61 protein-coding genes (1 of these 61 only partly in view) are annotated in these 54,591 nt (G+C 71.5%); 22 read left to right on the top strand and 39 right to left on the bottom strand.

The genetic code is table 11. The features are described 5' to 3' along the window. Both H5368_RS06940 and H5368_RS06935 read right to left on the bottom strand, forming a co-directional pair. Positions 1–138, bottom strand: partial view of a cytochrome b gene (locus tag H5368_RS06940; RefSeq protein WP_182822692.1) — the 5' portion only. It extends 420 nt beyond the left edge of the window; only the first 138 of its 558 coding nucleotides appear in the window; the start codon lies at positions 136–138; its stop codon lies beyond the left edge, outside the window. Further along, entirely contained in the window at positions 135–743 is a 609-nt protein-coding gene (locus H5368_RS06935) for a YceI family protein (protein WP_182823854.1), read from the bottom strand. Before H5368_RS06935 ends, H5368_RS06940 begins: the two co-directional genes overlap by 4 nt. A 287-nt stretch (positions 744–1,030) precedes the next feature. Between H5368_RS06935 and H5368_RS06930 the strand changes: the two genes are divergently transcribed. After that, positions 1,031–4,594, top strand: a complete 3,564-nt coding sequence (locus H5368_RS06930; RefSeq protein WP_182822690.1) for a two-component regulator propeller domain-containing protein — start codon at positions 1,031–1,033, stop codon at positions 4,592–4,594. On the opposite strand, the gene hemE is transcribed toward H5368_RS06930, so the two are convergent. From hemE to H5368_RS06910, 4 genes are read right to left on the bottom strand one after another with little or no spacing between them, the layout of a single operon-like run. Beyond that, positions 4,591–5,664, bottom strand: coding sequence for a uroporphyrinogen decarboxylase (gene hemE / locus H5368_RS06925; RefSeq protein WP_182822688.1), 1,074 nt, complete (start codon positions 5,662–5,664; stop codon positions 4,591–4,593). The two genes, H5368_RS06930 and hemE, sit on opposite strands and share 4 nt — an antisense overlap. 34 nt (positions 5,665–5,698) lie before the next feature. After that, a complete protein-coding gene (locus tag H5368_RS06920; protein ID WP_182822685.1) occupies positions 5,699–5,956 on the bottom strand; it encodes a WGR domain-containing protein in 258 nt (85 codons plus the stop codon). Positions 5,957–5,999: 43 nt separating this feature from the next. Next, on the bottom strand, positions 6,000–7,091 hold the full coding sequence (aroB, locus tag H5368_RS06915; protein WP_182823852.1) for a 3-dehydroquinate synthase: 1,092 nt from the start codon (positions 7,089–7,091) through the stop codon (positions 6,000–6,002). Beyond that, positions 7,085–7,630: a shikimate kinase gene (locus H5368_RS06910; RefSeq protein ID WP_182822683.1), complete on the bottom strand. Its 546-nt coding sequence runs from the start codon at positions 7,628–7,630 to the stop codon at positions 7,085–7,087. Before H5368_RS06910 ends, aroB begins: the two co-directional genes overlap by 7 nt. A gap of 102 nt (positions 7,631–7,732) precedes the next feature. Here H5368_RS06910 and H5368_RS06905 point away from each other — a divergent pair, with 102 nt between their 5' ends. Further along, positions 7,733–7,936 carry a dodecin family protein gene (locus H5368_RS06905; RefSeq protein WP_182822681.1) on the top strand — a complete coding sequence of 68 codons (204 nt, stop codon included), beginning with the start codon at positions 7,733–7,735 and terminating at the stop codon, positions 7,934–7,936. Here H5368_RS06905 and H5368_RS06900 read toward each other — a convergent pair. Then, a complete protein-coding gene (locus H5368_RS06900; protein ID WP_182823850.1) occupies positions 7,905–8,711 on the bottom strand; it encodes a kinase in 807 nt (268 codons plus the stop codon). The two genes, H5368_RS06905 and H5368_RS06900, sit on opposite strands and share 32 nt — an antisense overlap. Before the next feature lie 107 nt (positions 8,712–8,818). On the opposite strand from H5368_RS06900, the gene pdxH reads away from it, so the two are divergent. From pdxH to H5368_RS06885, 3 genes are read left to right on the top strand one after another with little or no spacing between them, the layout of a single operon-like run. Further along, positions 8,819–9,415: a pyridoxamine 5'-phosphate oxidase gene (gene pdxH / locus H5368_RS06895; protein WP_182822680.1), complete on the top strand. Its 597-nt coding sequence runs from the start codon at positions 8,819–8,821 to the stop codon at positions 9,413–9,415. Then, the gene (locus H5368_RS06890; RefSeq protein WP_343203888.1) at positions 9,412–10,242 is read left to right on the top strand and encodes an ABC transporter substrate-binding protein; all 831 of its coding nucleotides are present in this window, start codon (positions 9,412–9,414) and stop codon (positions 10,240–10,242) included. The genes pdxH and H5368_RS06890 overlap by 4 nt, the downstream gene beginning before the upstream one ends. A gap of 49 nt (positions 10,243–10,291) precedes the next feature. Beyond that, the gene (locus H5368_RS06885; protein WP_220486507.1) at positions 10,292–10,687 is read left to right on the top strand and encodes a DoxX family protein; all 396 of its coding nucleotides are present in this window, start codon (positions 10,292–10,294) and stop codon (positions 10,685–10,687) included. 9 nt (positions 10,688–10,696) lie between these two features. Here H5368_RS06885 and H5368_RS06880 read toward each other — a convergent pair whose 3' ends face one another. The 3 genes from H5368_RS06880 to H5368_RS06870 are packed head-to-tail and all read right to left on the bottom strand — an operon-like array spanning position 10,697 to position 12,763. Next, entirely contained in the window at positions 10,697–11,182 is a 486-nt protein-coding gene (locus tag H5368_RS06880) for a DUF4426 domain-containing protein (protein ID WP_182822676.1), read from the bottom strand. Then, the gene (gene proC / locus H5368_RS06875) at positions 11,175–12,020 is read right to left on the bottom strand and encodes a pyrroline-5-carboxylate reductase (RefSeq protein ID WP_255486382.1); all 846 of its coding nucleotides are present in this window, start codon (positions 12,018–12,020) and stop codon (positions 11,175–11,177) included. The genes H5368_RS06880 and proC overlap by 8 nt, the downstream gene beginning before the upstream one ends. 50 nt (positions 12,021–12,070) lie before the next feature. Beyond that, positions 12,071–12,763 carry a YggS family pyridoxal phosphate-dependent enzyme gene (locus tag H5368_RS06870; protein WP_182822672.1) on the bottom strand — a complete coding sequence of 231 codons (693 nt, stop codon included), beginning with the start codon at positions 12,761–12,763 and terminating at the stop codon, positions 12,071–12,073. Between the two features lie 138 nt (positions 12,764–12,901). Here H5368_RS06870 and H5368_RS06865 point away from each other — a divergent pair, with 138 nt between their 5' ends. The 4 genes from H5368_RS06865 (at position 12,902) to H5368_RS06850 (ending at position 16,810) form a co-directional block, all read left to right on the top strand. Next, positions 12,902–13,939 (top strand): type IV pilus twitching motility protein PilT, encoded by a 1,038-nt coding sequence (locus tag H5368_RS06865; RefSeq protein ID WP_182822670.1) that lies wholly within the window; start codon positions 12,902–12,904, stop codon positions 13,937–13,939. 12 nt (positions 13,940–13,951) lie between these two features. Further along, positions 13,952–15,082, top strand: coding sequence for a PilT/PilU family type 4a pilus ATPase (locus tag H5368_RS06860; protein ID WP_182822668.1), 1,131 nt, complete (start codon positions 13,952–13,954; stop codon positions 15,080–15,082). A 114-nt stretch (positions 15,083–15,196) separates the two neighbouring features. After that, positions 15,197–15,823, top strand: coding sequence for a superoxide dismutase (locus tag H5368_RS06855; RefSeq protein WP_182822666.1), 627 nt, complete (start codon positions 15,197–15,199; stop codon positions 15,821–15,823). Positions 15,824–16,348: 525 nt separating this feature from the next. Next, a complete protein-coding gene (locus tag H5368_RS06850) occupies positions 16,349–16,810 on the top strand; it encodes a peptidylprolyl isomerase (protein ID WP_182822664.1) in 462 nt (153 codons plus the stop codon). A gap of 39 nt (positions 16,811–16,849) precedes the next feature. Here the strand turns inward: H5368_RS06850 and H5368_RS06845 are convergent, their stop codons facing one another. Then, a complete protein-coding gene (locus H5368_RS06845; protein ID WP_220486506.1) occupies positions 16,850–18,697 on the bottom strand; it encodes a DUF4153 domain-containing protein in 1,848 nt (615 codons plus the stop codon). Positions 18,698–18,782: 85 nt separating this feature from the next. Here H5368_RS06845 and H5368_RS06840 point away from each other — a divergent pair, with 85 nt between their 5' ends. Genes H5368_RS06840 through H5368_RS06830 form a run of 3 tightly spaced genes read left to right on the top strand, consistent with a single transcriptional unit; the run spans position 18,783 to position 20,775 of the window. After that, the gene (locus H5368_RS06840) at positions 18,783–19,343 is read left to right on the top strand and encodes a YqgE/AlgH family protein (protein ID WP_182822662.1); all 561 of its coding nucleotides are present in this window, start codon (positions 18,783–18,785) and stop codon (positions 19,341–19,343) included. Further along, the gene (gene ruvX / locus H5368_RS06835) at positions 19,343–19,804 is read left to right on the top strand and encodes a Holliday junction resolvase RuvX (RefSeq protein WP_182822660.1); all 462 of its coding nucleotides are present in this window, start codon (positions 19,343–19,345) and stop codon (positions 19,802–19,804) included. Before H5368_RS06840 ends, ruvX begins: the two co-directional genes overlap by 1 nt. A 38-nt stretch (positions 19,805–19,842) precedes the next feature. Next, the gene (locus H5368_RS06830; protein WP_182823843.1) at positions 19,843–20,775 is read left to right on the top strand and encodes an aspartate carbamoyltransferase catalytic subunit; all 933 of its coding nucleotides are present in this window, start codon (positions 19,843–19,845) and stop codon (positions 20,773–20,775) included. A gap of 13 nt (positions 20,776–20,788) precedes the next feature. Here the strand turns inward: H5368_RS06830 and mgtE are convergent, their stop codons facing one another. The 15 genes from mgtE to H5368_RS06755 form a co-directional block, all read right to left on the bottom strand. Next, positions 20,789–22,150 carry a magnesium transporter gene (gene mgtE / locus H5368_RS06825; protein WP_182822658.1) on the bottom strand — a complete coding sequence of 454 codons (1,362 nt, stop codon included), beginning with the start codon at positions 22,148–22,150 and terminating at the stop codon, positions 20,789–20,791. Between the two features lie 106 nt (positions 22,151–22,256). Next, complete coding sequence (locus H5368_RS06820; RefSeq protein ID WP_182822656.1) at positions 22,257–23,195, bottom strand: 2OG-Fe(II) oxygenase; 939 nt, start codon at positions 23,193–23,195, stop codon at positions 22,257–22,259. Next, positions 23,192–24,916, bottom strand: a complete 1,725-nt coding sequence (gene ptsP / locus H5368_RS06815) for a phosphoenolpyruvate--protein phosphotransferase (protein WP_182822654.1) — start codon at positions 24,914–24,916, stop codon at positions 23,192–23,194. The genes H5368_RS06820 and ptsP overlap by 4 nt, the downstream gene beginning before the upstream one ends. After that, entirely contained in the window at positions 24,916–25,185 is a 270-nt protein-coding gene (locus H5368_RS06810; protein WP_182822652.1) for an HPr family phosphocarrier protein, read from the bottom strand. Before H5368_RS06810 ends, ptsP begins: the two co-directional genes overlap by 1 nt. Positions 25,186–25,197: 12 nt before the next feature. Continuing rightward, a complete protein-coding gene (locus tag H5368_RS06805; protein ID WP_182822650.1) occupies positions 25,198–25,590 on the bottom strand; it encodes a PTS sugar transporter subunit IIA in 393 nt (130 codons plus the stop codon). A 67-nt stretch (positions 25,591–25,657) separates the two neighbouring features. Continuing rightward, positions 25,658–26,527, bottom strand: coding sequence for an RNase adapter RapZ (gene rapZ, locus H5368_RS06800; RefSeq protein WP_182822648.1), 870 nt, complete (start codon positions 26,525–26,527; stop codon positions 25,658–25,660). Beyond that, positions 26,524–27,480 carry an HPr(Ser) kinase/phosphatase gene (gene hprK / locus H5368_RS06795; RefSeq protein ID WP_182822646.1) on the bottom strand — a complete coding sequence of 319 codons (957 nt, stop codon included), beginning with the start codon at positions 27,478–27,480 and terminating at the stop codon, positions 26,524–26,526. The genes rapZ and hprK overlap by 4 nt, the downstream gene beginning before the upstream one ends. Then, entirely contained in the window at positions 27,477–27,944 is a 468-nt protein-coding gene (locus tag H5368_RS06790; RefSeq protein ID WP_182822644.1) for a PTS sugar transporter subunit IIA, read from the bottom strand. The genes hprK and H5368_RS06790 overlap by 4 nt, the downstream gene beginning before the upstream one ends. A gap of 26 nt (positions 27,945–27,970) precedes the next feature. After that, positions 27,971–28,300, bottom strand: a complete 330-nt coding sequence (gene raiA / locus H5368_RS06785; protein ID WP_182822642.1) for a ribosome-associated translation inhibitor RaiA — start codon at positions 28,298–28,300, stop codon at positions 27,971–27,973. Positions 28,301–28,407: 107 nt separating this feature from the next. After that, positions 28,408–29,856, bottom strand: coding sequence for an RNA polymerase factor sigma-54 (locus H5368_RS06780; protein ID WP_182822640.1), 1,449 nt, complete (start codon positions 29,854–29,856; stop codon positions 28,408–28,410). Positions 29,857–29,891: 35 nt separating this feature from the next. Continuing rightward, complete coding sequence (gene lptB, locus H5368_RS06775; protein ID WP_182822637.1) at positions 29,892–30,611, bottom strand: LPS export ABC transporter ATP-binding protein; 720 nt, start codon at positions 30,609–30,611, stop codon at positions 29,892–29,894. Continuing rightward, entirely contained in the window at positions 30,611–31,132 is a 522-nt protein-coding gene (gene lptA / locus H5368_RS06770; protein ID WP_223878013.1) for a lipopolysaccharide transport periplasmic protein LptA, read from the bottom strand. Before lptA ends, lptB begins: the two co-directional genes overlap by 1 nt. Further along, on the bottom strand, positions 31,113–31,673 hold the full coding sequence (gene lptC / locus H5368_RS06765; protein ID WP_182822633.1) for an LPS export ABC transporter periplasmic protein LptC: 561 nt from the start codon (positions 31,671–31,673) through the stop codon (positions 31,113–31,115). The genes lptA and lptC overlap by 20 nt, the downstream gene beginning before the upstream one ends. Beyond that, positions 31,670–32,218, bottom strand: a complete 549-nt coding sequence (locus H5368_RS06760) for an HAD-IIIA family hydrolase (protein ID WP_182822630.1) — start codon at positions 32,216–32,218, stop codon at positions 31,670–31,672. The genes lptC and H5368_RS06760 overlap by 4 nt, the downstream gene beginning before the upstream one ends. Positions 32,219–32,228: 10 nt before the next feature. After that, a complete protein-coding gene (locus tag H5368_RS06755) occupies positions 32,229–33,236 on the bottom strand; it encodes a KpsF/GutQ family sugar-phosphate isomerase (protein ID WP_182822628.1) in 1,008 nt (335 codons plus the stop codon). Positions 33,237–33,362: 126 nt separating this feature from the next. Here H5368_RS06755 and H5368_RS06750 point away from each other — a divergent pair, with 126 nt between their 5' ends. Both H5368_RS06750 and murA read left to right on the top strand, forming a co-directional pair. Beyond that, the gene (locus H5368_RS06750) at positions 33,363–33,599 is read left to right on the top strand and encodes a BolA/IbaG family iron-sulfur metabolism protein (RefSeq protein WP_182822626.1); all 237 of its coding nucleotides are present in this window, start codon (positions 33,363–33,365) and stop codon (positions 33,597–33,599) included. Continuing rightward, positions 33,599–34,858, top strand: a complete 1,260-nt coding sequence (gene murA / locus H5368_RS06745) for a UDP-N-acetylglucosamine 1-carboxyvinyltransferase (RefSeq protein ID WP_182822623.1) — start codon at positions 33,599–33,601, stop codon at positions 34,856–34,858. The genes H5368_RS06750 and murA overlap by 1 nt, the downstream gene beginning before the upstream one ends. A gap of 118 nt (positions 34,859–34,976) precedes the next feature. On the opposite strand, the gene H5368_RS06740 is transcribed toward murA, so the two are convergent. From H5368_RS06740 to purM, 4 genes are read right to left on the bottom strand one after another with little or no spacing between them, the layout of a single operon-like run. Next, entirely contained in the window at positions 34,977–35,687 is a 711-nt protein-coding gene (locus H5368_RS06740; protein WP_182822621.1) for a DUF3108 domain-containing protein, read from the bottom strand. Beyond that, positions 35,688–36,464: a DUF3108 domain-containing protein gene (locus tag H5368_RS06735; protein WP_182822619.1), complete on the bottom strand. Its 777-nt coding sequence runs from the start codon at positions 36,462–36,464 to the stop codon at positions 35,688–35,690. It abuts the gene before it with no gap. Positions 36,465–36,474: 10 nt separating this feature from the next. Beyond that, positions 36,475–37,155, bottom strand: a complete 681-nt coding sequence (gene purN, locus H5368_RS06730; RefSeq protein WP_343203887.1) for a phosphoribosylglycinamide formyltransferase — start codon at positions 37,153–37,155, stop codon at positions 36,475–36,477. An 11-nt stretch (positions 37,156–37,166) separates the two neighbouring features. Continuing rightward, the gene (purM, locus tag H5368_RS06725; protein ID WP_343203886.1) at positions 37,167–38,210 is read right to left on the bottom strand and encodes a phosphoribosylformylglycinamidine cyclo-ligase; all 1,044 of its coding nucleotides are present in this window, start codon (positions 38,208–38,210) and stop codon (positions 37,167–37,169) included. A 102-nt stretch (positions 38,211–38,312) separates the two neighbouring features. On the opposite strand from purM, the gene H5368_RS06720 reads away from it, so the two are divergent. The 3 genes from H5368_RS06720 to hda are packed head-to-tail and all read left to right on the top strand — an operon-like array spanning position 38,313 to position 41,262. Then, positions 38,313–39,392, top strand: coding sequence for a DUF2066 domain-containing protein (locus H5368_RS06720; protein WP_182823839.1), 1,080 nt, complete (start codon positions 38,313–38,315; stop codon positions 39,390–39,392). A gap of 11 nt (positions 39,393–39,403) precedes the next feature. Beyond that, complete coding sequence (locus H5368_RS06715) at positions 39,404–40,570, top strand: AI-2E family transporter (RefSeq protein WP_182823837.1); 1,167 nt, start codon at positions 39,404–39,406, stop codon at positions 40,568–40,570. Further along, positions 40,567–41,262, top strand: coding sequence for a DnaA regulatory inactivator Hda (gene hda, locus H5368_RS06710; protein ID WP_182822615.1), 696 nt, complete (start codon positions 40,567–40,569; stop codon positions 41,260–41,262). Before H5368_RS06715 ends, hda begins: the two co-directional genes overlap by 4 nt. A 13-nt stretch (positions 41,263–41,275) precedes the next feature. Here the strand turns inward: hda and rnk are convergent, their stop codons facing one another. From rnk to H5368_RS06695, 3 genes are all read right to left on the bottom strand, one after another. Then, on the bottom strand, positions 41,276–41,686 hold the full coding sequence (gene rnk, locus H5368_RS06705) for a nucleoside diphosphate kinase regulator (RefSeq protein ID WP_182822613.1): 411 nt from the start codon (positions 41,684–41,686) through the stop codon (positions 41,276–41,278). A gap of 145 nt (positions 41,687–41,831) precedes the next feature. Beyond that, positions 41,832–42,635, bottom strand: coding sequence for a M15 family metallopeptidase (locus tag H5368_RS06700; protein WP_182822611.1), 804 nt, complete (start codon positions 42,633–42,635; stop codon positions 41,832–41,834). A 9-nt stretch (positions 42,636–42,644) separates the two neighbouring features. Further along, a complete protein-coding gene (locus tag H5368_RS06695; RefSeq protein ID WP_182822609.1) occupies positions 42,645–43,205 on the bottom strand; it encodes a hypothetical protein in 561 nt (186 codons plus the stop codon). An 81-nt stretch (positions 43,206–43,286) separates the two neighbouring features. Here H5368_RS06695 and purT point away from each other — a divergent pair, with 81 nt between their 5' ends. Together purT and H5368_RS06685 are read left to right on the top strand one after the other, a co-directional pair. Beyond that, positions 43,287–44,501, top strand: coding sequence for a formate-dependent phosphoribosylglycinamide formyltransferase (gene purT, locus H5368_RS06690; RefSeq protein WP_182822607.1), 1,215 nt, complete (start codon positions 43,287–43,289; stop codon positions 44,499–44,501). A gap of 34 nt (positions 44,502–44,535) precedes the next feature. After that, the gene (locus tag H5368_RS06685; RefSeq protein WP_182822605.1) at positions 44,536–44,961 is read left to right on the top strand and encodes a hypothetical protein; all 426 of its coding nucleotides are present in this window, start codon (positions 44,536–44,538) and stop codon (positions 44,959–44,961) included. A gap of 38 nt (positions 44,962–44,999) precedes the next feature. On the opposite strand, the gene H5368_RS06680 is transcribed toward H5368_RS06685, so the two are convergent. Further along, the gene (locus H5368_RS06680) at positions 45,000–46,247 is read right to left on the bottom strand and encodes an endonuclease/exonuclease/phosphatase family protein (RefSeq protein ID WP_255486374.1); all 1,248 of its coding nucleotides are present in this window, start codon (positions 46,245–46,247) and stop codon (positions 45,000–45,002) included. After that, positions 46,244–46,969, bottom strand: a complete 726-nt coding sequence (locus H5368_RS06675; protein WP_182822603.1) for an arginyltransferase — start codon at positions 46,967–46,969, stop codon at positions 46,244–46,246. Before H5368_RS06675 ends, H5368_RS06680 begins: the two co-directional genes overlap by 4 nt. A 182-nt stretch (positions 46,970–47,151) precedes the next feature. On the opposite strand from H5368_RS06675, the gene H5368_RS06670 reads away from it, so the two are divergent. After that, positions 47,152–47,853: a hypothetical protein gene (locus H5368_RS06670; protein WP_182822602.1), complete on the top strand. Its 702-nt coding sequence runs from the start codon at positions 47,152–47,154 to the stop codon at positions 47,851–47,853. A 298-nt stretch (positions 47,854–48,151) separates the two neighbouring features. Here H5368_RS06670 and H5368_RS06665 read toward each other — a convergent pair whose 3' ends face one another. From H5368_RS06665 to H5368_RS06650, 4 genes are all read right to left on the bottom strand, one after another. Continuing rightward, positions 48,152–49,285, bottom strand: coding sequence for a sigma-70 family RNA polymerase sigma factor (locus H5368_RS06665; protein WP_182822600.1), 1,134 nt, complete (start codon positions 49,283–49,285; stop codon positions 48,152–48,154). 81 nt (positions 49,286–49,366) lie between these two features. Continuing rightward, complete coding sequence (locus H5368_RS06660; protein WP_182822598.1) at positions 49,367–50,224, bottom strand: DUF2007 domain-containing protein; 858 nt, start codon at positions 50,222–50,224, stop codon at positions 49,367–49,369. Positions 50,225–50,228: 4 nt separating this feature from the next. After that, positions 50,229–51,134, bottom strand: a complete 906-nt coding sequence (gene tesB, locus H5368_RS06655) for an acyl-CoA thioesterase II (RefSeq protein WP_182822597.1) — start codon at positions 51,132–51,134, stop codon at positions 50,229–50,231. Positions 51,135–51,164: 30 nt separating this feature from the next. After that, complete coding sequence (locus tag H5368_RS06650) at positions 51,165–51,716, bottom strand: N-acetylmuramoyl-L-alanine amidase (RefSeq protein WP_182822595.1); 552 nt, start codon at positions 51,714–51,716, stop codon at positions 51,165–51,167. 69 nt (positions 51,717–51,785) lie between these two features. Between H5368_RS06650 and H5368_RS06645 the strand changes: the two genes are divergently transcribed. Both H5368_RS06645 and rlmKL read left to right on the top strand, forming a co-directional pair. Next, entirely contained in the window at positions 51,786–52,322 is a 537-nt protein-coding gene (locus H5368_RS06645; protein ID WP_182822593.1) for a hypothetical protein, read from the top strand. Continuing rightward, positions 52,319–54,475 carry a bifunctional 23S rRNA (guanine(2069)-N(7))-methyltransferase RlmK/23S rRNA (guanine(2445)-N(2))-methyltransferase RlmL gene (rlmKL, locus tag H5368_RS06640; RefSeq protein WP_182822591.1) on the top strand — a complete coding sequence of 719 codons (2,157 nt, stop codon included), beginning with the start codon at positions 52,319–52,321 and terminating at the stop codon, positions 54,473–54,475. The genes H5368_RS06645 and rlmKL overlap by 4 nt, the downstream gene beginning before the upstream one ends. Positions 54,476–54,591 lie beyond the last annotated feature (116 nt).

The following is a 54,591-nucleotide window of genomic DNA, read 5'->3' as shown; positions in this document are numbered from 1 at the left end:
GACCCAGAAGTACTTGGGCGTGCGCGGCAGCTCGCCCATGGTCAGGCCGACCACGGCGACCACCAGCAGCAGCACCACGATGGTCCAGTGGAAGGCCTGGCTGACGGCGCCCCAGCGGGTGATGTTCTTGAGGGTCATGGCGGGGTGGTGGCCTCTGCTTGCGGCGTGGCGGTGGCGGGCGGGGCCGTGTCGTCGCGCGAGCGCACCGCTTCGACCTCGATGCGGAGCTCGATCGCGTCGCCAATCACCGAGCCCCATGCGGTGCTGCCGAAGTCCGCGCGGCTGAGCGTGGTGGTGGCGGAGAAGCCGATCGTGCGGCGGAATGGCGGCAGCGGGTGGCGACGATGGCCGTTGAGGGTGGCATCGAGCACCACGTCGCGGGTCACCCCGCGCAGCGACAGCGTGCCGTGGATGCGCGCGCGGCGGTCGTCGATGGCCTCGACCCGTGTGGATGCGAAGCGCGCCAGCGGGTGGCGTTCGCTGTCGAGCAGTCCGCGTGCGGCGACCGCGCGGTTCCAGTCCGCATCACCGAAGTCCAGCCGTGACAGCGGCACGTCCGCGACTACCGACGCGCCGGTCCAGTCGCCAGGCACGAAGCGCAGCTGGCCGGTGGTCCCGGACACGGTGCCGATGGCGCGCGAAAAGCCGGCATGGTCGACAGCCAGCGCAAGGCGGGTATGCACCGGGTCGATGGCGTAGGTGTCGGCATCGGCGGCGGTGCCGGCCGCCACCGCCGGCGGCATCGCGACTGCGCCATCGGCCACGCCTGCCGCGTCGCGCGTCACCGCCGGCATGCAGGCGGCCAAAGACACCGCCATCGCCATCGCCATGACGGGGAGCACGGCCAGCGGCAGGCGGCCTGTTCGCGGCATGGCATGCATGGGCGTTCCCTGCGAACGACGCGTCGCGCCGACGGGTGATTCTAGGCGCAGGCCGCCGGCGCGGCGCAACTTGCGCCGGATACGGTGCGTTGCGAGGATGCGCTGGGGTGGCGTGGGCGCGTGCCCGCCGCGGATGGCCGGGGAGGCACATGCGAGGTTTGGCGACATGGATCGGCCTCTGCCTGTGCGGGCTGCTGGCGGGCATGGCCGTGGCCGCGGTGCCGCAGTTGCCGCAGCCGCGCCAGATCAGCGTGTTCGACGGGCTGCCGTCGAATCGTGTCAACGCGCTCGCCGAAGACCGCCAGGGGTACCTGTGGATCGCCACGCGCGACGGCCTGGCGCGCTATGACGGCGTGGGTTTCCGCATCTGGCGGGTCGGCGACGGCCTGCGCGACAACTTCATATGGTCGGTGCATGTCGATGCGCAGGACCGGGTGTGGATCGGCACCCAGAACGCCGGCCTGGCGATGCTGGACGTGGAGCGTGAGGCGTTCACCTGGTACGACAGGAACTCGCACGCGGCGATCGCCGGCAACGATGTGTGGTCGGTGGCGAGCACGCCCGATGGCGACGTCTGGTTCGGGACCGCGGAGAGCGGACTGCACCGTGTATCGCCCGACGGCCGCGTGCGGCAGTACGCGCACGAGCCGGGCAATGCCGACAGCCTGCCCTCCAACGGCGTGTCGCATCTCGCCGTGGACCGGCGCGATGGCACGCTGTGGATCGGCACCAAGGGTGGCGTGGCGCGCTGGACCGGTTCGGGCTTCGCCAGGTTGCCGGTGGATGCGCTGCCGTCGTTGCTGATCGACGGGCTGACCGTGGACGACGGCGGCGAGGTCTGGATGGGCATGCACGGCGCGGGCATGGTGCGGCGCGTGGATGGACGCATCGAACGCCTGCCATGGGTGGACCCGGTGCTCGGCCAGCCCGCGCTGCACATGCTGCTCGAGGATGCGCAGGGCGCGCGCTGGCTGGATACCCGCAGTGGCCTGGCCTGGGAGCGCGACGGTCGCGTCGACAACGTGCCGCTGTACAGCACCACCAGCCGCGGCCTGGTGCGTCCCGCCTGGTCCAGCGCATACGAAGACCGCGAAGGTGGCCTGTGGTTCGCCAGCTCCGATGCCGGCCTCTGGCACCTGCCGGCCAACTGGCGGAATTTCACCGTGCTGCAGCGGCGCCTTGGCGATCCGGCTTCGCCGGCCAACGCTTTCGTCTACGGCGTGGCACCGGCCACCGCCGCCGGTGGGCGTGGACTGTGGCTGGTCGGCAGCGGTGGCGTGCTCGACTGGATGGATCCGGAAACCGGCAGCATCGAACACCGGTTCACCGAAGTGTGCGGGGCGCTGCTGGTCACCGGCGTGCTCGAAGCGCGCGATGGCGGCGTGTGGCTCGGTTGCCAGGACCAGTTGGTGCGCTTCGATCCGCTGAGCCGGGCGGTGCGCCGCTGGCATGCCGATGGCAGCGCCGATGCCGCGCCACCCGGGCGTATCGCGCACTTCGTCGAATTGCAGGACCGCACGCTGTGGCTGGCCAGCCTGCACAGCGTCCAGCACCGCGACCGTGCCGGCCGGGTGCTCGACACCGTCCACCGCGGCGATGGCCGTGGCCTGGGCTTCAATGATTCGGTCGAGCAGCTCGCGCGCGCGCCGGATGGCGGACTGTGGCTGGTCGGCAGCGGCGGGCTGCGTACGTGGAATGACGGCCTGCGCCGCTTCGAAGCGATCCCCGGCGCGCCCGGGATCGCACTGCAGGGCGTCGCCATCGAAGCGTCGGGAGACGGCCACCGCATCTGGCTCGCAGGCAACGGCGTGCTGTCGGTGTATCGCTGGGATGGCGCGTCGCTGCACCACCTGGACACGGTGGACGCCGCCCAGGGACTGCCGACCGTCGCCCCGGGCGGGGTGCTGGTGGACGACGCCGGCGTGGTGTGGATGACCACGGCGCGCGGACTGGTCCGGTTCGACCCGGTGACACGCCGGGTGCGCGTCTACGGCGTGCGCGACGGCCTCCCGAGCCACGAGTTCAGCGAGTACCCGATGCAGATGTCGCCGTTGGGCTACGTCGCCGCCGGGACCGCCGATGGCCTGCTGCTGTTCCATCCGCGGCAGGTGCAATGGACGCAGGGCACGCCGACGCTGGCGGTGGAGTCGATCGACCTGCGCCGCGGCGACGATCGCGTGTCGCTGTCGCCGCTGGCCACCCGGCTTGAACTGCGCCACGACGATCGCGACCTGCGCGTGGTCGCGCGCCTGCTGTCGTTCACCGACGCGCACGCGCACCGCTACCGCTTCCTGCTCGAGGGCGACGATGCCGGCTGGGTTGAGACCGGCGCGGCCGGCGAGCGGATCTTCCCGAAGCTGGCCCCTGGCCGCTATCGGCTGCAGGTGCAGGCACGCACCGCCGACGACGCGTGGTCACCCTCGCAGCAGCTGGTGCTGCACGTGCAGCCCCCGTGGTGGCAGGCCGCCTGGGCGCAACTGCTGTTCGTCGCGCTCGCGGTCCTGCTCGTGCTGTGGATCGGGCGCGCCTACCGGGGCCGTTTGAAGCGTCGCCACGCCTGGCAGCTCAACGAGCAGAAACGCGACCTGGCCGAACAGGCGTCGCTGGCCAAGACCAGGTTCCTGGCCACGCTGGGCCACGAAGTACGCACGCCGATGACCGGCGTGCTGGGCATGAGCGAGCTGCTGCTGGGCACCGAGCTCGAGCCGCGTCAGCGCGGCTATGCCGATGCCATCCGCCGCGCCGGTGAGCACCTCATGCGCCTGGTCAACGACGCGCTCGACCTCGCGCGCATCGAGGCCGGCAAGCTGGAGCTCGATGCCCAGCCCTTCGACCTGGTGGAGCTGCTCGACGAAGTGGCCGGCATGGTCGAGCCGATGGCCCGCCAGCGCGGCCTCGCCTTCCGCCGGCACATCGATGCCGACACCCCGCGCTGGCTGCTCGGCGACGCCGGCCGCGTCCGGCAGATCCTGCTCAACCTGCTCGGCAACGCGATCAAGTTCACGGAGGTCGGCAGCGTGTCGCTGCAGGCGGCACCGATGGCCGGCGCCGGCGTGCGCCTGGTGGTGTCCGATACGGGGCCCGGGCTCAACGATGAGCAGAAGGCGTATCTGTTCCGGCGCTTCGAGCAGGCCGAAGGCATCCGCACCGCGTCACGTTACGGCGGCAGCGGCCTGGGCCTGGCGATCTGCCAGGAGCTTGCCGTGGCGATGCGCGGCCGCATCGAGCTCGACAGCACGCCGGGGCACGGCACTGACTTCACCGTCGACCTGCCGCTGCCCGGCGCGCAGGCACCCGAGGCGCGGCCCGTGGACATCCGCCCGCCGCGCCCGGCACAGCGGCCACGCAGCATCCTGCTGGTCGAGGATGACGCCACGGTCGCCGAGGTGATCGTGGGCCTGCTGCATGCGCAGGGGCACCACGTGGTGCACGTGCCGCACGGACTGGCCGCGCTGAGCGAGACCACCGCCAGCCGCTTCGATCTCGCCCTGCTCGACCTCGACCTGCCCGGCATCGACGGCCTCGCGCTGGCGCGGCAGCTGCATGCCTGTGGATTCACCGCGCCGCTGCTGGCGGTCACCGCTCGTGCGGATGCCGACGCCGAGCCTGCGGCGCGCGCGGCCGGGTTCGACATGTTCCTGCGCAAACCGGTGACAGGTGCCTTGCTCGCCGATGCCATCGACGCGCTTCTGCCCGGGGACGAGGTGTCCTAGCGCCGGCTGTAGGCGTGCACCTCGTCCACCAGCACGCGCACGTGCTCCGGGTCCATGCCTGGCGACATGCCGTGGCCGAGGTTGAAGACATGGCCCTCGCGCGAGCCGCCGTTGCCGTCGCGGTAGCTGTCCAGCGCGCGGCGCACTTCGCCACGGATCGCATCGGGGCTGCCGAACAGCGTGGTCGGGTCGAGGTTGCCCTGGATGGCGACCTTGTCGCCGATGCGGCGCGCGGCGTCACCGAGTTCGATCAGCCAGTCCACGCCGACGCCTTCGGCTCCGGTGGCCGCCAGCGCCTCCAGATGCGTGGCGTTGCCCTTGCCGAACAGGATCAGCGGCGTGCGTTCGGCGCCTTCGCCGCGGTCGAGTTCGCTGGCGATGCGCGCCATGTACGGCAGCGAGAACTCGCGGTACATCGCCGGCGACAGCGTGCCGCCCCAGGTGTCGAACACCTGCAGCGCCTGCGCGCCGGCGGCGCGCTGCGCGGCGAGGTAGGCGATCACCGCGCGGGTGTTGACGTCGAGCAGCGCGTGCAGCGCCTTGGGGTCGTTGTGCGCCATCGCCTTGATGCGCGCGAAGTCCTTGCTGCCGCCGCCTTCCACCATGTAGCAGGCCAGGGTCCACGGGCTTCCGGAGAAGCCGATCAGCGGCACGCTGCCGTCCAGCTCGCGGCGGATCACGCGCACCGCGTCCATCACGTAACGCAGGTCGGTTTCCATGTCGGGCACGCCGAGTTTGGCGATCGCCGCGGCGTCGCGCACCGGGTGCCTGAACTTCGGACCCTCGCCATCGACGAAGTACAGGCCGAGGCCCATCGCGTCCGGGATGGTCAGGATGTCCGAGAACAGGATCGCGGCGTCGAGCTCGAAACGCGCCAGCGGCTGCAGGGTCACCTCGCAGGCCAGCTCCGGGTTGGTGGCCAGGCCCATGAAGCTGCCGGCCTTGGCGCGCGTGGCGCGGTATTCCGGCAGGTAGCGGCCTGCCTGGCGCATCAGCCACACCGGGGTGTGGTCCACGGGTTCGCGGCGCAGGGCACGCAGGAAACGGTCGTTCTTCAGGGTCTGGGGCACGTCTTGGGTCCTGGTAACGGCCCGCGGGGCAGGGTCACGGTTTCGGCACGTCCGCGCCCTGCGCGAACATCAGCTGGAAACCGCGCTTGAGCTGCTGGTCGCGGGCCTGCTCCAGCGCTTTCACGGCGCTGGTCTGGTCGAGGAACTGCTCGCGCCGCACCGTGCTGCGGCCGCCGATCTGTCCGGTTTCGCGCACCAGCGCCCAGCCGCCGAGCAGGTCGGGCTGGAGCATCAGTTGCACGAAGCGCGGCGGTTCGCGGCCTTCGGGGCGTTGTTGCAGGAGCAGGCGCATCCGGTGATTGTAGCCGGCGGCGGGTCCCGGACACCGCTGCTGGCTAGGCGCCCAGGACGTCCAGCACCGCGGCTTCCGGCACGTCGGACACGACCCGCGCGCGGCCCGCGCCGTCCCAGAGCACGAACCGCAGGCCGCTGGCCTGGGCCTTCTTGTCCAGGCGCATGCGCGCCAGCAGCGCCCGCGGGTCAAGTCCACGCGGCAGCTCCACCGGTAGCCCCAAGCGCAGCAGCAGCGCGCGCAGGCCGTCGGCGTCGCCGCTGGCGGACATGCCGAGCATCGTGGAGAGACGGGCCGCGAGCACCATGCCCACCGCCACCGCCTCGCCGTGGTTCAGGCCGCCGTAGCCCTGTTCGGTCTCGATGGCGTGGGCAAAGGTGTGGCCGAAGTTGAGCAGGGCGCGCTCGCCGCGCTCGCAAGGGTCGCGCGTGACGATCGCCGCCTTGTGCGCGCAGCTGCGGGCGATGGCGTCGGCCAGCGCCGTATCCTCGCGGCCGAGCAGCGCGCCGGCGTGGCCGGCCAGCCAGTCGAGGAAGGGCGCGTCGACGATGGCGCCGTATTTCACCACCTCCGCCAAGCCCGCGCGCAGCTCGCGGTCGGGCAGGGAGCGCAGCACGGCGGTATCGGCCAGCACCGCGCGCGGCGGGTGAAAGGCGCCGACCAGGTTCTTGCCGGCGGCCAGGTCGACGGCGGTCTTGCCGCCCACCGAGGAGTCCACCATCGCCAGCAGCGTGGTCGGCAGCTGCACGCAGTCGATGCCGCGCATCCAGCAGGCCGCGGCAAACCCGGCGAGATCGCCGACCACGCCGCCGCCGAGCGCGAACACACAGGCATCGCGGGTGGCGCCCAGCGCGGCCAGCGCGTCGATGGCGGCGACGAAGCCCTGCAGGGTCTTGGACGCTTCACCGGCGGGCAGCACGAAGCGCGCGATGCGCAGGTCCGGGCGCGCGGCCAGCAGCGCGTCTTCCACGCCCTGCGCATGCAGCGGCGCGACGTTGCTGTCGCTGGCCAGCAGCACCTGGCGCCCGCGCAGTGTTGCGGTGAGGGCGGCGCCATCGGCGAGCAGCCCTTGGCCGATGGCGATCCGGTACGGGGCGTCACCGCCCACGTCGACGTGGCGCACCGCGGTCACGATGCGAGTTCCAGGCCGCGCTGCCAGGCTGCGTCGAGCGCGTGGCCAAGGCGCACCGCCGCGTCGGCCGCGCTCAGCGCGCGCGTGTCGAACTGCATGTCGGCGACTTCGGCGTACAGCGGGTCACGCACTTCGGCCAGCCGCCGCAGCACCGCTTCACGATCGCCGCCGGCCAGCAACGGACGGCTGCGGTCGCGGGCCAGGCGCGCCAGCTGCGCCTCCACGTCGACTAGCAGGTGCACCACGTAGCCGCGCGTACGCAACAGCGCGCGGGTGCCGGCATCGAGTACCGCGCCGCCACCGGTGGAGACCACGCAGCCCGTGGCGGCCAGCAGGGTCGCCAAGACCTCGCGTTCGCGCGCGCGGAATCCGGCCTCGCCCTCGCATTCGAAGATCGTCGCCACGCTGGTGCCGGTGCGCAGCTCGATCTCGCGGTCGGCGTCGACGAAGGGCAGCGCGAAGCGCTCGGCGAGGCGGCGGCCGATCGCGGATTTGCCCGCGCCCATGGGGCCGACGAGCACGAGGTTCGGGGCAGGATTCATGCCCCGCGATGCTAGCAGCCGGTGATCCACGGCGCGCCCTTAACATGCGCCGCACTAGGGTTGCAGGCAGCGGCAGTGTCGCCGCCAACCGGAATACCCGCCATGACGGTCGCCAAGATCATCGAAGTGAACGCCTCCTCGCCCACCAGCGTCGAGGATGCCGTGCGCACCGGACTCGCCAAGTGCGCGGAGTCGGTCAAGAACATCCGCGGCGCCTGGATCAGCGAGACCAAGGTGGTCACCGACGGCTCCGGCAACATCACCGAGTGGCGCGTCAACCTGCGGGTGACGTTCGTCGTCGAGTAGGGACCGGCGCGTCAGTGGTCGGCCGTCGCGCGGCATCGAGGCCGACCACCAGGTCCGCGATCGCCGGCAGCGTACGCAGCGCCTGCCGGCTGACGCGTTCGTAGTGCTGGATGAAGCGCTCGATGCCGGCGCGCGTCATCGCCGGCCGGGAAGGCGCGGCGGCGTGCAGCGCCTGTTCCGCCTGCCAGCGCCAGTCCGCCACGACCTCGAAGCCGGGCGGCTGCAGGAACAGGAGCCGGTCCGCGCGCGCCCATAGGGCCGGGTAGTCGCGGGCGAGTGCCGCGTTGCACCAGCGGCGCCAGGTGGCGTCGGGGTCCTCGTCGCGTTCCAGGGCGTTGACCGGTGTGGCCAGTGCGGCGTCGTCCTCGGCGGTTGTGCCGATGAACCAGCCTTCCAGGATCACCAGGCGGATGCCGGCGACCCGCGGCCAGTCGCTGCGCGGGCAGCGCCGGTCGGCGAGCTTGTCGAAGCGCGGCAGGTCGGCCATGCCGGTGGCGCGCAGCGCGTCCAGGGTGGCGAACGCGAGCGACAGGTCGTGCGTGCCGGGCGGGCCGCGCGTGGCGAGCAGCGGGTGCACGTCGCGGGCCAAGGCCTGGCGCGCGTCGTGGTCGAGGTAGACGTCGTCGATCGACAGCACCGCGGTCGGCAGGCCGCGTGCGGCGGCTGCCCGCGCCAGCTGCGCGGCCAGCGTCGACTTGCCGGAGCCCTGGACGCCGCTGATCGCGAACACCCGCGCGCCGGACGCGATCACTTCGGCCAGCACGGCGGCCACCATGGCATCGCCGAAACCGCCACGCGGGTGCAAGGGCGTCTGCATCCGTGCACGATAGCGCGGCGCCGGCGCGTGCCGCGCGCGTGCCGTCCATGTGGAGTCCTGCCGTGATGACCGACCTGTACGCCGAAGCCCTGGCCACCTTCGACACGCTGTTCGACGAAGCGCGCGATGCCGGCGAGCCCGACCGCACCGCGATGACCCTGGCCACCGCCACGCCCGACGGCCGACCCTCGGCGCGCACCGTGCTGCTGAAGGCGCACGACGCGCGCGGCTTCGTGTTCTACACCCATCTCGACGGCCGCAAGGGCCGCGAACTGAAGTCCAACCCGCGCGCCGCGCTGCTGTTCCATTGGCCACGGGTCCGCCAGGGCGTGCAGGTGCGCATCGAGGGGCCAGTGGCGATCATCGACGAGGCCGAGGCCGACGCGTATTTCGCCACGCGGCCGCGCGGCAGCCAGCTTGGCGCCTGGGCGTCGCTGCAGTCGGAGACGCTGGCCGCGCGCGAGGACTTCGAGCGCCGCCTGGCGGACTATGCGCAGCAGTTCGACGGCCGCGACGTGCCGCGCCCGCCGCGCTGGAACGGCCTGCGCGTGCGCGCCGACCGCATCGAGTTCTGGTACGGCGCCGACTACCGCCTGCACGAACGCTGGCTGTACGAATGCGACCACGCCGGCGACTGCAGCAAACGGATGCTGTACCCGTGAGCGAAGCAGGGGCCACCCATGGGCCGCGGCGGATCGTCTGCCTGACCGAGGAGCCCACCGAGACCCTGTACGCGCTTGGCGAGCAGGACCGCATCGTCGGCATCAGCGGTTTCACCGTGCGCCCGTCCGAGGCGCGCCGCGACAAGCCGAAAGTCAGCGCGTTCACCAGCGCGAAGATCGGCGCGATCCTGGCGTTGCGCCCGGACATGGCGATCGGCTTTTCCGACATCCAGGCCGACATTGCCGCCGAGCTGGTGCGCAACGGCGTGGAGGTGTGGATCAGCAACCACCGCAGCGTGGATGGCATCGTCGACTACGTGCGCCGGCTGGGCGCGCTGGTCGGCGCGGCCGCGCGCGCCAATGCCTATGCCGACGACCTGCGACGCGGTCTGGACGAGGTCGCGGCGCTGGCGGCCGCGCTCCCGCGCCGGCCGCGCGTGTATTTCGAGGAGTGGGACGACCCGCCGATCACCGGCATCCGCTGGGTCGCCGAACTGCTGCGGATCGCCGGCGGCGACGACGTGTTCCCGGAGCTTGCCGCCGAGCCGCTGGCGAAGCAGCGCATCCTCGCCGACGCCGGTGAAGTGGTGCGCCGCGCGCCGGACATCATCATCGGCTCGTGGTGCGGCAAGAAATTCCGCCCCGACAAGGTGGCCGCGCGGCCGGGCTGGGACGCGATCCCGGCGGTCCGCGACGGCGAGCTCCACGAAGTCAAGTCGCCGCTGATCCTGCAGCCGGGGCCGGCGGCGCTGACCGACGGCGTGCGCGCGTTGGCCGCGATCGTGCACGCCTGGTCGGCACGCGAACGCGCGCGCGGCCGGGGCTGACGCGCGGCGCGCGCTCTGCGATGATCCGCCACCCCCGAGGAGAACCGCGATGAACCAGGCCGCCATGCACGATGCCGCCCGCCTCCTGCTGCGCATCGCGCTCGGCGTGCTGGTGCTGCTGCACGGCGTCGCCAAGCTGCGCGGCGGCATGTCCGGGATCGAGCGCCTGGTCGAGGCCAACGGCCTGCCGGGCGTGCTGGCCTACGGCGTGCTGGTCGGCGAGGTGCTGGCGCCGCTGATGCTGCTGCTTGGCTTCCATGCACGCCTCGGCGCGGCGCTGGTCGCGGTCAACATGCTGTTCGCCGTCGTGCTGGCGCACATGGGCCAGCTCGGCCAGCTCGACGGCGAGGGCGGCTGGGCGCTGGAGCTGCAGGGCATGTTCCTCGCCACGGCGGTCGCGATCATGCTGCTGGGGCCCGGCCGCTACAGCCTCAACCAGCGCTGAGCGCGTCGCTCAGGGCAGGATGTCGCGGCTGAAGCGCAGCGTCATCGGCGCGGCGCCCGCGGCCTCCACGTTGATGTCGAAGCTGAGCGTCTCCGGCGGCTTCACACGCAGGGTGCCGACATAGTCGATGTAGCCGTCGCTGCGCACTTCGCGCAGCGCGATCGGCTGGCCGCGGCCGAGCAGGTCGCTGGCCCTTGCCTCCACGCGCGCCGGGAGCGACGCCTCGTCCGGGCCGGCGCGCAGGCTGATCACCAGCACCATGCCGCCTGCCTCGCGGTCGATGCCGTAGGTGCGCGCCATCGCCGCGCCCACGACGCCCGCGGGCACCAGGCTGGCACGCAGCACGCGGTCGCCGTCGCGGAGTTCGGCCGGCGGTTCGACCGCATTCGGCGGCGGTGACGGCGCGGGGCCGTTGCCGCAGGCGGCCAGCGTGACGACCAGGGCAAGGCCGAACAGGGCGGATATGCGGCGCGGGGCGATCGTGTGCTCAGTCATTGGCGGCGGACAGTTCGCGGCCACGCACGGTGGCGCGGTCGATGGCGGCGGCCACCAGCGGGCGCAGCCCGCCGGATTCGAAGGTCTCGACCGCTGCCTGGGTGGTGCCGCCGGGTGACGTGACGCGACGCCGCAGCTCGGCCGGTGCCTCTCCGGACTCGGCCAGCATGCGCGCCGCGCCGACGATGGTCTGGAGCACGAGGGTGCGGGCGGCGTCTGCGGGCAGGCCTTGCGCGCGCGCGGCATCTTCCATGGCTTCGGTGAGCAGGAAGACATAGGCCGGGCCGCTGCCCGAAACCGCGGTGACCGCGTCCATCAGCACTTCGTCGTCGATCCACACCGTGGCGCCGGCGCTGGCCAGCAGCGTTTCGGCACGCGCGCGGCCGTCGCCATCGACATGGCGGTTGGCATGCAGTCCGCTCACGCCTGCGCCGAGCAGCGCGGGCGTGTTGGGCATGGCGCGGACCACGGCGGCGCTGCCACCCAGCCAGCGGTCGAGTTGTGCCGCGGTGATGCCGGCGGCAATCGAGATCGCGAGCGGCCGAGCGTCGCGCGCGGTGGCGGCCAGCTCCTCGCAGATACCGCGCATCACCTGCGGCTTGACCGCCAGCAGCCAGGTGTCGGCCCCCGCCACCGCATCGCGTGCGTGTTCGAACACCTGCACGCCGAAGTCGCCCGCCAGCGCGTCGCGCAGCGCCGCGACCGGTTCGGCGACCCGGATGCGCACGGGATCCACGCCGCGCGCGACCAGGCCACCGACCAGGCTGCGCGCCATGTTGCCGCCGCCGATGAAGGCGGTGATGCCGGTGTCGGCGGGAGCGGATGGCTGGGCGGGCATGGCGGCGGTCTCGGATGCGAGCGATGGCGGCATTGTCGCCGAGGGCGGTCTCAGGCGCGCGCGCCGAACAGCGCGGTACCGACGCGGACCATGGTCGCGCCCTCGGCGATCGCCTCCGGAAAATCCGCGCTCATGCCCATCGACAGCGTGTCCACCCCGGCATGGCGGGCGGCCAGTGTGTCGAACAGCCCACGCATCGCGGCGAACGCGGCGCGGCGCCCGGCTTCGTCCGCGCGCGGTGCCGGGATCGCCATCAGCCCACGCAGTGCCAGCGTGGGACGGGCCGCGATCGCGTCGGCCAGCGCGGGCACGTCACCCGGCGCGCAGCCGTGCTTGCTGTCCTCGTCGTCGATGTTCACCTGCACCAGTACCGCCAGCGGCGCGCGGTCGGCGGGACGCGCCGCGGCCAGCACAAGGACCAGCTTGAGGCGGTCCACCGACTGCACCCAGTCGAACAGCACGGCGGCCTGCGCGGCCTTGTTGGACTGCAGGTGGCCGATGAGATGCCATTCCAGTCCCGCACCTGCGAGCGCCGCGATCTTGGTCGCGGCCTCCTGCACGTAGTTCTCGCCGAACGCGCGCGCGGCACCCGGCCGCGCCCGCGCCCAGTCGTCGGCCAGCGCCGCCAACTCGCCGGCGTCGCGGGTCTTGCCCACCGCGACCAGCCGCGCGTCTGGCCTGCGGGCGTCGCGGGAGGCGTTTTGAATGTCGCGCAATACGCGCTCGAGCCGTCCGGATGACATCGGTCCGCCTCCCTGGCCGCCGTGGATTTGTGACGCGGATACAGGGCTATACTGCCTGCGGGGAGTAGTCTGGCGCCAGCCGCGGGGTGGCGTGGCCACTCGATTTGTCTACTGGTGCAATGCCGCTGGGGAGCATGCATGGATATCGCTGAACTGCTGGCATTCTCGGTCAAGAACAAGGCCTCCGACCTGCACCTGTCCGCGGGCCTGCCGCCGATGATCCGCGTCGACGGCGACGTCCGCCGGATCAACATCCCGGCGCTGGACCACAAGCAGGTGCACTCGCTGGTGTACGACATCATGTCGGACAAGCAGCGCCGCGATTACGAGGAATTCCTCGAGGTCGACTTCTCGTTCGAGATCCCCGGCCTGGCCCGCTTCCGCGTCAATGCATTCAACCAGAACCGCGGCGCCGGCGCGGTGTTCCGCACGGTGCCGTCCGAGGTGCTGACGCTCGAGGACCTCGGCACGCCGCGGATCTTCAAGGAGCTGATCGACCAGCCGCAGGGCCTGATCCTGGTCACCGGCCCCACGGGCTCCGGCAAGTCGACCACGCTCGCCGCGATGGTCGACCACATCAACAAGACCGAGTACGGGCACCTCCTCACCATCGAGGACCCGATCGAGTTCGTGCACACCGCGCAGAAGTGCCTGATCAACCAGCGCGAAGTGCACCGCGACACCCACGGCTTCAACGAGGCGCTGCGCTCGGCGCTGCGCGAGGACCCGGACTACATCCTGGTCGGCGAGCTGCGTGACCTCGAGACCATCCGCCTGGCGCTGACCGCCGCGGAAACCGGGCACCTGGTGTTCGGCACCCTGCACACCAGCTCGGCGGCCAAGACCATCGACCGCATCATCGACGTGTTCCCCGCCGGTGAGAAGCCGATGGTGCGCTCGATGCTGTCGGAGTCGCTGCGCGCGGTGATCTCGCAGGCGCTGCTGAAGAAGGTGGGCGGCGGGCGCACCGCAGCCTGGGAAATCATGGTCGGCATTCCCGCCATCCGCAACCTGATCCGCGAGGACAAGGTCGCGCAGATGTATTCAGCCATCCAGACCGGGCAGCAGCACGGCATGATGACCCTCGACCAGCATCTCCAGGACCTGGTGAAGCGCGGCATGGTCACGCGGCCGCAGGCCCGTGACTACGCCAAGGACAAGCGGCTGTTCGAGTAACCGGAGCACCACATGAGCGCCATCGATTTCACCTCGTTCCTCAAGCTGATGGCCCACCAGAAGGCCTCGGACCTGTTCATCACTGCCGGCATGCCGCCGTCGATGAAGGTCCACGGCAAGATCTCGCCCATCACCCAGAACCCGCTCACGCCGCAGCAGGCGCGCGACCTGGTGCTCAACGTCATGTCGCCGCCGCAGCGCGAGGAGTTCGAGCGCACGCACGAATGCAACTTCGCCATCGGTGTGTCCGGCGTCGGCCGCTTCCGCGTGTCGTGCTTCTACCAGCGCAACCAGGTCGGCATGGTGCTGCGCCGCATCGAGACCAGGATCCCGACCGTCGAGGAGCTCAACCTCCCGCCGATCATCAAGACCCTGGCGATGACCAAGCGCGGCATCATCCTGTTCGTGGGCGCCACCGGCACCGGCAAGTCGACGTCGCTGGCGGCGATGATCGGCTACCGCAACCAGAACTCCACCGGGCACATCATCACCATCGAGGACCCGATCGAATTCGTGCACAAGCACGAGGGTTGCATCATCACCCAGCGCGAGGTCGGCATCGACACCGACAGCTGGGAGAACGCGCTCAAGAACACCCTGCGCCAGGCGCCCGACGTGATCATGATCGGCGAGGTGCGCACCCGCGAGGGCATGGACCACGCGATCTCCTTCGCCGAGACCGGCCACCTGGTGCTGTGCACGCTGCACGCCAACAACGCCAACCAGGCGATGGACCGCATCATCAACTTCTTCCCCGAGGACCGTCGCGGCCAGCTGCTGATGGACCTGTCGCTCAATCTCAAGGGCGTGGTGGCGCAGCAGCTGATCCCGACGCCGGACGGCAAGGGCCGCCGCGTGGCGATGGAAATCATGCTCGGCACGCCGCTGGTGCAGGACTACATCCGCGACGGCGAGATCCACAAGCTCAAGGAAGTGATGAAGGAGTCGACCAACCTCGGCATGAAGACCTTCGACCAAGCGCTGTTCGAGCTGTACCAGGCCGGCGAGATCTCCTACGAGGACGCGCTGCGCTACGCCGACTCCGCCAACGAAGTGCGCCTGCGCATCAAGCTGGCGCAGGGTGGCGATGCGCGCACGTTGTCGCAGGGGCTGGACGGAGTCGAGGTCGCCGAGGTGCGTTGAAACGCTGCATTTCACGTGTTCCGCGAAGGGCGCCTGGTGGCGCCCTTCACGTTTGCGCCCTTTTTACCTTCCACCGGCGACAATGACCGGCCGTTCCAACACCCGGAGATCCCCATGGCTTTCACCCTGCCGAAGTTGCCCTACGCCTACGACGCGCTCGAGCCGCACATCGACGCGCAGACGATGGAAATCCACCACACCAAGCATCACCAGACCTACATCAACAACGCCAACGCCGCGCTCGAGGGCACCGAGTGGGCCGACAAGAGTGCCGAGGAGATCATCGCCAACCTCGACAAGCTGCCCGAGGACAAGCGCGTGCCGCTGCGCAACAACGCCGGTGGCCACGCCAACCACTCGCTGTTCTGGACGGTGATGTCGCATGAGGGTGGCGGCAACCCGGTAGGCGAGGTGGCCAAGCGCATCGACAGCGACCTCGGTGGCTTCGACGCGTTCAAGGAAGCCTTCACCAAGGCGGCGCTGACGCGCTTCGGCAGCGGCTGGGCGTGGCTGTCCACCGACAAGGCCGGCAAGCTGCTGGTGGAAAGCAGCGCCAACCAGGACAGCCCGCTCATGAAGGGCATCGGTTCGGGCAACACCCCGATCCTCGGCCTGGATGTGTGGGAACACGCGTACTACCTGAAGTACCAGAACCGCCGCCCGGACTACATCGGCGCGTTCTACAACGTGGTCGACTGGAACGAAGTCGAACGCCGGTACCAGGAAGCCATCGCGGGCTGAGCGGCGCGCGCTTCCCCGGCAGTGCCGGGGATAGTGGCTCCGAACCGACAGACCCCGCAGCAATGCGGGGTTTTTCTTGTTTGACCTCGAGGGCCCCGTGGTGGCCGTGAGGCCTTCGCGGCTCATGTCCCCCGGCATCCGCCTTGCGGCGGATACCTCCTCCTTTACTTCCCCGCGAAGGCCTCACGGCCACTCTGGTGCTCTTCGCGCGTCGCTGGTTCGGGAGAGCACACGCACGGGATCGCGGGCTGTGGCTTTGCTCCTCCCCCCACCGCGCGCGGCGGCGGACCGGGTGCCAATGCCCTTGAGGGCGAAGTCAAGGAGGAGGCGATGGCCGCAGGCCATCGCCGGGGGACATGAGTCCTCAAGGGCATTGGTACCCGGCGCCCATATCAGCGCCGCGCTTTTCCTCCAATGTGAGGAGAATCAGGACACGTGCTGATGACGCCCGGGCACACCCGGGGTTGCGTCGTGGAGCCGCGCTGGCGAGGATTGCGGCGACACCCCTCGAGGACCGCGCCGACGATGGATATCGCAGACCGCCGCATTGCCACCGTGCACTTCACGCTGACCGACGCGGCCAGCGGCCAGGCGATCACCAGCACGCGCGGCCACGAGCCGCTGACCTACATGCATGGCAGCGGCGGCATCGCGCGCGGGCTCGAACAGGCGCTGGAAGGACGCAAGGCCGGCGACCGGTTCGAGGTGGTGGTGGCGCCGGAGGACGGTTTCGGCCAACGCCATGACGCGCTGGTGCAGACCCTGCCGCGCGCGATGTGGCGCGCCCCGTCGGAGCCCACGGTCGGCGACAAGCTCGAGACCACCACCGCCAGCGGACCGCTCGAAGTGGTGGTGACCGCGGTGACCGCTGACGGCATCACCGTCGACGGCAACCACCCGCTGGCCGGACGTGCGTTCCGCGCCGAAGTCGAAGTGCTTTCGGTGCGCGTGCCGACCCCGGACGAGGTGCAATTCGGCCTCGGCTGAGATAAGCGCGCCCGGGCGGCCCCGAGCGGCAGCGAACGCTCAGGGACCGCAGTCGGTGCACGCCCCTGGGCGGGCGTCGGCCTCGACCGTCGCCTCGCCCCTGTTGTCGTGGAATTCGCGCACCGGGCCATCACCGATGCGCACGTCCGGCCAGCGCCGCGGCTGGGGGGCGATGCGCCCGGCGAGGAGGTCGGCGCGCAGCTGGCGGCGGCCGGCGCGCCCGCCATCGGCTTGCTGCCACAGGCCCAGGCTGCCGGTCACGCGCCAGGCGCCATCGGCACCGGTCGTGGCGTGCGTGCAATCGCCGCCCATGTCCTCGCGCATCACGCATAGCAGGGTTTCGCGCGTGCCGTCGCCGTCCAGGTCCGGGGTGAGCAGGATGCAGTCCGAGCCCTCGCGCAGGCAGTCCCCGGCGCCGAGGCGTCCAGCGGCCAAGGCCTGCCACCAGCCGTCGTCGGGTGCCACGGCGCTGCCCGCCAGTTGCAGGTCTGCGCGGAGCGCCTCGGCGTCGCGCTTGCGGTTGTCGTCGCCCGGCTCGAACCCGCCCCAGCGTGATGGCCGGGCCAGCACCCGCTCCAGCTCGGCGAGGCGCGCGGGGTCGTCGTTGAACGCCGGTTCGTCGCGCAGCGACACCGCGGCCGTGTAGCCGCGACGCCCGCTGTCGTACCGCAGCCAGGCCAGGTCGAAGTCGTCGGGCGCGGTGCGCCCATCGGCCAGGCGCTGCATCTGGCTGGCCACGCCGATGCGCTGGCCGTCGATCACCGGCGAATTCGCCAGCACCACCAGCGCCACCACCACCCAGGACATCACCCGGTTCACGCCGCGCACCGGCCCGAGCCAGTGGCCGCGCCCGCGCAGCGCGGCGAACGCGTAGCCGAACGCATGCGCCGCCACCACGGCCACCAGCAGCACCGCCCACACGCGCGCGCTGGTCCAGCCGTGTTGCGCGATGCGCAGCCACAGGGCGTAGAGCGCGAGCACGGCGTACAGCGGCAGCACCAGCAGGCCGGCGTCGACCACGCGGCGCAGCCAGGCCGGGTAGGGCGGCGTGCCCTCGCCGTCCTGGAACACGGCATTGGTGAACACTACCAGCAGCGCGACCACGCTGACCAGGATCGTTGCCGCCGACGCCCGCTCCCACAGCGGCGCCAGCCCGGTGAACGGCAGGCTCACCACGAACAGCACGGCGATGAACGCGAGCAGCGGCAGCAGGCCGGTGAAGATCGCGAACAGCACCTGCCGCGCTACCTGCACCGCCCGCGCCTGGGTGCGGCCGATCAGCACGCCGAGACCGGCCATGGCACCGGTGGCGAGATAGACGAACGCGTCCTCGCGGAACAGTTCGCGGAAGAACGTGATCTTGACCAGCGCGAACAGCGCCGCCCACAGGTACAGCACCGCCCAGCAGATGGCGCTGAACAGCGCGGCCAGCGCAAGGGTCAGCGCGTTCTGCCAGGCGTGTTCGACCAGCGCCGGGTAGGCCGCGCGCCAGTGGCCGTCCACCAGCCGGCACTGCAGCCAGGGGAGGATCACGAACAGGCCGATGGCCAGGGACACGCCGAACGGCCCCAGCACCTCGGAGGCGCGGATGCCGGGCCCCCCGGTGGCGTTCCAGGCGGCCCAGGTGGCCAGCGCGGCGACCACCAGCAGGGTCGCGACCGCGTGCTGCCAGAACCGCGCGTCGCGCAGGCGCCGCACGCTGAGCGCCATCACGGTCGGCACGGCGAGCACCAGCGTGTACCAGCAGACACGCCCGCCGAGGGCGTTGAACGGCCACCAGCCGGCGGCGTCGCCCTTCTGCGCCAGGTACATCAGGCCGCCCTGCAGCACGGCCAGCAGCACGATGAACGCGCGCTCGTTCCTGGGCAGCGGGGTGTCCACGGTCATCGGCTTGCATCCTGCGGTCGTCGGGCCCGGCGAGTATGCCTGCGCGGCTGGGGCGGGCGCGCCCGCCACTGGCTAGAATGGCGGCATGACCATGTCCCCGCTCGCCAACCAGCTGCTGGTCGCGCTGCCCGCGTTGTCCGATCCGCATTTCGCGCGCAGCGTCGCGCTGGTGTGCCAGCACGACGCCCAGGGTGCGATGGGGATCGTGGTCAACCGCGTGTCGGACTACGCGCTGGGCGACGTGTTCTCGCAGATGGGCATCGCCTGCGCCGACGAGGCGCTGTGCGCGGTTCCGGTGCTTGCCGGTGGCCCGGTGCATCCCGAGCGCGGATTCGTCGTGCACGACGGCGACCGTGGCTGGGATTCCAGCCTCGCGATCGCGGACGGCCTGTTCGTCACCACTTCGCGCGACGTGCTCGAGGCGATGGCCGTCGGCGAAGGCCCGGCAAACGTGGCGATGGCCCTGGGCTGCGCGGGCTGGGGCGCCGGGCAGCTGGAGCACGAGCTCACTGAAAACAGCTGGCTGACCGTGCCCGCCGATGCCGCGCTGCTGTTCGAAGAGCCGCTGGAGTCGCGCTGGCAGGCCGCCGCGGGCCGCATCGGCGTCGACATGGCGCGCATGGCGGACTACGCCGGTCACGCCTGATGGGCACGATCCGCAGCGACGGCACCGTACTCGGCTTCGACGTCGGCTCGCGCCGCATCGGGGTGGCCGTGGGCAGCGCATTCGGCCACGGCGCACGCGCGCTGGAAGTGGTGGACGTGCATGGCGACGCGGTCGACTGGTCGGCGATCGACCGGATCAGGAAGGAATGGGGGCCCGATGGCTGCGTGGTCGGCGATCCCCTGACCCTCGAGGGCGGCGACCAGCCGATCCGTGCGCGCGCACATGCGTTCGCGCGCGCGCTGGCGGTGCGCTACGGAATCCCGGTGGTGCTGGTCGACGAACGCTCGAGCTCGATCGAGGCGGCGCAACGCTTCGCGCTCGACCGCGCCGAAGGCCGCCGGCGCCGGCGCGATGCCGCGGCGCTGGATGCGGTGGCCGCCGCGGTGATCATCGAACGCTGGCTGGCGGCGCCGCAGGACGCGGTGGCGGTGACGCCATGACCGGCTCGCCGCAGCCGGCCACGACGCGCGCACTGCCGATGCAGACGCACGACGATGGCCGCCTGCGCCACCTGCTGACCCTTGAAGGGCTGCCGCGCGCGACGCTGGTGGCACTGCTGGATCGTGCCCAGGCGTTCGTCGACGGCCAGGGCGCGGCGGATCCGCGCGCGCTTGCCGGGAGCGCGGTGTGCACGCTGTTCTTCGAGCCGTCCACGCGCACGCGGCTGTCGTTCCAGCGCGCCGCGCAGCGCCTGGCCGCCGACGTGCTCGATTTCGACGCCTCCACCTCGTCGACCAGCAAGGGCGAGACCGCGCTCGACACGCTGCGCAACATCGAGGCGATGGGCGTGCGCGGCTTCATCGTGCGCCACCACGCCGATGGTGCCGCGGCCGCGCTGGCAACCGCCGCGCAGCCCGGCACCGCGGTGGTCAACGCCGGCGATGGCCGCAGCGCGCATCCCACCCAGGGCCTGCTCGACATGCTGACCCTGCGCCAGGCCAAGGGCGCCGACTTCGCGCGGCTCAAGGTGGCGATCGTCGGCGACATCAGGCACTCGCGCGTCGCGCGCTCCGATTTGCACGCGCTGCGCACGCTGGGCATCGGCGAGATCCGTGCCTGCGGCCCGCGCGCGTTGCTGCCCGATGACGACACGCTTGCCGGTTGCATGGTCGGAGATGACTTCGACGCGGCGCTCGACGGCGTGGACGCGGTGATGATGCTGCGCCTGCAGCGCGAACGCATGGTGGAGGGCCTGGTGCCGTCGCTGGAGGTCTACCACCGCGACTTCGGCCTGACCCACGCACGCCTGCTGCGCGCCGCGCCGGATGCCGTGGTGCTGCATCCAGGACCCATGAACCGCGGCGTGGAGATCGACGACGCCGTCGCCGATGGCGCGCAGTCGCTGATCCTGCGCCAGGTGTCCAACGGCGTCGCCGTGCGCATGGCGGTGCTGGAAGCGCTGCTCGCCTGAGCGGAGCCGCGCCTCAGCGCAGCAGGATCACCGTCGCCAGGCCGAGGAAGCTGAAGAATCCCATCACGTCGGTGACCGCGGTGACCACCACGCCACCGGCGACCGCCGGGTCGATGTTGGCGCGCTTCATGGCCAGCGGGACCAGCACGCCGGCCAATGCCGCGGCGCAGAAGTTGATGACCAGCGCGACCGCGATGACCACGCCGAGCAGCCAGTCGTGGAACCACGCGAACGCCACCAGTCCCACGAACGAGCCGATCAGCAGGCCGTTGATCAGTGCCACGCGCAGCTCCTTCCACAGCAGCACGCGCGCGTTGCTGGCGCCCACCTGGCCAAGCGCCAGGCCGCGCACGATCAGCGTGAGCACCTGCATGGCGGCGTTGCCGCCGATGCCGGCGACGATGGGCATCAGCACCGCCAGCGCCACGATCCGCTCGATGGTGCCCTCGAAGCGCCCGATCACCCAGGCGGCGAGGAACGCGGTGGCCAGGTTGACCGTGAGCCACACGATGCGCCCGCGCACCGCGCGCCGCACCGGCGAGAACAGGTCCTCGTCCTCGTCCAGGCCGGCGGCGCCGAGCGCCTGGTGCTCCGCCTGCTCGCGGATGATGTCGACCACGTCGTCGATGGTGATGCGGCCGAGCAGCACGTTGCCCTCGTCGACCACCGGCGCCGAGACCCAGTCGTGGTCGGAAAACTGGCGCGCCACCGACTCGGCCGACGCGTCGACGTGGATCGCGGTCAGTTCGTCGTCGATCAGGCGGTTGATCGGGCTCGCCGGCTCGTGCGTCACCAGGTCCTGCAGCGCCACCCAGCCGATCAGCTGGTGGCGGCGGTTGACCACGTAGAGGTGGTCGGTGTGCTCGGGCAGTTCGCCGCGCAGGCGCAGGAAACGCAGCACCACATCCACCGTGGTGTCGGCGCGCACCGTGACCACATCCGGATTCATCAGCCGGCCGGCGGTGTCCTCGGGATACGACAGCACCTGCTCCAGGCGCTCGCGGTTCTCGCGGTCCATCGACTTGAGGACTTCCTCGATGACCGTGGCGGGCAGGTCGCCCACCAAGTCTGCGAGGTCGTCGATGTCGAGGTCTTCGACCGCGGCCACGATCTCGTCGGTGTCCATGTCGGCGAGCAGGCTTTCGCGCACCTCGTCGCCCACGTGCACCAGCACCTCGCCGTCGTCCTCGGGATCGACCAGGCCCCAGACCACCATGCGGCGGCCGGGTGGCAGGGATTCGAGGAGGTTGCCGATCTCGGCCGGGGCCAGCGTGTTGACCAGCCGCCGCACCGGGCCCAGGCGGCCGCTGTCGATGGCGTCCGACAGCAGGCGCAGCTGGCGCGCGGTCTTGTCGTGGCGGACGGCTTCGGCCATGGCGGGCTTCCGGGGAGCGTCGCGCGACGTGATGCGCGACAGGATCAGGCGTTCATGCGCGCATTATCGCCCGCATGAACCGCTGTTGCCCACCGCCGTGTGCGCGTTATCCGCGCGTGTGGCGCAAACGACCGGCCGCGCGCCGTGCCAGCCCCGCCAGCCGCCCGATGGTGGACTGGTCCAGCCTGGCCTGCAGGCCCTCGAGTTCGCGGTACAGGCGCAGGTTGTGCTGGTCGCGCCGCGCGAGGAGTTCATGCAGCGCGGCGACGTCATCGGCATCGAGCACGTGGCCCGGCTGCAGGTGCGCCGGCAGTGGCCGGTCCACGTAGACCGTGGAATGCCGCGGCGCGGTTTGGTCGGCATGGCGTTCGCGGGTATAGAAGTACAGCGCCACCGATTTCCGCGACAGGTCGGAGCGACCGGCGGGCAGGTGGATTTCGGGGAAGCCGTGCCAGCTATGTTCGGTGGTCTCGAAGATCACGCAACGGTTGAACAGCGGCAGCACCGACGCGACCTCGTTGTTAGCCGGATCGCGCGGATCGCGGTGCAGTTCAAGCGCGCCACCCCAGTCGGCCTGCCACGCGTGGTTGAGGTAGACGATGAGGTTGAGCCGCCGGTGCCAGCCGGTCGCGGGGTGGTGGTTGAAGTCGACGTGGACGTCGAGGCTCTGGCGGTCGCGGTTGTCGTGGCTGCCGCCGCCGAAGTAGTCGCGGTCGTACAGCAGGCCGGGGATGCCGGTCATGCGGCCGACCAGGTCCAGGAACGCGGGCGACTGCACGCAGTCGTCCAGCGCGCGCCAGGCGTCGCCCAGCCCGCGGATGCGTTCGACCACGGACTTGCCGCCCGCCTCGCCGTGCTCGTTGCGGTGGTCACCGCGCGCGAAGGCGGGAAACTCGCGCAGCAGCGCGTTGGCGAACGCGTCGTCGAAGAAGCCATCGATCACGCAATGGGCGAACGGCCGCGCCGAGGTGAAGCGCGCGCGCACCGCATCCGCCGCGGCGGCGACGCCGGGCGCAACGAGCGGGAGCGCGGACGCGTCGCTCACGTGCCGGCCTCGCACTGCCGCAGCCAGCGGGCGATGCCGGCGCGGTTGCGGGCGCGCAGCAGCGCCGGCGCGCGCTGCAGCAGTTCGCCGAGGTGATGCGCGCGCACCGCGCGGCGGACTTCGAGCAGCGTGCCCGGATGCAGGCTGAACTCCTCGAGCCCGAGGGCGAGCAGCAGCGGGGTGAACATCGCATCGCCCGCCATCTCCCCGCACACCGCCACCGGTGTGTCGTGCGCGCGCGCGGTGGCGATCACCGCCTGCAGCAGCTGCAGCACCGCGGGGTGCAGCGGACTGTGCAGCGCGTCGAGTGCGTCATTGCCGCGGTCGGCGGCAAGCAGGTACTGCACCAGGTCGTTGGTGCCGATGGAGATGAAGTCCAGCTTGTCGATCAGCGACGGCAGCGCGAGCGCCGCGGCCGGGACCTCGATCATCGCGCCGAGCGCGATGTTCTCGGCCACCACATGGCCTTCGCGTCGCAGCCGCAGCGTTGCCTGGCGTACCGCGCGGCGCACCGCGATCACCTCCTCGCGGCACGTCACCATCGGCACCAGGATGCGCAGCGGGCCGTAGGCGGATGCGCGCAGGATCGCGCGCAGCTGCGTCTCCATCACATCGGGCCGGCGCAGGGCCAGGCGCACGCCGCGCACGCCCATGGCCGGGTTGGGCTCGTTGATCAAGGCGAGTCCGCTGCGGTCGGCCTTGTCGGCGCCGACATCGAGCGTGCGGATGGTGACCATGCGCCCGGTCATGCCGAGCACGAGGTCGCGGTAAGCGAGGAACTGCTCGTCCTCGTCGGGAAGTTCGTTGCGCTGCAGGAACAGGAACTCGGTGCGGTAAAGGCCCACGCCGGCCGCGCCGAGCGCATGCGCCTCGGCCACGTCCTCGCGCGATTCGGCGTTGGCGAACAGGCGCACGTCCATTCCGTCGCGGGTGCGCGTGGGCTCGCGGCGCAGGCGGTGCAGCTGGCGGCGCTCGCGCTGGCCCTCGCGCACGCGGGCGCGGTGCGCGAGCAGGTCGTCGCCATCCGGGTCCACGATGACCAGCCCGGTGCTGCCGTCGATCAGCAGCACGTCGCCGTCGTTCACCTGGCCAAGCGCGTGCGCCGCGCCGACCACCAGCGGCAGGTGCAGGCTGCGGGCGAGGATGGCGCTGTGCGACAGCGTGCTGCCGCCCGAGGTGACGATGCCCAGCACGCCCTGCGACTGCAGCCGCGCCACTTCCGACGGCGCGAGCGCGTCGCTGACCAGGATCTCGCCGGCCACGCCATCGACGGTGGCGTCGTGCTGGTGCAGCACGGCGTGCACGCGGCGGATGACGTGGTCGATGTCCTCGATGCGGCTGCGGAAATAGGGATCGTCCATGCCCTCGAACACCGCGGCCAGGCGGTCGCGCTGCAGGCGCAGGGCATAGTCGGCGCCGTACAGTCCCTTGGCGATCAGGTCGTCGAGGCCTTGCAGGAGTTCGGGGTCGTCAAGCAGCAGGGCGTGCAGGTCGAGGAACTCGCCCACCTCCTGGGCCAGCGCGCCGTGCAGCCGCGAGCGCATCATGCGCAGCTCCTCGCGCACGGCATCCAGCGCCTGGTGCAGGCGCGCGAGCTCGCCGGGCACGTCGGCGACGCCGATGTGCTCCTCAGCGACCACCAGCGCATGCGGCTGGCGCACCCGGGCGCGCCCGAGGGCATTGCCCCGCGATGCGCCGTGGCCGGGCAACTCCCTGCGCATCAGCTGTCCTCGTCGAAGCGCCGCTCGAACAGGGCGGCGACGTCGTCCGCCGCCGCCTCCTCGTCAACGCCATCGGTGCGCAGCAGCACGGCGGTGCCGGGCCCGGCGGCCAGCAGCATCACGCCCATGATGCTCTTGGCGTTCACCTCGCGGCCCTTCGCCGTGAGGGTGACGTTGCAGGCGTAGCCCGACAGCGCCTGCACCAGCTTGGCGGTGGCGCGGGCGTGCAGCCCGAGCTTGTTGGAAACCAGCAGTTCGCGCTCGATCATGGCTACCTTGCCTCATGCGTCATCGTGGAGCACTCCATTGCGCGCGCCGGCGGCGGCCACCGCGGGCAGGTCGTCGAGCGGGAGCTCGGGATAGTTGAGGACGCGCAGCAGCATGGGCAGGCTGAGCGCGGAGATGCGCCGCACCGGCGTACCCAGGCGCGCCAGGCGCGCGGCGAGGTTGCTTGGCGTGGCGCCATACAGGTCGGTCAGCACCAGCACGCCGTCGCCGCCGTCCGCCCGGCGCAGGGCCGCGCTCGCCTGTGGCAGCAGCGCATCCGGATCGCCCTCGAACGGCACCTCGAAGACCTCGACGCGCAATGGCAGCGTGCGCAACAGGGTGGTCGCCACCGCGGCGAGCGCGGTACCGATGCCTTCGTGGGTGACCAGGAGGATGCCGACTGTCATCGGCACAAATTAGCAGAGGCGGATGACCGTCAGGAAGCGCCGGCGCGCCGATCGATGGCCGGAAGGCTCAATCGAGCTCGCGGTGGTGGGTGGCGACCTCGTGCCAGCCCTGCGCGCGCGCGTGCGCGGCCATCGCCTCGGCGAGGTAGACCGAGCGGTGGCGGCCCCCGGTGCAGCCGAACGCGATGGTGACGTAGCTGCGCGTCGACGAACGCATGCGCGGCAGCCAGATGTCGAGGAAGTCGGAGACGTGCTTGCGGTACTCCAGCACGTCAGGCTGCGCCTCCAGGTACTCGCGCACGCCGTCGTCGCGCCCGGACAGCGGCCGCAGCCGCGCGTCCCAGTGCGGGTTGGGCAGGGCGCGCGCGTCGAACACGAAATCCGCGTCCTGCGGCACGCCGTGGCGGTAGGCGAAGGACTCGAACAGCAGCGACAGCGATGAATCCATCGCAAGCCCGAGCTCGGTGAGCACGCGCCGGCGCAGCTGGTGCACGTTGAGCTCGCTGGTGTCGATGATCACGTCGGCCTGCGTGCGCAGCGGCTTGAGCACCTGGCGCTCGAGCGAGATCGCGTCGTTCAGCGCCAGCCCCAGGCGGGTCAGCGGGTGGCGGCGGCGCGTGTCGGAGTAGCGCTTGAGCAGCACGTCGTTGCGGGTATCGAAGAACACCAGCCTGGGATCGAGGCCCATCGCGCCGACCGCCGACAGCCACTCCGGGAGGTTGGCGAGGTCGCCGCGGCTGCGCACGTCGATGCCCACCGCGAGCTTCTGCGAGGCGCGCTCGGGATGCGTGGCGCTGCGCACGAAATCGGGCAGCAGTTCGGCCGGGAGGTTGTCGACGCAGTAGAAATCGATGTCTTCGAACGTGTTGAGCGCGACCGTCTTGCCGCTGCCCGACATGCCGCTGACGATCAGCAGGGAGTGGCCGGCATCGCTCACGACGAACCCTCGAGGAACCTGGAATGGCGTGCGAGGAAGGCGACCGCAGGGTCGGCACCCTTCGCGCGCAGCATGTGGGTGCGGGTCGCCGCTTCGGTGAGCACCGCGAGGTTGCGGCCGGGCATGACGGGAAGGGTGATCATGGGGACATCGAGGTCTAGCACGCGGCGGAAGCCGAGGTCGCCGGTCAGGCGCACCATGCCACTGGGGTCGCGGACCTCGGCGGTGGATTCCGGGCGCGCCAGGTGCACCACCAGGCGCAGGTACTTGTTCCGCTTGACTGCGGTGTCGCCGAACATCTCGCGGATGTTGAGCACGCCCAGGCCGCGCAGTTCGAGCAGATCCTGCAGGAGTTCGGGACAGGTGCCGTCGAGCACGTCGGGCGCGATCTGTGCGAACTGCGGGGCATCGTCGGCCACCAGGCGATGGCCGCGGGTGACCAGCTCGAGCGCCAGCTCGCTCTTGCCGGTGCCCGACTCGCCCGTGATCAGCACGCCCACCGAATAGATCTCCATGAACACGCCATGCAGCGTGACCTGCGGCGCGAGCGCACCGGCCAAGTGGTACTGCAGCAGGTTCAGCAGTTCGTGCCCGCGGCGCGGCGACGACCACAGCGGAGTGGCGGACTCCTCGGCCATTTCACGCAGGTCCTGCGGACAGGACTGGTCCTTGCTCACCACCAGCGCCAGCGGCCGGTACTGCAGGATGCGCTGCAACGTCTCCCAGCGCATGCGCGAATCCAGCCCGTCCAGCCAGGCGAGCTCCTCCGAGCCGAGTATCTGCACCTTGTTGGGATAGATGATGTTGAGGTAGCCGGCAAGCGACGGGCGTCGCGCAACGGTGTCCACCGTTTCCAGCTGCCGCACCGCGCCTTCCTGGCCCGACAGCCAGCGCAGGCCCAGCCGCTCGCGCAGCTGCTCAAAAAGTTCACGCGCGGTGATCGCGGCATTCATGGCGTGGCAGGTCCGGCGACGGCGTCGCGCAGCAGCAGGCCACGCAACGCCGGCAGGTCGGGCGCGGCGCGCAGCGCGTCGCGGAAGCCGGCATCGGCGAAACGGGTGGCGAGTTCGGAGAGGGTATCGAGGTGCTGCTGCGCATTGCCGCCCGGCACACCCATGGCGAACACCAGGTCGACGGGCGCGCCGTCGGGCGCGCCGAAGTCCACGGGTGGCGAGAGCTTCAGGAACGCCGCGCTGGCCGCATGTGCGCCGCTGCGGCAGTGGGGGATGGCCACCCCGTGGCCGATCGCGGTGCTGCCGACCGCCTCGCGCCCGCGCAGGCCGGCGGCCAGCGCCTCGCTGGCCGCGGGATCGGCGCTGCACAGCAGGCGCGCGGCGGCTTCAAGCACCTGGTCGCGGGTGCCGGGCGCCGACAGCAGCACGATGCGCTCGGCGGCCAGCAGGTCGGTGTAAGGCATCCCCCCGGGCCCTCCCTGTGGCGGCGTCAGCCGACCTCGCCGTCACGCAGCGGATTGCCGCCACGGCGGTGCTGGTCGATGAGCTTCTTCTTTTCCTTCACCAGCATGCGGTCGAGCTTGTCGGCGAGGAGATCGATCGCGGCGTACATGTCGACCGCGCGGGCATCGGCGTGGAGCATCTTGCCGGACACCGAAACGGTGACCTCGGCGAGGTGGTCGGGCTTGTCGATGCTCAACTGGGTGCGCATTTCCAGCGGCGGATCGTAGAGCTTGGAGAGCCTCCCGAGCTTGGTCTCCACGTACTCGCGCAGGGCAGGTGTGACATCCATCTGCTGGCCATGGGTCTCGATACGCATCGGCAACCTCCTCGTTCGGTGGGAACCCAGCATCGCGCATGTCGACGGCGCGATGGTCATGGACAGGTTAACCCACGGCCGGTAGGCCGGAAAGGTTGCATCGCCGTTCAGGAGATGCGCACGCGCTCGTGCGATGACGCGATGTGCAGCGCCTCGCGGTACTTGGCCACGGTACGCCGGGCCACCGGCACGCCGCTGTCCTTCAGGCTTGCCGCCAGGCGCGCGTCGGACAGGGGCTTGCGCGGGTCCTCGGCATCCACCAGCTTGCGGATCATGTCCTGGATGGCGGTGCTGGACGCCTCGCCGCCGGAGCCGGTGTCGATGCCGGACGCAAAGAACGCGCGCAGCGGCAGGGTGCCGCGCGGCGTGTGCACGTACTTGCGCGAGACCGCGCGCGAGACCGTGGACTCGTGCATGCCGATCTGCGCCGCCACTTCGCGCAGGGTGAGCGGGCGCAATGCCTGCGCGCCGAATTCGAGGAAACCCGACTGCTCGCGCACCAGGCAGCGCACCACCTTGAGCAGGGTCTCGCCACGCGCCTCGATGTTCTTCAGGAGCCAGCGCGCTTCCTGCAGCCGCCCGCGCAGGTAGCCGGCATCGGCGCCGGCGGCGTGCTGCAGCATCTGCTCGTAGCCGCGGTGGATGGTCAGCCGCGAGTGGCTGCCGCCGGCCAGCACCACGCGCCACATGCCGTTGCGGCGGACGATGCTGCAGTCGGGCACCACGTAGGTGTCCTGCGGCATGCCGCCCACCTGCGCGCCGGGGCGCGGATCCAGGCTGCGGATGAGGTGCAGGACGGTGTCGGCCTCCGCCCCGTCGCATCCCAGCGCTTCCGCCAGTCCGGACACGCCGAGGCGGGGCAGGCGGTCGATCAGGGTGGACACGGCGCGGCGTGCGCCCGCCAGGCCGGGCGTGTCGGCGGGCAGGGCGGCCAGCTGCAGCAGCAGGCATTCGCCGAGGTCGCGTGCGCCCACGCCGGTGGGATCCATGCGCTGGACCTTGTCCAGCACGCAGGCGACCTCGGTTTCGCTGCAGTCAAGCTCGGGCGCGAGGCCCTCGGCGATCGCGGCCAGCGGCTCGCGCAGGTAGCCGTCATCATCGATGGCATCGACGATCGCCTCGCCGATCGCGACTTCGCGCGGCGACAGGTGGCTCAGGTTGAGTTGCCAGGACAGGTGGTCGCGCAGTGTCTCGGACTGGGCGATGCGCTCCGAGGCGTCGCCATCGCCGTCGCCGTCGTCACTGCCGCCACCGCCGCCGCTCCCGGACCACGCGCCGTCGCCATCGTCCTGCCAGGCGTCGTCGCCGCGGTCGTCATCGCGCGCCGCCGCGGTGTCGGTGCCGGCGCCATCGTGCGCCTCGCCGTGGACGCCATCGGCATCGCCATCGCCGCCGGCGGCGGGCTCCTCCCAGTCGAGCAGCGGATTGCTTTCGACGGCCGCGTTGATCTCGGCCTCGAGCTCGGGCGTCGCCAGCTGCAGCAGGTGCAATGCCTGGCGGAGCTGGGGCGTGAGCACCAGCTGTTGTCCCAACGATGTCTGCAGGCGAGGCTTCACGGCGTCCCCGGTTCATGGCGGGCGACGCGCGACGGCTACAGGCGGAACGCGTCCCCCAGATAGACCCGGCGCACGTCGGGATTTGCCAGCAGCGCGTCCGGAGCCCCCTGCGCGAGCACGCCACCATCACTGAGGATATACGCGCGGTCGCAAATGCCCAAGGTCTCGCGCACGTTGTGGTCGGTGATGAGCACGCCGATGCCGCGGTTCTTGAGGTGGCGCACGATGCGCTGGATCTCGCCCACCGAGATCGGATCGACGCCGGCGAAGGGTTCGTCGAGCAGCATCAGCCGCGGCTTGGCGGCCAGCGCGCGCGCGATCTCGACGCGGCGGCGCTCGCCACCCGACAGGCTGGCGCCGGCCTGGCCGGCGACATGGGTGACCTGGAGCTCGTCCATCAGCTTGGCCAGCTCGGCCTCGCGGCCCTGCCGGTCGAGGTCGTCGCGCAGCTCGAGCACCAGCATGATGTTGTCGGCGACGCTGAGCTTGCGGAACACCGAGGGTTCCTGCGGCAGGTAGCCGACGCCGAGGCGGGCGCGACGGTGCATGGGCTCGCCGGTGATGTCGCGGCCGTCGAGGACGATGCGGCCGGCGTCGGCCGGCACCAGGCCGACGATCATGTAGAAGCAGGTGGTCTTGCCCGCGCCGTTCGGGCCGAGCAGGCCGACGACTTCGCCGGCATCGAGGGTGAGGCCGAATTCGCGCACGACCTCGCGCTGGCCGTAGCGCTTGCGCAGGCCCTCCGCGACCAGCATCAGCCGCCACCCGGCGAGGGCTTCGCGCCCTTGGGCAGGATGCGCGTGCGGATCTGGCCACCGGCCGCGCTGCCTGCGCCCTGCACCTGGCCGGTCCGCATGTTGTAGGTGATGCGCGCGCCGCTCATCGTGCCGCGCCCCGGCTGCACGAGTTCGACATTGCCGGTGAACACCACCGTCTCGGTGCGCAGGTCGTAATCGACGTTCTGGGCGCTGGCGTCGATCGCGCCGCCACTGTCGAGCTGCTGCTTCAACCGCACCGGCGCACCGGTGAGGATGACCTTCTCGATGTCGTCGCCGCCGCGGCGCACGTCGGCCTTGCTGGCGCGGATGTCGAGCGTGCCCTGCACGATGTGCACGTTGCCGGTGAACACGCAGGGACCGCCGGTGTCCTCCACCGAACAGGCCATGGTGCTGGAGTCGATGTCCATCGGCTGGTTGCGGTCGCTGGACCTGGCCCACGCGGAGCCCGCGCACGCAAGGGCGAGGACCGTCAGGAGGCTAGCGGCGCGTGGGGACATAGCGGGTCTGTACCTTGGTGAGGAGCTGGAGGCGCTTTCCGGCCAGGTCGGCTTCCATACCGGTGCCGCGCATTGTAGTGCCGGGCTGGCTGACGGTCACGGCAACGGCGGAGCGGGCCCGTCGCGTGCCCGGGAAGACATCGAGTTCTTCGGTCTCCATGCGCATGTCGCGCGCACCGGCGGGGTCGGTGACCGCCAGCACGTCGCCGCGCAGGCGCATCTCTTCGCTGTCCGCGCTGATCCATCCGGTGCGCGCGCGCAGGTCCCAGTACAGGCCGTCGCGCTCGGGCAGCAGGAAGACCGGCGACGCGAGCGCCATGGTGCCGTCGCGCGGGTCGCGCTTGAGCGAAGGCGCACGCAGCGTGAACGCCTCCTTGCCGTCGCTGTCGAGCGAGACCAGTTCGAAATCCTGCAGCACGTAGTCCGGCCGCTGGCTGGTGGCGGACGCCGGCGCGTCGCCGGCGCGCTGGCGCCAGGCTGACCAGCCACTCACCAGCGCCGCCACCAGCAGCAGCAGGGTGACGGGCGTGCGCCAGGTCATTGCGGCATGCCGCCGGCGCCCGCAGCGCCGGCACCGATCGCGGCCAGCACGAGGTCGCAGAACTCGCGCGCCGCGCCTTCGCCGCCGCGCCGCGTGGCCTGCCAGTGGACGTGGCCGAGGATGGACGGATGCGCGTCGCCGGGCGCCGCGGCAAATCCGACCGCGCCCAGTACCTCGAGATCGGTCAGGTCGTCGCCCATGAACGCCACCTGGGTGGCGGTGAGCCCCAGCCGCTCGCGCATCGCTTCGATGCAGGCGCGCTTGTCCTTCACGCCCACGTGGACGTCGACGCCGAGGTCGCGCGCGCGGTATTCGGCGGCGCGGCTGTCGCGCGCGGTGACGAAGGCGACAGTGATGCCGGCGCGGCGCAGCAGCGACAGGCCCATGCCGTCGTGCACGTGGAAGGCCTTGCTCTCGCGGCCGTCTTCGCCGATGTACAGGCGACCGTCGGTCAGCGTGCCGTCCACGTCGAAACACGCAAGGCGCACGCGGGCGGCGCGGGCGAGCACGTCGGAGGAAACACTGGCGGGGGGCGCGGGAGGCATGGGCGGCGGATCAGACCACGCGCGCGCGCAACAGGTCGTGAATGTTCAGTGCGCCGACCACGCGGCCATCGCCATCCACCACCATCAGCCCGTTGATCTTGTGTGTCTCCATCAGGCGTGCAGCTTCCACGGCCAGGGCATCGGCGTCGATCGTCACCGGTGCGCGCGTCATCAATCCGGCAATGCGCGTCGCGTGCACGTCGATGCCCGGCACGGCCAGCGTGCGGCGCAGGTCGCCGTCGGTGTACAGGCCGAGCAGACGGCCGTCGTCGTCGACCACCGCGCTCATGCCCAGGCGCTTGCGGCTCATCTCCACCAGCACGTCACCGAGGGTGGCGTCGCCGTGCACGCGCGGCACGTCATCGCCGGTGTGCATGATGTCGGCGATGTGCAGCAGCAGGCGCCGGCCGAGCGCGCCGGCCGGGTGCGATCGCGCGAAGTCGTCCGCGGTGAAGCCGCGCGCTTCGAGCAGGGCGACCGCCAGCGCGTCGCCCATCGCCAGCGAGGCGGTGGTGCTCGCCGTCGGCGCCAGGTGCAGCGGACAGGCCTCGTCGGGCACGCTGACATCCAGGTGCACGCTGGCCGCCAGCGCCAGGGTGGAGCGCGGGCGCCCGGTCATGCACACCAGCGCGTTGCCCTGGCGTTTCAGCACCGGCAGCAGCATCAGCACTTCGTCCGACTCGCCGGAGTAGGACAGGGCGAGCAGCACGTCGGCATCGGTGACCATGCCGAGGTCGCCGTGGCCGGCTTCGCCCGGGTGCAGGAAGAAGGCGGGCGTGCCGGTGGAGGCGAGGGTGGCGGCGATCTTGCGCGCGATGTGGCCGGACTTGCCCATGCCGGTGCAGACCACGCGGCCGCGGCAGGCGAGCAGCAGCGTGCAGGCGCGCGAGAAATCGCCGTCGATGCGCGCGGCCACCGCCGCCAGGCCCTTGCGTTCAATGTCGAACACGCGCCGGCCACTGGCCGCGAAGTCGTACGCCGCCGCCGCGCCGGGTGTCTGGTTGCTGCTGTCGGGCATTTCCGGGCGGGGGCCTTTTCCGCTACGCTATCGTGTTCATATTACGCGGATTGCCGCGAGGCCGGCGACCCGCCGTGCACGCCTCCGGCAACCGCCCCACGTGCCCACATGACCGGAGCGACCGCCTTGGACGCAGACACCATCCGCAAGCTGATCGAGCAGGGACTGCCTGGCGCCCGGGTCGAGGTCCGCGGCGACGACGGCGTGCATTTCGAGGCGCTGGTGGTGCACCCGGACTTCGCCGGGCGCCTGCCGCTGGCCCGTCACCGCATGGTGTACGCCACGCTCGGCGCGTTGATGGGCAACGAGATCCATGCGCTCGCCCTGCGCACCCACACCCCTGACGAGCAGCGGACCGCCTGATGCAGAAGATCGAGGTGACCGGCGGCGTGGCCCTGGAGGGTGACGTGCGCATTTCGGGCGCGAAGAACGCCGTGTTGCCGATCCTGTGCGCCACGCTGCTGGCCGACGAGCCGGTGGCGATCGGCAACGTCCCGCACCTGCACGACGTGGTCACCACCACGCGTGTGCTGGCCGGGCTGGGTGCGGGCGTTGAGCACGATGCCGACGGCAGCCACATCATGGTCGACCCGCGCAGCGTCGACAGCCACGTGGCGCCCTACGAACTCGTGCGCACCATGCGCGCCTCGGTGCTGGTGCTGGGTCCGCTGGTCGCGCGCCACGGCGCCGCCGAGGTCTCGCTGCCTGGCGGCTGCGCCATCGGTTCGCGCCCGGTCGACCTGCATATCCGGGCGCTGGAAGCGCTGGGTGCCGAGATCGTGGTGGAACACGGTTTCATCAAGGCGCGTGCCGGCCGCCTGCGCGGCGGCAACGTCATGTTCGACATCGTCAGCGTGGGCGCGACCGAAAACGTGCTGATGGCGGCCACCCTGGCGCTCGGCACCACGGTGATCGACAACGCCGCGCGCGAGCCGGAAATCGTCGACCTGGCGGCCTGCCTGCGCGCGATGGGCGCCGACATCGAAGGCGAGGGCACGTCGCGGATCGTCGTGCGCGGCGTCGAGCGCCTGCATGGTGCGCGCCACGACGTAGTGCCCGACCGTATCGAGGCCGGGACGTTCCTGGTCGCCGCGGCGATGACAGGTGGCCGCGTCACCGCGACCAACGCGCGCGCCGACACCATGGATGCCGTGCTGGCCAAGCTGGGCGAGGCCGGCGCCGACATCGGCATCGACGGCGACCGCATCTGCGTGGACATGCGCGGCCGGCGCCCGCGCGCGGTCGACATCGTCACGGCGCCGCATCCGGCGTTCCCCACCGACATGCAGGCGCAGTTCATGGCCATGAACTGCATCGCCGATGGCATTTCGACCATCGACGAGACGATCTTCGAGAACCGTTTCATGCACGTCAACGAGCTCATGCGGCTCGGCGCGGACATCCACATCGAAGGCCACCGCGCCACCGTCACCGGTGTCGATCGGTTGAGCGGCGCGCCGGTGATGGCCACCGACCTGCGCGCTTCGGCCTCGCTGATCCTGGCCGGGCTGGTGGCCGACGGCGAAACGCTCATCGACCGCATCTACCACCTCGACCGCGGCTACGAACACATCGAGCGCAAGCTGTCGGGGCTTGGCGCGCGGATCCGACGGATCGACTGACAGCACGAAGACTGGGGGAAACGCCGACGCAGGGCGCCGGCCACCACAGGGGTCCAAACGAAAGAAGCCCCGCAATGCGGGGCCTCGTGTTTGCGCTACGGGAGCTTCGCGGGGGACTTCACTTGACCGCGGTCAGCCGCAGGTCGATGTCGTCCTTGCCGTCGCGGCGCTGCAGCACGCGTGCCGGGACCGGCAGCCCGTCGACCACCCAGGCGATAATTTCGCGCTTGCCGTCCTTGCGCACCACGCGCGTCGCCTTGTGCGACTTGCCGGCAACCGCGATGGTCTCCTCGCCGGCGACCGTGAACTGCTGGCGCTTGGCCCGCCCGTCCTCGACCAGCCGATAGTCCAGCGGCTTGCCGGCGGCCACGTCGCGCACCAGCACCAGGTTCATCAGCATGCCGTCCAGGTCGCCCGCCTGCAGCGCCACCGGGCCGGCACGGTCCGGCTTGACGTCGCCGGTCCAGCGCGCAACCCCCTGGTTCCAGTCGTAATTCGCGGTCACCGCCTTGCGCTTCACCAGCATGGCCGCCAGGCCATTGGTGCCGCGCTGGCTGTCGGTGCTCGAGATCGGTCGCCACTGTCCGTCATGGACTTCGAACACGGTGCTCTGCGCCATTTCGGCGCCCATGCCGGCGAGGTCGAGGCGGTACTCCCAGCGTTCGTTGCCCTTGCTGGCGAGGCTCATGGTCGCGGTCGCTTCCATGCCCTTGTAATTCGCCGCGTAGTCGGCGGAGAACGGCTTGATCGCGAGTGCCGGCGCACTGGCCATCGCGACCAGCGCGGCGGCGACCGCGATGAGGGGCTTTCGGCGGTTGGACATCGGCATCTATTGCACTCCTTGGTAAGCGGTCAGCTGCAGGTCGATGGCGTCTTCGCCATCCTGCCGCTGCAGGATGCGCACCGGCGTCGGAACACCACGTGCCACCCAGAAGATCGTTTCATCATTGCCGCCATTGGTGCGTGAAACACGCATGGCGTCGTAGCTGAGCCCGTCGACGACGACGTTCTCGGTGCCGGTCGACACGGCGTATTCGTGGTCGCGCACGCGCCCGCCATCGACGAAGCGGTAGTGCAGGGTGCGGCCCGGTGCGGCATCGCGCACGATCGCCAGGTTGATGAGCAGCCCGCTCATGTCGCCCTCGCGCAGCACCACGGGCGCGCGGCGCGCCTCCTTGATGTCGCCCGTCCAGCGCGCCTCGCGCCTGCCCCAGTCGTAGGTGCCGTGCACCTTGCGGCCGAAGAACAGCGCCTTGCGCACCGTGCTCTGGCTCAGCGGCCGGTACTGCCCGTCGCGCTCGTCGAACAGGGTTTCCTGGTCGATGTCGAGCTGCACCAGGCGCGCCACGCCACGGTTGCCGGTGATGTCGAGCTCGACGCGCCAGCGCGCCGGCTCGCGCGCCAGGCGCATGCTGGCGGTGCCCGCGGGCTTGCCGGCATTGCGTGCGTCATAGGTCGCGATGAAAGGCGAAAGCGCCGCCGGCGCGCTGTCGGTCGCCCGCGACGCGACCGGCACCGCGTCCGGCACGCGCTGCGCGTCGACCGCGGCGGCCGACGCCAGCAGCGGGAACAGGCACAGCGCCAGCAGGGCGGGAGTGGTCTTCATCGAACGCCCATCATGCTGCGAGGTGGTTGGCTGCCAGCTGAAGCGGCGTGTCGATGACGCGCCGGTCCAGCAGCACCACGCCGCCTCGCAGCGCAAGGCGACCGCTGACGAGCAACCCCAGTGTCGCCACGAGCAGGGGGTATTCAACCTCGAGGACGCGCGCGGCGAGCGTCGCGGCGTCGTCATCCGGCTGAACCGCAACCCGCGCCTGCGCGATCACCGGGCCACCGTCGAGGTCGGCGGTGACGAAATGCACGCTCGCGCCATGTTCGACCACCCCCGCCGCGATCGCGCGCGCATGCGTGTCCAGGCCCTTGAACGCCGGCAGCAGCGACGGGTGGATGTTGACGATGCGCCCCGCCCACGGCGCCAGCACGGTGGCACCCAGCAGGCGCATGTAGCCGGCACAGACGATGAAATCCGGTTGCAGGGCGACGACTTCGGCGAACAGCGCGGCATCGAACGCGTCGCGTGACGCGAAGTCGCGCGGGCGCAGGGCGAGCGCGGGAATACCGGCCGCGTGCGCGCGCGCCAGCGCGGGTGCCTTGGGGCGATCACCGAGCACGCCCACGACGCGTGCAGGCAGGCGTCCTTCGGCAATGGCGTCGAGCAGCGCCTGCAGGTTGCTGCCGCGCCCCGATGCCAGCACCACCAGTCGCGGTGAGGCGGCCGCAGCGTCGGGGGTGGCCACGGCGATCGCCGTCAGCCGATGCGCACGCGCGGCGCGTCGCCGGCAGCGACCACTTCGCCGATGCGCCAGTGGCCGAGCGCAAGCGCGTCGAGCTTCGCCTCCACCGCCGCCGCGCGCGTCGCCGACACCACCAGCACGAAGCCGATGCCGCAGTTGAACGTGCGCCACATTTCCTCGCGCGCCACCGCACCTTCGCGCTGCAGCCAGTCGAATACCGCGGGCATCGTCCAACTGGAGGCATCGATGCGCAGGCCCAGCCCTTCGGGCACCACGCGGATGATGTTCTCGGTCAGGCCGCCGCCAGTGATGTGCGCCATGGCATGCACGGCATCGCCCTCCGCGCCGCGCAGCAGCTCCAGGATCGGCTTCACGTACAGCGCGGTCGGCGCCATCAGCGCGTCGTCGAGGCGGGTGCCGCCGAGGTCGAGGTCGCCGGGGCGCCCGGCGCGGTCGTAGATGCGGCGCACCAGCGAGTAACCGTTGGAGTGCGGGCCACTGGACGCGATGCCGATCAGCAGGTCGCCGGCCTGCACGCGGCCGCCGTCGCGCAGCTCGGATTTCTCCACCGCGCCGACCGTGAATCCGGCCAGGTCGTAGTCGCCCGGCGCGTACATGTCCGGCATCTCGGCGGTTTCGCCGCCGATCAGCGCGCAGCCGGCGAGCTCGCAGCCGCGCGCGATGCCGCCCACGACGGCGACCGTGGTGTCGATGTCGAGCTTGCCGGTGGCGAAATAGTCGAGGAAGAACAACGGCTCGGCGCCCTGCACCAGCACGTCGTTGACGCACATGCCCACCAGGTCGATGCCGATGGTGTCGTGGCGGCCGAGCTGCTGCGCGAGCTTCAGCTTGGTGCCCACGCCGTCGGTACCGGAGACCAGCACCGGCTCGCGGTACTTGCCGGACAGGTCGAACAGCGCGCCGAAGCCGCCCAGGCCGCCCATCACCTCGGGGCGGAAGGTCCGCTTCACCAGCGGCTTGATGCGCTCGACGACTTCGTTGCCGGCATCGATATCGACGCCTGCGTCGCGGTAGGTCAGCGGGATGGGGGTGGTCACGATGGCTCGCCGGGACGGGGAAACGGCGATTTTAGCAGTCTCGGAGCGACCTTCATGGACGCCACGCCCCCACTGCGGCACCATTTCGCCATGAACCGGATTCTGGGAACGACAATGTCGAAGGCGTGGCTGCTTGTGTTGCTGGTCGCACTGCTGGTTCCCGGATGGGCGCAGGCGCAGCGCATGGAAGGAGATCGCGCCGGTGCCCAGGGGCTGTACGAGGCCGAGGTGACGGTGTCCAGCCAGGCCGAGGCGGCGCGGCAGTCGGCATATTCGCGCGCCCTCGCGCAGGTGCTCGGCAAGTTGTCCGGCGATCGCAGCGTCGCTGGTCGCCCGGGCGTGGCGCGCGAACTGCGCCGCGCCGGGGATTTCGTCGCCGGGTACGACTATCGCCAGGACGAAGGCCGCTCCGCCGCGGGTGCGCCGACCTACTCGACCACCTTGGTGGTGCGCTTCCGCGAGGACGACGTGGACGCGATCGTCGCCACGCTGGGCCTGCCGGTCTGGCCGCAGCCGCGCCCGAAGCCGGTGCTGTGGCTGGCGATCGATGACGGCAGCGGCCCACGCCTGGTGGCGCTGGCGCAGAACACCGTGGCACGGCCGGTACTCGACCGCGCCATCGAACGCGGCTACCGCCTGGGCCTGCCGAACGGCAGCGCCGCCGAGCAGGCGGCGGTGGGGGCCATCTGGCGCGGCGACACCGCGGCGATCGCGCGCCTGTCGGCGCGCTACAACCCGCCGATGCAGCTGATCGGCAAGCTGTACCGCGGTGGTGGCGGCTGGAAGGCCGACTGGACCTTCGTCGACGCGGGCCGCGTGCTGTCGACCTGGACAACCGAAGAGGCCAGCGCCCGCCGCGCGATCGCCGGCGGTGCCGACGGCGCCGCCAATGCCCTGGTCCGACGCTATGCCAAGGCCAGTCCCGTCGGCCAGCCGGGCGTCGAGCGCGTGGTCATCAGCGGCATCGGCAGCGCCAGCGATTTCGTGCGCCTGTCGTCGTGGCTGCATTCCACTTCGGTGGTGCGCGGCATCCGCCCGCTGCGCGCGACGCCCAACACGCTGGAGCTCGAGCTCGACCTGCTGACCGGCCTGGCGGGCTTCCGGCGCGTGCTGGACGGCGACGTGCTGGCCGAGTCGCCGGACAACATCGAGGGCGTGCCGCCGGTGTTCATCCTGCGATGAGCCAGCCAACCCTGCCCGACGGGCCCGATGTCGTGATCTCGCGCTTCCTGGTGCGCCTGCAGCGCGCCGCGCTGCTGCTGGCGGTCGGTTGGCTGGTGTGGGTGCTGGCACCGGTGCTGACCCCGTTCGTGCTCGCCGCGATGCTGGCGTGGCTGGGCGATCCGCTGGTCGACCGGCTCGAGGCGCGTGGTCGCTCGCGCAACGTCGCGGTGCTGCTGGTGTTCACCGCGATGCTGCTGCTGCTGGCACTGGCGCTGCTGATCCTGGTGCCGATGATCGTGCGGCAGGTGTCCACCCTGGTGGAATCGCTGCCCGGCTATGGCGACTGGCTGCTGCAGACGGCCCTGCCCTGGGTGGAAGCGCGCACCGGCCTGGACATCCTCGGCTGGCTGGACCCGGAGCGCCTGACCACGTACGTGCGCGACCACTGGGAGCGCGCCGGCGGGATGGCCGCCACCGCGCTCGGCTTCGTGTCGCGCTCGGGCTTCGCGGTGCTGGGCTGGGTGACCAACCTGGTGCTGCTGCCGGTGATCACGTTCTTCTTCCTGCGCGACTGGGACCGCATGGTGGAGCGCGTGGCGGCGATGGTCCCGCGCGACCACCTCGATACCGTGACGCGGCTGGCGCGCGATTCCAGCGATGTGCTGGGCGGCTTCCTGCGCGGGCAATTCCTGGTCATGCTGATCCTCGGCGTGATGTACGGCGTCGGGCTGTGGGGCGTCGGCCTCGAGGTGGGCCTGCTGATCGGCCTGATCGCCGGCCTGCTGACCTTCGTGCCCTACCTCGGGCCGGCCAGCGGCATCGTGCTCGGCGTGATCGCGGCGCTGGTGCAGTTCGGCGACTGGCAACACGTGGCCGGGGTGCTGGTGGTGTTCGGCATCGGACAGGTGATCGAGAGCTACTGGCTGACGCCCAAGCTGGTGGGCGACCGCATCGGCCTGCACCCGGTTGCGGTGATCTTCGCGGTGCTCGCCGGTGGCCAGCTGTTCGGCTTCCTGGGCATGCTGCTGGCGCTGCCCGCGGCGGCGGTGGCGAACGTGCTGCTGCGCTTTGCCCATGAGCGCTACACGGCCAGCCGCCTGTATGCCGGGCAGGCGCCGACCATCGTGGTCGCGTCTGGCGGGCCGACCATCGTGCTGCCGGATGACCACGCGGAAAAGGACAGCGGCGGCACGTGAGCAGGCAGTTGCCGCTGGCGCTGCGCTATCCACCCGACCAGCGATTCGACAGCTTCGTCGGTGCACCGGCGGGCGCGCTCGAGCAGATGCGCGTGCTTGCCATGGGCGAGGGCGAGTGGCTGTACCTCGCCGGCGCCGCCGGCACAGGCAAGACCCATCTCGCGCTGGCGGCCTGTGCCGAGGCCGAGGCACACGGCCGGCGCACCGCGTACGTGCCGCTGGCCGCGGCCGCGGGACGGCTGGGTGACGCGCTGGAGGCGCTGGACGGCATGGCGCTGGTCGCGCTGGACGGCCTTGAGGCCATTGCCGGCGCGCGTGCCGACGAGATCGCGCTGTTCGATTTCCACAACCGCGCGCGCGCAACCGGCAGCCAGGTGCTCTATGCCGCGCGGGCCGCGCCGGATGCGCTGCCGCCTGGCCTGCCCGACCTGCGTTCGCGGCTGGCGCAGTGCGTGCGCATCACGCTGCAACCGCTGGATGACGAGGGCCGCTCCGAGGTGTTGCGGCTGCGCGCGCGACGTCGCGGGCTGCAGTTCGACGAGGCGGCGATCGCGTGGCTGCTGCGGCGCACCGGGCGGGACCTGGCCGGCCTGACGGCGCAGCTCGATGCCCTGGACCGGGCATCGCTGGCGGCGCAGCGGCGGGTGACGGTGCCGTTCCTGCGCCAGGTGCTGGGTCCCGACGCCGCGTAGGCGCCGGCGCCGCTCAGCGGTGGTACTCGCCGGCCCGTTCGGGCTGGTAGGTGACTTCTTCGATGCGCACCTTGACGGTGCCGCCGCCGGGCTTGGGCCATTCCATCTCGTCGCCCTGCGACAGGCCGAGCAGGGCGCTGCCTACCGGGGCCAGTACCGAAATGCGGTCGGCGCTGCCGTCGGCATCACGTGGATAGACCAGGGTCAGGTTGAAGTCCTCTCCCGGGCCGACGCGGAAGCGCACGGTGGAATTCATGGTGACCACGGTGGGCGGCACGTCCTTCGGGCCGACCACTTCGGCGCGCAGCAGCTCGGCCTCGAGCGCCGCGCGGCCGGGGAAGCTGCCGTCCGGGAGGGATTCGAGCAGGCTTTCGAGCCGCTCGGCGTCCAGGCTGGACATGATGATCTTGGGTCGGGTTTCCACGCGTGCTTCTCCTGCATGTGGGCCTGCCGCCAGCAAGACGCCCCGGGTCGACTGGCGTCGGCCCCGGGGCGCGGAATGGTCGGCGGCAATGATTTGCTTGGACTCCACTGTAGCGGGAGCCGGCGGCGAGCTCAATCCGTGCCGCTCAGGCCCCGAAGCGCCAGTGCCAGGGTTCGTGGACGATTCCGTGGGGGTTGTCGCGCGGGTAACTCATGGTGAAGCCGTGCGCGCCGGCGTTGGTTGTCAGCCAGGCGAACGCCGGGGTGGCTTCGAAGCTTTCCTCGGCGGCGGGTTCGCCGGGGGCCGAAATATCCAGCGCCCGGCCGGAATGGTGTTCGGACCAGCCCGGGGCCGCGTTCACCGCCAGGATCGCTTCGAGCGCCAGCCCGCGGGCCAGCTTCCGCTCGAGGATGCCGAGCTGGTAGTCGTGGCTGCGGTAGCCGGAGATCGCGTCCAGTACGATGCCCTCGCGCAGCGCGGCCGCCACCATCACCCGCCAGGCCCGCGCGGCATCGGCGCGCAGCCACAGCGCGCGGCGGTAGCGGTCGTGGCCGGCGTGCGCGAGCCACGCGGGTTCCGGCACCAGTTCCAGGCCGGTGCGCGCGGCGTAGGCGTGGCCGTCGATGCCCAGCGCCTCCAGCCTTGCTTCGATCCGCTGCACGGGGAGCGTGGCGACCGCATCCAGGCCGGCGCGTTCATGGTGGACCGGATGTGCGAGTGCTTCGAGGGCGGCATCGATGCCGGGTTCGCGCGCCAGCCGCGGCACCAGCGCGAGCAGGCCTTCGGGCAGTTCCGCGGCCAGCAGCGCGCCGTCGCGCTTGCGGCGCAGGACCGTGCGCGCACGGGCCAGCGCACGGGCATCGCGGTTGCCGCGCGCGCGCAGCACGCCCCCCGGCCAGAGTTCGATCTCCGGGGTATTGCACAGGATCCGGTCGCTGCCGCGGCGCATGGCCGTGGCCTAGGCGGCGACGCCGGCGCCGGTTCCGGCATCGGCATCCGCATCGGTGTCGGCGCCGGGCGCCGCGTCCGTGTCGCCAGCCGGCCCGGTGGCACCGTCCGCGGCGGGCGCGGGTCCGGCCTGCGGGCCCTGGTCAAGGTTGTAGAACAGGCCTTCGATCCGTCGGTCCGGCCCCACGGTGATCGAGGCCTGCATCACCAGCTGGCCGCGCTGCACCGGTACTTCCACCACCGCCGCGTCGCCGACCCGCTCCACCCGCGGCTCGCCGCGCGTGCTCTCGGGCGCACGCCGCGCGTAGACGGCGTGGGTCCGCTGCAGGTCTTCCACGCTCAGCGTGTCGCGCAGGTCCACCGAGAACGCGTCGCGCGCCTCGTCGACCTTGCCGGCGTCGAACAGGTCCAGGAAGCGCGTGGCGATGGCGACCGCCTCGTCGTCGGTCACCGGCGCGGCGGGCCGGGCGCAGGCCGTGGAGGCGAGCAGCAGGCTGGCAAGGAAGCCGGCGAGGGCGAAGCGGGCGGCGCGGCGAAGGCGCGCAGGGCGGCGGGCGTCGATGGCGGTCATCTGGATCCTCTCGGGGCGGTGCGGCGATCAGGAGTCGATTGTGCCCCATACACTGGCATCCCCTTGCCGCCAGGAATCCGGATGATCCGCCTTGGTACACCGCTCTCCGCACATGCCACCCGTGTCCTGCTGCTCGGTTCCGGCGAGCTGGGCAAGGAAGTCGCGATCGAACTGCAGCGCCTGGGGGTGGAGGTGGTCGCCGCCGACCGCTACGCCGACGCGCCGGCGATGCAGGTTGCCCACCGCAGCCACGTGCTGGACATGCTCGACGGCGACGCGGTCCGCCGGCTGATCGACCAGGAGCGCCCGCACATCGTGGTGCCGGAACTCGAGGCCATCGCCACCCGCACCCTGGTCGACCTGGAGCGCGAATCCGCCGCTGCGGGGGGCGAGGACGGCCCCGCGCTGCGGGTGGTACCGACGGCGCGCGCGGCCTGGCTGACCATGGACCGCGAAGGCATCCGCCGGCTCGCGGCCGAAACGCTGGGCCTGCCGACCTCGCCGTACCGCTTCGTCGACACGCATGCCGAGTACCGCGCCGCCGTCGCCGCGATCGGCCTGCCCTGCGTGGTCAAGCCGGTGATGTCGTCGTCCGGCAAGGGCCAGAGCACGCTGCGCGCGGAGGCCGACATCGACGCCGCCTGGGACTACGCGCAGCGCGGCGGCCGCGCCGGCGCCGGTCGCGTGATCGTCGAGGGCTTCGTCGACTTCGACTACGAGATCACCCTGCTGACCGTGCGCCACGCGGCCGGCACCACGTTCTGCGAGCCGATCGGCCACCTGCAGCGCGACGGCGACTACCGCGAAAGCTGGCAGCCGGAGCCGCGGATGACGCCCGCGGCGCTGGCGCGCTCGCAGGCGGTCGCGCGCGCGGTCACCGACGATCTCGGCGGCTGGGGCGTGTTCGGCGTCGAACTGTTCGTGAAGGGCGACGAGGTGTGGTTCTCGGAAGTGTCGCCGCGGCCGCACGACACCGGCCTGGTCACCCTGGTCTCGCAGGAGCTGAGCCAGTTCGCGCTGCATGCGCGCGCGATCCTCGGGCTGCCGGTGCCGGTGATCCGCCAGTGGGGCGCATCGGCCTCGTGCGCGGTGCTGGCCGAAGGCCACGGCGTGCCGGAGTTCGGCAATGTCGATGCCGCGCTGCGCGCGCCCGACACCGCGCTGCGCCTGTTCGGCAAGCCGCGCGTGGAAGGCCAGCGCCGCGTCGCGGTGACCCTGGCGCGCGCGGCCGATGTCGACAGTGCCCGCGCGAGCGCGCGTCACGCCGCCGCGGCGCTCAGCATCGACCTGCGATGATGGCGACCACGCAACCGACAGGAACCGACCCGCGATGAAAGGCCGTGACGGCTATGCCGTGTTCTTCTTCCCGCAGGCACTCGAAGCGCTGGGCGAGGCGATCAAGCCCTACATCCAGGACAACCCGGTGGTCGGCCAGCACCTGTCGTGCGACGAGATCGACACCGGCGGTGGCCTCATCGAAATGACGATGAAGGGCCACACGCCCGCCGGCGAGGACGTGACCCTGGAAATGATGGTGCCGGCAACGATGGTGCGCATGGTCGTGTCGCGGCAGAGCGGTGGCATGTTCGGCTTCGGGCCGCGGACCTACGACGCTGCGGCCGGCGCGCTGCCGGTCATCGCCGGGCCGGCGCCTCCCGCCAGTGCCCCACCGCAGTCCGTGCCGGAAGGCGGCCCTGGTGGCGACGTGGCGCCGGTGGCGGACCCCGGCGACGCGGCGGCCAAGCCCGCCCCATAGGCCGGGCATCTTCCCCCTCGAGCGGGTGGAGGATCAGGTCACTCGGCGAGATCCACCCACACCAGGCGGTGGTCGCTGCCATCGATGATCGCGGCATCCGGCGTGCCCGGCGCCGGCCAGAACACGCCGCTGTCGACGGCGCGGAAGCCCGTCGAGGGCAGCACGTAATCCAGCCGCAACGGTCCGACCCGCGCGCCGAAATCGCCGGTGGCATGCGCGACCGCGCCGCGCCGTCCGGGCTTGTCGGCACCTGCGGCGTAGGCAGCGCCATCGCCACGCGGCGTGGCCATGCGCAGCACCCGCGGATGCGCCAGCAGTTCGACGATCGCCTCGTGGCGGCCGTCGCCGTCGGCGGGATCGTTGTTGAGGTCGCCAAGGATGGCAAAGCGCGCGCCCTCGGCCAGTCCGCCGCAGCGCCCCTGGTCATCGCATAGCCAGTCCGCGTTGCCCGCCGAAAGGTATTCGCTCCACAGCCGGATCTCGTCGTGGTTGCGCGCGCTGTTGCGGCGCTCGGCGCCGTCGAACACCGGCGGGGTGGGGTGCGAGGCCAGCACGTGCACCACGCCCAGCGGCGTGCGCACCGGCACGTCCCAGTGCGATTTCGACGACAGCCGCAGCTGGTTCCAGATTGCGTCCGCGTGCCACGGCGCGCCTGTCGCGGGATCTATCGGCCGCGCCGCCCTGGGCATCGCGCTCCAGCGCAGCAGCTGGAACGTGCGCGCCGCGGCCGTGTCGATCGGATGCATCGACAGCAGCAGCATGCCGTACTGGCCCGGGTGCAGGCCGTAGCCCCAGGCATCGTTGCCGCGCTCGCGCCGCGCCGCCGGGGTCTCGCCGGGTGCCGCCGCCGCGGCGCCGACGGTGCCGCTGCGGTCGAGGTCCAGGCCGCTGGGCACGCCGGTGTTGACAGGCGCGAAATAGCGGTACGGATAGCGCAGCGCCTCGCCGCCGCCGGCCTGCGGCTGACCGAGGTATTCGCGCTGGAACAGGTCGGCTGCGCGGCCCTCGGGGTCGTGGTCGAACTCGTTGAGCAGCACGATGTCCGGGCGCACGCGCTGCAGGACCGCGGCCACCTTGCGCGCGTTGGCGTCGCCGGCCGCGAGCCGCCGCTGCAGGCCGCCGGCCTCGTCGGAATACAGCGAGGCGTTGTAGCTGGCGATGCGCAGGGTGTCGGGTTGGGTCATGGCCTGTCCGGGGTCGCCGTGGACGTTCACGCGCACGCAGCCGGCAAGCAGCGCGCAGCACAGCAGCATCGCCCAGCGGCGCGTGGCGGCGCGCCTGCTCATGCGCCGCCCTCCTGGCGTGGAAAGGGCTGCCAGCTGCGGCCGTCGAAGCGTTCGAGGGGTTGGAACCTGCGCTTGTAATCCATCTTGCGGTGTCCCTGGATCCAATAGCCGAGGTAGAGGTGGCGACGCGCGTCACGGCGCGCCCAGTCCAGCTGGTGCAGGACCGCCAGCGTACCCAGGCCGCGCGCGGCCTCGTCGGGATCGTAGAAGGTGTAGACCGCCGACAGCGCATCATCGACCAGGTCGGTGACCGCCACGGCGACCAGGCGATGGTCGATGCGCAGTTCCAGGAAGCGCCCATCGGACCAGCTGCCGACCAGGAACTGGTCGAACTCCGCCTTGCCGTGCGCGTCCATGCCGCCGCCGGCATGGCGGCCGGTGAGGTAGCGGCGGTACAGCGCGAAGCGTTCGTCGGTTTCGCCAGGCGTGGTGATGCGCGCCTCGACATCGGCGTTGCGCGCCCTGCACCGACGCTGGCTGCGGTCGGGCCTGAAATCCGCGACCGGGATGCGCACCGCGACGCAGGCGTGGCAGCCGTGGCAGTGCGGGCGGTACACCAGGTCGCCGGAGCGGCGAAATCCGCGTTCCAGCGCGCGCGGATAGGCGGCTGGCAGGCGCGGGTCGCCCGGGTCGAGCACGAGGTCGCGCGCCTCGCGTTCGGGCCAGTAGCCGCAGGCATGCTCCGCGGTGTGGAACAGGCGCATGGCGCCCTGCTCAGCCATGGCGGCGGGCAATTCGCGGTGGCACGTGGCGGGCGCGGTGCATGCGCACAGGATAGCGCCGCGTGTCGCAGGTGCTGCGAACCGACCGCCGGCTGAACGTGTTGGCCGCGGCGTCAACCCGGCGGCGCGGTGGGCGTTGACCGGTGCACATGCAGCAATGTCGCTGCGCAAAGGAGTCACGCATGAAGCGTCATGCCCTGTTTCTCGCCACCGCACTCTCCGTCGCCGCGCTCGGCGCGGCGTCCGTCGCCAGCGCGCAGGCTGACGCCCCCGCGCGCGTTACCCAGTCGCAGGCCGGGGCTGCGCAGCCTGCGCTCGCCGGCGAGCGTCCGCAGCGCCACGGCCAGGGCCACCACGGCCGTCGCGGCCATGGCGCCGGCATGATGGGCTTCGGCGGCGGCATCGAGCGCTTCGACAGCGATGCCGACGGCCGTGTCAGCCGCGCCGAGTTCGACGCCGGCCGGGCCGCCCACACGGCCGCCCGCGAGGCGCGCGCCGCGGCGAAGCCGGACGCCGGCAAGGCCGGCGCACCACGTCGCGGGTCGCGCCATGCGGGCCATGACGGTGTCACGCAGCCGGCCGGCAAGCCGCACGGTGCGCGCATGGCGATCGATTTCGACGCCATCGACACCAACAAGGACGGCCATGTCGTGCGCAGCGAGGCGATGGCGCACGGCGAGCGCATGCAGGCGCAGATGCGCAGCGAGCGCGAGCGCCGCTTCACCGCGTCGTTCACCGCCGCCGATCTCAACAAGGACGGCAAGCTGAGCCGGGTGGAAGTGGACGAGAAGATGCCGCGCCTGGCGAAGCGCTTCGCGTGGATGGACGACAACCGCGACGGCTTCCTGGGCAAGGCGGAGCTCGAGGCCGGCGCGCGCCGCTGATCCAATGACGGGGTGGCGCCGGGACCCCCGGCGCCGGTGGCCCGCGCTGCAAGGCGCGGGCCATTTTTTTTGCTCGGCCTTGGCACCGGTTCGCTGCGGTACGCGGTGGTTGCAGCGGCACACCCCGCGATCCGGTGCATTGCTCTCCGGTACTGGCAGCCAGCGCAGAGCCCCGCAGTGGCCGAGAGGCCTTCGCGGGGAAGTCAAGGAGGAGGCATCCGACGCAGGCGGATGCCGGGGGACATGAGCCGCGAAGGCCTCCCGGCCACGACCGGGCGCTCCGGGTCAATCTTTTCTCTCAGCCGTGCAGGAACAGCAGCACGATGCCGCCGATGATCGCGATGTTGCTTACCAGCACGCCGCTGTAGCCGAAGGTCAGGCGATAGCCGAGCTGGCGCCATTTGGCGCCGCCCGGATGGCGTTGCGCGTCGCGTCGCAGCAGTGGTGCCATGGTCTTCTGGACGGGGCCGAGCAACTGGTAGTTCAGCACTGCTATCGCCGCCAGCGCGAGCGCCGAAGCCGGCACCCTGCTTTCGAACGCGAAGGCCGCGACCAGGGTGACCGCCACCGCAGCAAGCGAGGTCCACAGATAGCTGTGGTAGACGCGGATGACTTCTTCGCGTTCCGCGTCGTTTTCCGCATAACCGAGCAGCATGCGCCGGCACAACCAGGCGGTGATCAGCGTGGCCAGCAGGCCACCGCCGAGTGCCCCGGCCGTGCCGAGCACGCTCTTGCCGAGCAGGCCGCCGACCACCGCCGGTGCCGCCTTGGCGAAGCCCGCCGCAGCCGCCGGACGTGCCACCCCCAGCATCGCCACCACGCCGACGGCGAACGCCGTGCCCGGCGCGCTGCCACGCGCGAACTCGCTGAAGCGGCCGATCAGGTCGCCGCGCACGCTCTTGCGCGCCCGCGACAGGCGCTTGCGCACGGCGGCATCGGACAGGCCCAGCAGCGACGCCACCTGGCGCGAGTTCTGCCCTTCGCGGTAGTACAACAGCAGGACTTCGCGGCTTTCCTCGGGCAATTCGGAAATCAGGTCGGCGGCAAGCTGTTCGCGCTCGGCGTCGAGCAGGCGCTCGTCGGGCAGCGCCGACGGGTCGGCGGCATGCGCGATGGCGAGCTCCGCGGCCTCGCCATGCACGTTGCGATGGCGCAGGCTGCGCAGGTGGTCGTAGGCCAGGTTGCGGGTGATCTGGCGCAGCCACGGCAGGAAGCTGGCGGCGTTCTGCAGCCGCTTCAGGTTCTGCCAGGCGGACAGGAACGCTTCCTGCGCAATGTCCTCGCTGGCGGTCACGTCGCGGGTGATCGCCAGCGCCACCGCGGTCACGGTGTTCTGGCTGGCGACGATGATCCGGCCGTAGGCGTGTTCGCAGCCGTTCGCGGCGGCCGGAAGGTCGCGGTGGATGAGGGCGTCGATCGCTGAGGTGGGCATCGGGCGGCTCGTGGCGGCACATCGGGGCCGCGTCAATGGTACCGGGACGCGTGCAGGCCGCCGGATGTGACCGGCGGCGACTCAGGGCGCGTCGACCCGCCGCCAGGCGTTGCCGTCGCGCCGCACCGCCAGCTCGCGCGCCGGCTCGCCGGCCACCGCCAGCTGCACGCTGCCGGTGCCGGAGCCGTCGGTGCGGTAGTCGCGTACCTCGATCCGCGTGCGGTCCGCTTCTTCGCAGCGTGCCGAGGACGCGGGAACCACGTCCAGGCCGTCGGCCGCCAAGGTGGCGATCAGCCCGGCTGGCGGGTCGGCGGCGTCGATCGCGAGGCAGGCACGCTTGGCTGCGCGGTCATCGAGCGCGCTGCGCAACAGGGTCGCGGCCAACAGCGGCGGCGTGGGAACGCCGTGGACCTGCTCCGGAAGCGTGGCGAGCATGTCCAGCCCGGCCGCACCGGCGACATCCGTCGCGGTGGGTGCGGACGCGCGTCCGGCGTCGGGCGCAGCCGCGACCACGGGCGCTGGATCGGCCGGCATCGGCTTGTCGCCGCTGTTGAAATTGACGATCACCACCGCCGCGATCACCGCGATCCCCATCAGCAGGCCGTAACGGAGGCGTCCGCCACCGCGCGCGGCGAGTGGGCTGCGGTCGCCGCCGGCGATCGCGGCCGGCGGCAGGAAGCCTTCGGTGCGCGCCGGCGACGCCTGCAGCAGGCCGGCTTCGCGCAACAGCTGCCGCGCTTCGGGCTGCTGGTCGGAGCGCAGCACCCAGACCGCCGGGCGCGGTGCGCTGTCGCTGCCGTCGCGGTAGCTGAAATTGCCGCGGATCGCGCCGCGGTAGGAGCGGCCGTTGCTGATCCGCACCTCGATGCCGGCATCCTCGAGCAGCCTGGCGACCGCCTCGACGTTCTCGATGCGCGGGCTGGAAAACAGCTGGCGCACGGCGTCAGTCCTTGGCCCGCACGGGGCCGGCGCGATCGGCGGCGACCACCCGGATCATGCCTTCCTGCGCGGTGCTGGCGACCAGCCGGCCGCCGCGGTCGTAGATCATGCCGCGCGCCAGGCCGCGCGCGCCCTGCGCGCTGGGACTGTCGAGCGAATACAGCAGCCAGTCGTCGGCGCGGAACGGGCGGTGGAACCACAGCGCGTGGTCGAGGGACGCCATCTGCACGTTCGGCTGGTAGTAGCTGATGCCATGCGGGAAGGTGGCCGTGCCGAGCAGGTGGAAGTCGGACGCATAGGCCAGCAGCGCACGGTGCAGTTCGGGCGCGTCGCCGACCTTCTCCGCCAGCCGGAACCAGACCTGCTGGTAAGGCGGGCGCTTGGGCGGGTTGAGTTCGTCGCGCGGATACACGTGGCGGAATTCGAACGGGCCGCTGCGGTCGAGCCAGCGCCGCACCTTGGTGGACAGGGTGGCCAGCACCGCCTCCGGCACGCCGGGCGCCGGTTCGATGTCGTCGGGGGAGGGCACCTCGGGCATCGACAGCTGGTGCTCGGCGCCGTCCTCGTGCTGCTGGAACGACGCGGCGCAGAAGAAGATCACCTTGCCGTGCTGGATCGCCGTGACCCGGCGCACCGAGAAGCTGCCGCCGTCGCGGGTGCGGTCGACGTCGTAGACGATCGGCGAATCCACGTCGCCGGCGCGCAGGAAGTAGGCATGCAGCGAGTTGGCGTCGCGCGGCTGCTCGAGCGTGGCGTGCGCGGCCGACAGCGCCTGGCCCAGCACCTGGCCGCCGAACACGTACTTGGTGCCGATGTCGCGGCTCTGGCCACGGAACAGGTTGTCCTCCAGGCGTTCCAGGGAGAGCAGGTCGACAAGTTCGGAGGCGGGGGCGGGGGCACTGTTGGGCATCCGCCGATTATACGGGCCGTGGCCCGCGCATCAGGGACGCGGCAGCCGCCGCAACGGGGTGGCGCGCAGGATGCGCGGCCAGGGGAACAGCGGGCCGGGGTCGCGCTTGCGCTGCACGAGGACGCCGGGATCGTCGCTGGCCGCGACCGTATCCGTATCGAGTTCCTCGTGGCCGGCGATCCAGCGCAGCGCGGGCAATGCGTCCACCAGCGCGCCGAGCAGCGCGTCCAGCGCCGCGAGCTGCGCCTCGGGATACGCCTCGTCCATCGCCTGGTGCCGTGAATCCAGCCAGTGCGGCCAGCGCCCGGTGTTGACCAGTTCGATCCCGACCGAACGCGGGTTGTGGCCGCGCACGTGGTGGGCGATGCGCGCGGGATCGACGTAGCGCACGGTGTCGCCATCGCGGTCGATGTACCAGTGGCCGCTGTTGCCGGTGCCCGAGGCCGGATACAGCACGCGCTCGCCGTATGCACGGGCGGTGGCGAGGTCGGGAAGTTCGGTGCAGTGGATCACCGCCAGGTCGACCTGCGACAGCGGGCGTGCGTCCAGCAGGTGCTCGTAGGGCAGGGGGTCCAGGCGCACGTCATGGCCAAGGGGGCAATCGCGGCGATGCTAGCATTCACGCATGTCGCCGCCGATTCCCACCGAACCATGACCGTCCGCGGCCACTGCATCCTCTCGCACGGCTTCGAGAGCGGTCCCGATGCCACCAAGGTCGCCGCCCTCGCCGAGGTCGCGGAGCGCCTGGGCTGGAGCCACGAGCGCCCGGATTACACCGATCTCGACGCGCGCAGCGAATTCGGCCGTCTCGGCGACGTCGCGCAGCGCCTCGCGCGCCTGCAGGCGCTGGCGGAACCGCGCGCGGCGCAGGGGCCGCTGGTGCTGGCGGGTTCGAGCCTGGGTGCGTGGATTTCCGGGCAGGTGTCGCTGCGGGTGCCGGTGCGGGCGCTGTTCCTGATGGCGCCACCGGTGCGCCTGGACGCCGATTACCCGCTGGATGCCGCGCGCGTGCCCACCGCGATCATCCACGGCTGGCACGACGAGCTCATCCCGGCCGCGGATGTCGTCGGCTGGGCCGGCGAACGCCACGATCGCCTGCTGCTGGTCGACGACGGCCATCGCCTGTCCTCGCACGTCGAGGCGTCGGCCGCGCTGTTTTCCGACCTGCTCGCCGCGGTGGCGCCATGAGGTTCTTCGCCAGCTGCGGCAAGGGCCTCGAATACCTGCTCGCCGACGAGCTGGTCGCGCTCGGCTGCACGCACGCCACCGCCACGATGGCCGGCGCGCATGTCGAAGGCAGCCTGGTGGACGCGCAGCGCGCGGTGCTCTGGTCGCGCCTGGCCAGCCGCGTGCTGTGGCCGCTGACCGAGTTCTATTGCGACGACGAGGACACGCTGTACCGCAATGTCGTGGCACTGCCGTGGGCAGAACATCTCGCACCCGGGCTCACCCTGGCGGTGGACGCGCATGTGTCGGGCACCGGCATCACGCACGCGCGCTTCGCCGCGCAACGGGTCAAGGACGGCGTGGTCGACAGCCTGCGTGCCGACACCGGTGATCGCCCCGACGTCGACCTCGACGCTCCCGACCTGCGCCTGAACCTGGTGGTGCGCAAGGGCCGCGCGGTGCTCTCGGTCGACCTGGGTGGCGGACCGATGCACCGCCGCGGCTGGCGCCGCGCGCAGGGCGAGGCACCACTCAAGGAAACCCTGGCCGCGGCGGTCCTGATGCGCGGCCGATGGCCGCAGGTGTATGCCGAGGGCGGCGCCCTGCTGGATCCGATGTGCGGCAGCGGCACGCTGCTGGTGGAGGGCGCGGCGATGGCCGCCGACGTCGCGCCGGGCCTGATGCGCCACGGCGATGCGCCGCCGTCGCGCTGGAGCGGGTTCGATGCGGGCGCCTGGGCAAGCCTGCGCACCGAGGCACTCGAGCGCGAGCGTGCCGGCCGCGGCGCGCTGCGCCAGGTGTTCTTCGGCAGCGACTACGATCCCGCGGCACTGCGCGCCGCGCGCGAGAACGCCACGGCCGCCGGGTTCCGCGACGCCATCGCCTTCGACGAACGCCAGGTCGCGGCGCTGCGGCCGATGGCGCAGCCGCGCGGGCTGGTGGTCTGCAACCCGCCCTACGACGCGCGCCTGTTCGCGGATGCCCAGCTGTACCGCACGCTCGGTGACAGCCTGCGCCGGGTCGTGCCGGGCTGGCGCGCCAGCCTGCTGTGCGGCAGCGCCGATCTCGCCCGCGCCACCAAGCTGCGCGCGCAGAAGGTCTACCAGCTGTTCAACGGCGCGCTGGAATGCAGCCTGCTGGTCAGCGACCCGGTGCTGCCGCCAGTGCGCGAGGACGCCACGCCGCGCGCGCTGACGCCGGGTGCGCAGATGCTTGCCAACCGCCTGCGCAAGAACCTGCGCGCGCTGAAGTCATGGCGGGCCCGCGAGGACGTGGCCTGCTTCCGCGCCTACGACGCCGACCTGCCCGAGTACGCCGTGGCGGTCGATGTCTATACCGAGGCCGACGACCCGGATGCCACCTGGCTTCACGTGCAGGAATACGCCGCACCGGCCGACATCCCCGAGGCCGACGTGCGTCGCCGCTTCGGCGAGGTGCTGGCCGCGGCGCGCGAAGTCTTCGGCGTGCCGCGCGAGCGCGTGGCCACCAAGGTGCGGGCGCGCGGCAAGGGCGGCAGCAAGTACGCCGACGGCTTCGACCGCCGCGGCGAGTTCCTGCAGGTGCGCGAGGGCGCGGCGCGGCTGCGCGTCAACCTGTTCGACTACCTCGACACCGGCCTGTTCCTCGACCACCGGCCACTGCGCCGCCGCCTGTACCAGGAGGCGCGCGGCAAGCATTTTCTCAACCTGTTCTGCTACACCGGCGCGGCCACCGTGCAGGCGGCGGTCGGCGGCGCGGCCAGCACCACCAGCGTCGACCTGTCGGCCACGTACCTGCAGTGGGCCGCCGACAACCTGCGCGGCAACAGCGTCGACGGTCGTCCGCTGGGTGGCAGCCGCCACCGCATGGTGCAGGCCGACGCGGTCGCCTGGCTGGAGGCCGACGACGGGTATTACGACCTGGTGTTCTGCGACCCGCCGACGTTCTCCAACTCCGCGCGCGCCGACGACTTCGACATGCAGGCCCAGCACGTGCGCCTGCTGCGGGCCGCGGTCGATCGCCTGTCGGACGACGGTGTCCTGTACTTCTCGAACAACTACCGGCGTTTCCGTCTCGATTACGTGGCGGTAGCCGAGTTCGCCGAGTGCGAGGACATCAGTGCCGCGACCATCCCCCAGGACTTCGCGCGCAATCCGCGCATCCATCGCGCCTGGCGGCTGCGGCGGCGCGCCTAGGACGGAGTGATCCGCGCGGCTGGCGGGCGACGCTGGCCCCGCCGCCGGGGCATCGGGCCGGTGTGCGGAGCCGCGGGACCGCAGCGTTGCAACAGCGGTGCTGTGATGCACGCGCG

Origin of the sequence: Luteimonas sp. MC1782 (genome assembly GCF_014164605.1) — a bacterium.
Taxonomy (GTDB): domain Bacteria; phylum Pseudomonadota; class Gammaproteobacteria; order Xanthomonadales; family Xanthomonadaceae; genus Luteimonas.
Note: the sequence above shows the minus strand (reverse complement) of the source record. Positions and strands in the feature narration are given on the sequence as shown.

Coding starts and splice junctions, on each gene's coding strand:
- H5368_RS06700 (WP_182822611.1), bottom strand. CDS start 42,635: ATGCGCCGCGGCAGCGACCGGATCCTGTGCAATACCCCGGAGATCGAA.
- H5368_RS06740 (WP_182822621.1), bottom strand. CDS start 35,687: ATGCCGATGTCCAACCGCCGAAAGCCCCTCATCGCGGTCGCCGCCGCG.
- H5368_RS06665 (WP_182822600.1), bottom strand. CDS start 49,285: ATGCCCACCTCAGCGATCGACGCCCTCATCCACCGCGACCTTCCGGCC.
- ruvX (WP_182822660.1), top strand. CDS start 19,343: ATGGGCACGATCCGCAGCGACGGCACCGTACTCGGCTTCGACGTCGGC.
- purT (WP_182822607.1), top strand. CDS start 43,287: ATGATCCGCCTTGGTACACCGCTCTCCGCACATGCCACCCGTGTCCTG.
- H5368_RS06860 (WP_182822668.1), top strand. CDS start 13,952: ATGAGCGCCATCGATTTCACCTCGTTCCTCAAGCTGATGGCCCACCAG.
- H5368_RS06850 (WP_182822664.1), top strand. CDS start 16,349: ATGGATATCGCAGACCGCCGCATTGCCACCGTGCACTTCACGCTGACC.
- H5368_RS06670 (WP_182822602.1), top strand. CDS start 47,152: ATGAAGCGTCATGCCCTGTTTCTCGCCACCGCACTCTCCGTCGCCGCG.
- H5368_RS06755 (WP_182822628.1), bottom strand. CDS start 33,236: ATGCCCGACAGCAGCAACCAGACACCCGGCGCGGCGGCGGCGTACGAC.
- H5368_RS06830 (WP_182823843.1), top strand. CDS start 19,843: ATGCAGACGCACGACGATGGCCGCCTGCGCCACCTGCTGACCCTTGAA.
- H5368_RS06910 (WP_182822683.1), bottom strand. CDS start 7,630: ATGAATCCTGCCCCGAACCTCGTGCTCGTCGGCCCCATGGGCGCGGGC.
- H5368_RS06675 (WP_182822603.1), bottom strand. CDS start 46,969: ATGGCTGAGCAGGGCGCCATGCGCCTGTTCCACACCGCGGAGCATGCC.
- mgtE (WP_182822658.1), bottom strand. CDS start 22,150: ATGGCCGAAGCCGTCCGCCACGACAAGACCGCGCGCCAGCTGCGCCTG.
- hprK (WP_182822646.1), bottom strand. CDS start 27,480: ATGAATGCCGCGATCACCGCGCGTGAACTTTTTGAGCAGCTGCGCGAG.
- H5368_RS06810 (WP_182822652.1), bottom strand. CDS start 25,185: ATGATCGAGCGCGAACTGCTGGTTTCCAACAAGCTCGGGCTGCACGCC.
- H5368_RS06900 (WP_182823850.1), bottom strand. CDS start 8,711: ATGGTGGCCGCCGTGCTGGCCGAAGTGATCGCGTCCGGCGCGCGGGTG.
- proC (WP_255486382.1), bottom strand. CDS start 12,020: ATGCCCGCCCAGCCATCCGCTCCCGCCGACACCGGCATCACCGCCTTC.
- lptC (WP_182822633.1), bottom strand. CDS start 31,673: ATGACCTGGCGCACGCCCGTCACCCTGCTGCTGCTGGTGGCGGCGCTG.
- raiA (WP_182822642.1), bottom strand. CDS start 28,300: ATGCGTATCGAGACCCATGGCCAGCAGATGGATGTCACACCTGCCCTG.
- H5368_RS06680 (WP_255486374.1), bottom strand. CDS start 46,247: ATGAGCAGGCGCGCCGCCACGCGCCGCTGGGCGATGCTGCTGTGCTGC.
- H5368_RS06935 (WP_182823854.1), bottom strand. CDS start 743: ATGCCGCCGGCGGTGGCGGCCGGCACCGCCGCCGATGCCGACACCTAC.
- tesB (WP_182822597.1), bottom strand. CDS start 51,134: ATGCCCAACAGTGCCCCCGCCCCCGCCTCCGAACTTGTCGACCTGCTC.
- murA (WP_182822623.1), top strand. CDS start 33,599: ATGCAGAAGATCGAGGTGACCGGCGGCGTGGCCCTGGAGGGTGACGTG.
- lptA (WP_223878013.1), bottom strand. CDS start 31,132: ATGTCCCCACGCGCCGCTAGCCTCCTGACGGTCCTCGCCCTTGCGTGC.
- H5368_RS06855 (WP_182822666.1), top strand. CDS start 15,197: ATGGCTTTCACCCTGCCGAAGTTGCCCTACGCCTACGACGCGCTCGAG.
- H5368_RS06805 (WP_182822650.1), bottom strand. CDS start 25,590: ATGACAGTCGGCATCCTCCTGGTCACCCACGAAGGCATCGGTACCGCG.
- H5368_RS06930 (WP_182822690.1), top strand. CDS start 1,031: ATGCGAGGTTTGGCGACATGGATCGGCCTCTGCCTGTGCGGGCTGCTG.
- H5368_RS06790 (WP_182822644.1), bottom strand. CDS start 27,944: ATGCCTTACACCGACCTGCTGGCCGCCGAGCGCATCGTGCTGCTGTCG.
- pdxH (WP_182822680.1), top strand. CDS start 8,819: ATGACCGACCTGTACGCCGAAGCCCTGGCCACCTTCGACACGCTGTTC.
- H5368_RS06685 (WP_182822605.1), top strand. CDS start 44,536: ATGAAAGGCCGTGACGGCTATGCCGTGTTCTTCTTCCCGCAGGCACTC.
- H5368_RS06845 (WP_220486506.1), bottom strand. CDS start 18,697: ATGACCGTGGACACCCCGCTGCCCAGGAACGAGCGCGCGTTCATCGTG.
- H5368_RS06870 (WP_182822672.1), bottom strand. CDS start 12,763: ATGTCATCCGGACGGCTCGAGCGCGTATTGCGCGACATTCAAAACGCC.
- H5368_RS06865 (WP_182822670.1), top strand. CDS start 12,902: ATGGATATCGCTGAACTGCTGGCATTCTCGGTCAAGAACAAGGCCTCC.
- ptsP (WP_182822654.1), bottom strand. CDS start 24,916: ATGCGCAGGGAGTTGCCCGGCCACGGCGCATCGCGGGGCAATGCCCTC.
- H5368_RS06880 (WP_182822676.1), bottom strand. CDS start 11,182: ATGACTGAGCACACGATCGCCCCGCGCCGCATATCCGCCCTGTTCGGC.
- lptB (WP_182822637.1), bottom strand. CDS start 30,611: ATGCTGGTCGCGGAGGGCCTGCGCAAGCGCTACGGCCAGCGCGAGGTC.
- H5368_RS06735 (WP_182822619.1), bottom strand. CDS start 36,464: ATGAAGACCACTCCCGCCCTGCTGGCGCTGTGCCTGTTCCCGCTGCTG.
- H5368_RS06840 (WP_182822662.1), top strand. CDS start 18,783: ATGACCATGTCCCCGCTCGCCAACCAGCTGCTGGTCGCGCTGCCCGCG.
- H5368_RS06905 (WP_182822681.1), top strand. CDS start 7,733: ATGACGGTCGCCAAGATCATCGAAGTGAACGCCTCCTCGCCCACCAGC.
- rlmKL (WP_182822591.1), top strand. CDS start 52,319: ATGAGGTTCTTCGCCAGCTGCGGCAAGGGCCTCGAATACCTGCTCGCC.
- H5368_RS06695 (WP_182822609.1), bottom strand. CDS start 43,205: ATGACCGCCATCGACGCCCGCCGCCCTGCGCGCCTTCGCCGCGCCGCC.
- H5368_RS06885 (WP_220486507.1), top strand. CDS start 10,292: ATGAACCAGGCCGCCATGCACGATGCCGCCCGCCTCCTGCTGCGCATC.
- H5368_RS06645 (WP_182822593.1), top strand. CDS start 51,786: ATGACCGTCCGCGGCCACTGCATCCTCTCGCACGGCTTCGAGAGCGGT.
- H5368_RS06760 (WP_182822630.1), bottom strand. CDS start 32,218: ATGCCTCCCGCGCCCCCCGCCAGTGTTTCCTCCGACGTGCTCGCCCGC.
- H5368_RS06920 (WP_182822685.1), bottom strand. CDS start 5,956: ATGCGCCTGCTCCTGCAACAACGCCCCGAAGGCCGCGAACCGCCGCGC.